We start from the raw sequence: 41,055 nt of genomic DNA, 5'->3' as shown, positions 1-41,055 counted from the left end.
ACCTTTTTTCAATCTTTTTTCGCTATTTGAATGAAAAATCCCTGGAATGCCCTCAGAGCAAGGGGTTTGGTGACTGGAAAAATTTAGAATTTTAAGTTCTTAAGCCCCTCAATCTGGATTTGACAACCACATCCCTACGTTGTTCTATCACTCTCGATTAGGTGAGGATTTCAGCGAGTTGGTTTTGCTCCCAGAGTTGTTTGTAGAGTCCGTCTTGGTTGATTAGGTCTTCGTGGATGCCGGTTTGGACGATTTTGCCGTGATCCATGACGAAAATGCGATCGCCTTTGGCGGCGGCGGAGAGCTGGTGGGTGATGAAGATGACGGTTTTGTTTTGGGGGGAGTGGGAGAGGTAGTCGAGAATTTCGGTGGCCGTTTTGTTATCGACGCTAGATAGGGCATCGTCGAGGATGAGGACAGGGGCATCAATCATGAACGCGCGGGCCAGGGAGCTACGCTGGCGTTGTCCACCGGAAAGGGTGATGCCGCGTTCACCGACAAGGGTGTTGTATTGCCTTGGGAAGTTCAGAATTTCGTGGTGAATTTGGGCCTGTTGAGCGGAAGATTCAATTTCGGGTTGGTCACTACCGGGTAAACCATAGGCGATGTTGTCGCGGATTTGGCTGCTGAAGAGAAAACTCTCTTGGGGAACATAGGCGATCGCCTGGCGTAAATCTTGGAGACGAATATCAGTGAGATCTTGCCCATCGAGGAATAATTGACCGGGTTCAATATCAATCAAGCGCGGCAAAGCATTGGCTAGGGTCGATTTCCCTGCCCCAATAGACCCCACAATGGCAATAATTTCACCGGGGTTAATGGTGAAGTTGAGATCATCTAGGGCTGGACGATTGTCACCGGGGTAAGTGAAAGAAAGATGCTTGGCAATAATTTGGCCTTCGACCTGGTGACGATCCAAGGGATGGGCAGTGGTGCGGTCTTGGATGAGGGGTTGATTGTCGAGGATGGCTTCAATGCGATCAATACTCACCTCACCCCGTTGATAGGACGTAATCGTAAAACCCAATAAAGCTGTGGGTACAACCAATCGTTCGACCAATAAGATGAGGGCGATAAAGTTCCCCACCGTCAGTTCATCAGCGGTAATAGCCCTCGTCCCAAAGATCAGCAGGATCAATAGGCTGATATAGGAAATTCCTTCAATAATTGGAAAGAGGAGATTCCGAATCCGGGCGAGGCCAAGATTGGCTTGTAATAACTTTTGATTTTGCTTGTCAAAGGCTTGGCGTTCGTTGGCTTCCTGGGCATAGATTTTGATCAAAGAAATGCCACTCATGTCTTCTTGGATCAATTGACTGAGCTCTGAAAGCTCCTCTTGGACTTCTTTTTGTTCGTCCCGCAAGCGACCACTAAACAGTTGTACCGTGAGTAACATGGCTGGATAAACGGCGATCGCCATCACGCTAAGCTTGCCATGGAGCGACAACATTACCGGTAAAGTCATCGCATAAGCGAACACCGTATTGGCTAGACTAAGCACGGAAAAACCCAGGAGACGCCGCACATTATCCACATCACTGGTGGCCCGGTTGATTAAATCTCCGGAGGATTGACTGGCAAAATATGCGGGCTCTAGGGTGAGGAGATGTTGGAAAATTTTTTGCTTTAGATCAAACTCCACTTGCCGACCCACACCGAAAATCGCCACGCGGGAGAGCATCCGGATGCCCCACATGACTGAGGCGAGGAGCAACATTAACAAAACAGCACGGGTTAAATTGCCTAGACCGACATCTGTTTGGAGCGAATCTACTGTATTACTGAGGATAATCGGCAGATAAACGCCCAGGCCATTAACGAGAATAAGGGCGCCAATCCCCAGCCAAATGTCCCGTTGATAGGGTTTGAGGTAGGCCAGAAGTCGGCGCAAGCGAGAGGAAGCAGCCATAGCAGGTGTGTGATTCTAAAACATGGACAATTCTTCTATTGTGACGGATCGATTCCAACGCTTCATGGAAATGGAGAATTTCTGCATCTCAAAGGTTGGGTAATAATAAAGTGGCGATCGCCTTTTGGGGAAAAGAATCTATGCGGGTAATTGGTTTAATGAGCGGCACTTCGGTAGATGGCATTGATGCGGCTCTGGTGGAGATTCAGGGGGAAGCCGACGCTATTGAAATTGAATTACTCGGCTTTACGACCTATTCCTACGCGCCCCCACTCCGGGAAAAAATCCTCGCCGTTTGTGCCGGAGAAAAATTCAGTGCCTTTGAATTCGCCGCCCTTGATGACGAAATTGCCCACAGTTTTGCCACTGCGGCGAGGCAACTCCAGGAACGTTACGATAAAGCAGAATTAATCGGTTCCCACGGACAAACTATTTTCCACCGTCCCCCCAACGGCAACTTGGGTTTGAGTTGGCAACTGGGGCGTGGTGAGGCGATCGCCCAACAAACAAACTTACCAACGGTGAGTAATTTTCGTCGGGCCGATCTTGCCGCCGGGGGACAGGGGGCACCACTTGTGCCGAAGGTTGATGCTTACCTTCTAGCTGACCCAACAAAACACCGCTGTATTCAAAACCTGGGGGGCATCGGCAATGTCACCTATTTACCGCCAAAAAACCAGGCTGATTGGGAAAATTACGTGATCGGTTGGGATACTGGCCCCGGTAACGTGCTGTTAGATTTAGCAATTCAAAAGTTAACCAACGGTGCCCAAGCCTACGATCAAGATGGCATTTGGGCATCCCAGGGGACCCCCCATTTAGATTTGGTAGAGCGCTGGCTAGCCGATCCTTTCATTGAGCAATTGCCGCCCAAGTCCACGGGTCGGGAATATTTTGGTGTCGATTTCCTCGAAAAATGCTGGCGTGATGCCCAGGATCTCCAACTCTCAGAAGCGAATTGGTTGGCGAGTTTGACGGAGTTTACAGCCTTAACGGTGCAGCGAAACTATGAACTCTTTTTACCGCAACTGCCCGATGAAATTTTCCTTTGTGGGGGTGGATGTCGAAACAGTTATCTCAGAGAACGCTTACAGGCCGCCTTCGGAAATCAGATTCCCGTCAGAAGCACCGATGACCTGGGCTTAAACCATGATGCAAAAGAGGCGATCGCCTTTGCGGTATTAGCCTACTGGCGCGTTCAGGAATTTCCGGGAAATCTGCCGAAGGTGACGGGGGCGCAATGTCCGGTTCTGCTGGGAGAAATTCATCGTCCTTACTGAACAAAGGGTTCGAGGGTGGCGACCACTGATTCCGCCAGGGTTTGGAGATGATAGCCCCCTTCTAGGGCAAACATCATTGGACAAGGTAACTGCTGGCAAAATTCGCTAAAAGTTTTGTAATCCTGGGGTTGGAGATTCATTCCTGCTAAGGGATCTTTCGCAGTGGCATCGTAGCCCGCACTGACAATTAATAGATCCGGCTGAAACTTTTGCAAGTAAGGTAAAACCACGTCCTGGAACTTTTGGGTATAGATCCTTTTATCTGCGCCTGGTTTGAGGGGAATATTTAAAATATTTTGGTGGCGACCGTGATGGTGAGCCTGGCCAGTGCCCGGATAAGCCGGATCCTGATGGAGAGAACAATAGACAATCTGGGGATTTTCCTCGACTAAATATTCTGTGCCGTTGCCATGGTGGACATCCCAATCGAGGATCGCCACTTTTTTAACCCCCGCTAAACTCAAAGCATAGTGGGCGGCGATCGCCACATTTCCCAGCAGACAAAATCCCATCCCAGTGCTGCGGGTGGCGTGATGGCCAGGGGGCCGCACCAAGGCAAAAACAGACTCCTTTGTCTGAAGCGCTAAATCGACCCCATCTAAACAGGCATTCACTGCCAAAAGCGCCACATTAAAACTTTGGGGTGAAACAGGAGTATCCGGATCCCAATAGCCACCGCCAGATTCTGCCAATTTTTGCAGTTCTTTCAAATAGTAGTCGTCATGCAATTGGCGCACCCAGGGCAACGGATTCCGTGAGGCGATCGCCGTGGGTTCGTGCCACTGAATTTGGTTCGCCCAGGAAACTGTTCTCAGGGCTTGGGCGATCGCCGTTAACCGTCGCGGACTTTCTGGGTGGGAGCGCCCCGTGTCATGGTCAAGAAATTGATCAGAATAAATCAGATGAATCATGGTATTCGCTACACTAAAGCATTGCTAGGAACAAAAAACAATGAAATTTCTCGGTAAATTGATCGGCCTTGGCTTGATTCTTTTAGGCATTTATTTTCTGGGTAAAAATATCTTTTTCACAACCGGCGGCTATCGCTATTCTTTTTGGCGTGGTATTTCTGCCGATCTTGCCGTCATGACCCTGGCTGGTGGCGTCGTTTCCCTCTTCACCCTCCCAAAAGATAACCGTGTCTTGGGTTGGATTTTAATTGGGGCCTCAATTCTTTTGATCTTTGCAGGGGGACGCGCGATTCTCACCCCTGTCAGTCTCTGGCAACTCTTTATTTCTCTTGCCTCCATGACCTCCGGTTACCAACTGCTGCGCACTGGCCGAATTAACCTTTAGCATACTGGGATTTTTCATCTGCCTAAATCCTTTGTGACAAAAGCTAAGGATTCTACAAGCCACAAAAAAAGGCGGTTGCTTAATGCAAATAGCCGCCTCTCAAGATTTTTGATTTTACTGGAGTCTAGCCATCCAGCAGCGCTTCAACAAATTCATAACTAGAGAAGGGTCGGAGATCTTCAATTCCTTCCCCAGCGCCGATAAAGCGAATTGGTAAACCAAGTTGTTGGCTCACCGCTAGAGCAACACCGCCCCGGGCCGTACCATCTAATTTTGTCAGGACAACGCCACTGAGTTTTGCAGCTTCCGAGAAAACTTGGGCTTGCCGTAGACCATTTTGGCCGAGGGTTGCATCTAGGACTAAGAGGGATTCCACCTGGGCATCGGGAGCTTTTTTATCGACAATCCGCCGGATTTTCGCCAGTTCATCCATCAAGTTTTTCTTATTCTGTAAGCGGCCAGCCGTATCCACGAGCAAAATTTGTGCCTGCCGTGCTTGGGCGGCGGTAATACCATCAAAGACTACCGCTGCGGGATCAGTATTTTTGCCGGGGTTGGCGATTACAGGAGTGTCAGTTCTTTCGCCCCAGACTTTTACCTGTTCGACGGCAGCGGCCCGGAAGGTATCAGCAGCAGCAATGACGCAGCGATAACCCGATTGGTTGGCAAGGTGGGCCAGTTTACCGATGGTGGTGGTTTTACCGGCACCGTTGACGCCAGTGAGCATCCAGACATTGAGCTTGTCGGCTTCGGGAGCAAATTCGGTGCTGGGTAGTTTCGCCAGGGGTTTGTCGAGGATGTCCCGGAGGATTTCTTTGAGATAGGCGATCGCCGCTTCGGGGGGCAGCGCTTCCTGGCGGAGTCGTTCCTGGAGGGTTTCGATGATGTAATCGGTGGCCTCAATGCCCACATCAGCCTGGAGTAGGAGCGATTCAATTTCTAAGACTGCTTCGTCATTAAGTGGCCCTTGACCCACCACAGCCTTGAGTTGATTGACCAAGCTACGGCGGGTTTTACCGAGACCATCCCGGAGCTTTTTGAGCCATTCAATTTCTTCGAGGGAAATATCACTGGCATCACGGCCTTGATCCGCAAGCACCTTGGCAGACCAGAGGAAATTCTCGTCAAACTCTAGTCCTTCCGTATCGATCGCCGTTTCCTTGAGCTTTTCGAGGCCGTCGGACTTTTGCATCCAAGCGGGTGTTGCTGGGGTAGTTTCCGGTTCTGGTTCCGCTACTGTCTCGCTATTTGGGGCACTCTCTACTTCGGCAGCAATTACTTCCGGCTCTGGTTCTGGGGCAACGGGCGCGACGGTTGCGGCGGCTTCAACCTCGGCTGGTTCACTGTCTGGTTCTGGGGAAACTGCTTCTGCTGGGGCTTCCGGTTGAGGAGCCTCAGTTGTTTCAATACCCTTTTTTTCTTGGATATTTTTGTAAGCGGATTTCGCCCAGTTTAGGTAGTCAATTTCTGGGGTTGATGGCGTCTCAGGTTCGGGGGCAGCAGCTTCCTCCGTGGGGGATTCTGGCACCTGTTTTTCTGTAACGGTTGGTTCAGAGGTGTCTTGGGATTTGTCAGTTGTCTTGCGCCGAAACCAATCAAAGATAGCCACAGAAATTCCTAGGAGAGTAAATGAACTGTTTTCATTATTATGGCTTGATTGGGGTTTGTAAACGGAGGGTTTCCCGACCGTTTAGGCATTGGCGACGGGGTGGTTTGGTATGATCGAGCGATGGTGTTTTTCCACTAGAAATTCTATTTTGTTATTTGGCGATCGCCTTTTCCCAGCCTATGAATTTACCGAAGGATGATTTGCTCAAGGGCGTTGAAAACCGTGCAGAACTCAGTCGGATCCTCGACCAAGCGGATCAGGCGATTCGCACTTGGGAAATTGTCCAGACGGATTTTCTCTCGCCGCCGGTGCTCTACGAAGCCTTAGAAATTTTTGGCAAGCTCACGGAAGTCCAGGTTGTCCATGGAGGCGGCTACCCCCAAGCAGAACGGCAACGGTTGGCGATCGCCCGCGAAGAAATTCCCCTCGATGCCAGCCATGTGGAAATTGCCGCCTTGGACATTGCCGGTAATTTTTTGTTTGATACGGCGACCCACCGGGATTTCCTGGGTTCGCTCCTCGGTACTGGGCTCGTGCGGGACAAAGTCGGTGACATTCTCGTCTTAGGCGATCGCGGTGCCCAGGCTTTGGTCATTCCGGAACTTGTGCCCTTTTTAGAAACATCCCTAGTGCAGGTGCGCTCCGTACCAGTGAAAACGCGGCCGATTCCCCTCGAAGAATTAAAAGTACGCCCCCCGAAAAAGAAAGAACTCACCACCGTTGAAGCCTCTCTCCGTTTGGATGCCATTGGCTCGGCTGGTTTAGGGATGTCCCGGGCAAAAATGGCCGAGGCGATCGCCAGCGGGAATGTGCGGGTTAACTGGAAAACCATTACCCAAAGCAGCTACAACGTCAAAGCAGGCGATCTGATTTCCCTTAGGGGCAAAGGCCGCGTCGAAGTTGGCGAAATCAACATGACCAAAAAAGAACGTTATCGCATTAATCTCACCCGTTTTGTTTAGGCCTTGTCTTTGACTAATTTGTAGAGCCGCTTAAATTCCCGCTGGCGTACCCGGTGTTCCACAATCGGTTCTGGGTAATCATGCTGCTGACAGAGTAAACGGGGAATTTGGCCGGTGAGTAAAACCTGGGTATCCAAACTGCTGAGCTCTGGCAACCAGTGGCGAATGTAGTCTGCTTCGGGGTCAAATTTTTGAGCTTGGGTATAAGGGTTAAAAATTCGCAGGGGTTTAGGATCCATGCCGCTAGAAGCACTCCACTGCCAACCGCCATTATTGGCCGCAAGATCACCATCAACGAGGGTTTGCATAAAATATTTCTCGCCCCAACGCCAATCGATAATCAAATCCTTGGTGAGAAAACTAGCAACAATCATCCGACAGCGGTTGTGCATCCAGCCCGTTTCGTTGAGTTGGCGCATCGCCGCATCAATAATCGGATAGCCCGTTTCACCTGCGCACCAAGCTTGAAATTTCTGCTCGTCATTTTCCCAGGGAAAATCTTTGAACTCTTCCCGGTATGGCCCCTGGGCAAGCTCCGGAAAGAAAAAGAGACAGTGTTGATAAAATTCTCGCCAGGCTAATTCCTGCTGCCAGGTGGTGACGCCAGCTTCTGCTTCTTTACTGCGGCAATGTTTTAGGGCCGTTTCTGTGGCTTGCCAGACCGTCCGAATGCCGATCGCCCCAAATTTCAACGCGGCACTGAGGCGGGAGGTGCCATCGATCGCCGGGAAGTTGCGATCGCCATCGTATTTTTCAATCAAATTCTCGGTAAATCTATCTAATTGCTCCAGGCTGGCCGCTTCTCCCACGGGCACAGTAAATGGTTTGTCCCAACTGAAACCCAGATCAGCCAAACTCGGTAAGGCGATCGCCCCTAGGTCTTTCGCTGATTTCTGTTCTGCATCACTCAGTCCTTGGCAATCTTTGAGGGCCGTAACGGGGGCGGCTTTGGGCTTTTGTGACCAGTTTTTCCAGAACGGCGAATACACGCTGTAGGGCTTTTTCGACTGGGTGAAGACTTTCCCTGGGGCATGGAGGAGCTGATCCCAAAAGGTTTCTACCTTAGCTCCTACCTCACGCAAGGCGATCGCCATCTGGTGATCTCGCTGTTGGGCATAGGGTTCCACGTCTAGATTCCAGTAGACCGTATGGACTTTGAGAGATTCTGCAACTTTGGGCAAGACTTCTAAAGGATTCCCCTGGAAAATCAGCAGTTGACTGCCCGCTTTTTGGTAATTTTCTGCTAATTCTGCCAAGCAAGCTAACAAATACTTCACCCGCGCTGGAGCCACATCTTCTTTTTCTAAAATGGCCGGATCGAGGCAGAAAATGCCGACCACCTTGGCCGACTGCTGCCGTGCTTCTGCCAAGGCGACATTATCCTGTAGCCGCAAATCTCGCCGATGCCAATGTAAAACCAGTTCAGCCATCCTTAAAAAATTGCCCCATTCGCTGCGGCTTATATCCTAATCGAGCCACAAAAAAGGAGCAAGGCAAAGCCCGACTCCTGGCATTTATCTCTTTATTATTTCACTGGGAAAAAATTATTCAGCCTTTCCAGAGGACTCTTGTAAACCCATCATGTGGGCATTGCTCTTGCCGGGGATGACCATCGGATAACAGTTTTCGTCCTTTTTCACCCGCACGTCCAACAACACAGGGCCGTCGTGGGCCAACATTTCGGCGATCGCCCCCGACAGATCATCCGGATGATCCACCACCATCCCCTTCACCCCAAAGGCCTGGGCGAGTAGCTCAAAGTTCGGCATCCCCGCTTCCATATTGGAGGAAGAATAGCGCTGACCGTAGAAGTTTTGCTGCCACTGGCGCACCATCCCCTGCCAGCCGTTGTTCAGAATGACTGTCTTTACTTTAATTTGGTATTGGGCCAGGGTCGCCAACTCTTGCAAACACATCTGAAAGCTTGCATCCCCACTAATACAAATCACCTCTTCGTCGGCGATCGCCACCTTTGCTCCTAGGGCCGCCGGGAGACCAAAGCCCATAGTGCCCAGGCCCGCACTAGAAATCCAGCGGCGGGGGCCATTCTTCAGGAACTGAGCCGCCCACATCTGGTGTTGACCCACATCCGTCGTGTAGTAGGCATGGGGAGCCTGGCGGTCTAACTCCACAATCACCGACTGGGGCGAGATCGAATCCGCAAAGCGAGGCGCGACCAAAGGATGTTTTTCTTTCCAACCTTGAATTTTATTGAGCCATTCTTCCGTGGGCTTATTACCGAGGGGCAAACCCTTGCCGCCTAACTGCTGCAACATCTCGATCAACACATGGCGCACATCACCAACAATGGCGACTTCCGGTAAACGATTTTTACCCACCTCAGCGGGATCGATATCGATGTGAATCACCTTCGCTTCCGAGGCAAACTCATCTAATTTCCCCGTCACCCGGTCATCGAAACGGGCACCCACCGCAATCAAAAGATCACATTCACTCACGGCGAAATTAGCATAGGCAGAACCATGCATCCCCAACATCCCCACGGAAAGGGGATTATGCTCATCAAAAGCGCCCAAGCCCATCAGGGTTGTAGTCACTGGAATTTGGAACTGTTCAGCTAATTCTTTAATTTCTGCGTGGGCACCAGAGGTAATGGCACCGCCCCCGACGTAAAGTAATGGCTTGCGGGATTCAGAGATCAGACGTACCGCTTCCCCAATTTTGGAGGTATCTCCTTCGGTGCGAGGTTTGTAACCAGGGATATCCACATCACCGGGTTCAACGGGAATATATTCACACAGTTCCAGACCGACATCCTTGGGGACATCCACTAATACAGGGCCAGGCCGACCTGTGCTTGCAATGTAAAAGGCTTCGGCAACGATCCGGGCCATATCTTTCGGATCCCGTACCACATAGGAATGTTTCACTACGGGTAGGGTAATGCCAAAAATATCTGTCTCCTGGAAGGCATCTGTCCCAATGGCCGCGCGGGTAACTTGGCCTGTAATCACTACCATGGGAATTGAGTCCATATGGGCTGTAGCAATCCCTGTGACGAGGTTTGTTGCCCCAGGGCCAGAGGTACCAAAACAAACTCCCACTTTGCCAGTTGCGCGGGCATAGCCATCGGCGGCATGGGAAGCTCCCTGTTCGTGGCGCACAAGGATGTGCTTAATTTCTCCCCGTTCTTCCACTGGGTGTAGGGCATCGTAGATGGGCAGGATCGCACCACCGGGATAGCCAAAAATGTATTCGACACCATGGCGCTTGAGGCTATCGATCAAAATATATGCACCGGAACGAACCTCTGAACGGACAGCAGTCTCAGTTGCTGCGGGGGAAGTTGTTGAAACCACGGGAGTTACCTAAGGAATAACTTAAAGGACGAAGAATACACCAGAAATAAGATCTCTGCTTCCCTATAATTTTTTCCGATAGGGGGATAGATTATTTTGGCGTTTTGTTGTATTGAAGCCTACATTTTAAAAGAATTCATGCAGACTGTCGAGATACTGTATCATAGGCTGCTTTTAACTTAGATCAGCTTATTTTTGAGAAGCAATCCCCTGTAAAGGGTTTGTTACATGGATGTCAGCGAACAATCATGAATGACACCCCTCTAGCTCCCCTCATAGGGGAGAATGGAACCCTCCGGCCTGGCGGCCACCTCCCTCAAGGGAGGATCTTTCGTGGGTCTTTTCCGGCCTAACGTCTATCTTCTTCAAGGGAGGATTGAAGGACATTCTTGGGTGGCTTGGATGAGGGGATAGAGGGGGCCAAGCTGTTCACTGCCATTGGTGCCAAAATCACTGTGGCACAGATAAATTTGGGTATCAGCGCGGGCCAGGAGGTCTTGGATAATATCCTGGAGCCGTTGGCGATCGCCTTGTTGTTCGAGCGCCAGAGACCAGGGTTCTCCTTGCCAATTGCGTTGAAACACACCGTAGCCAAACAAAGTTGCGGCACCGCCTTTTTCCCAGAGACGTGATCCCGCATCCAGCCAAAACTGATAGGGGTGATGGCGACGGGCGGAGCGGTATTGAAAGATGGTGGCGAGGGTAATGGAATTTGAGGGTTGGTGGTTAAAGTTGTACTGGGGGCGCGGATTGGCGGTAATGGTTTCTGCTTGGATTAGTTGCAGCAGGTCAGCGAGCTGGGCTGTCGTTGTGTCTTGACTCCCTATGCGATCGCCACATTGCCAAAAGTGCTGGGCGGTCTCGCTGAGTTCCCGCAGGGTTGCCAGTTGGCCGTAGCTGGGGGCGAGTTTTTGGAGATAAAAGGTTTGGATTGCCTGGTTCAGGGTCTGCAAAATGCCCTGGGGCGTAATTTGATGGGTTGCTTGGGTTTGCTCGATCCACTGGCGGATGGCTTCGTAGGCTTGGGTGGTTTGATAACCAAGGCGATCGCCCCTGGGCATCGTCGTTGCTGGGAGCAGTTGGGGCCGCTCCGGGTCGGGCTGGAAACAATAGTCCACCAACAAACCAGCCCGCACGGGATCGATTAATGGCTTTTCGCTGGCGGTCTGGGACAGCATCATGAGCATTTCCGCCACAGCTTGGCTCTGGATTAGCCGTCCACTACCGGGATAAATTAACGCCAACAAAGTCAGCAGCGATCGCCCCCAGGGAGAACTTGCAATGGGCCGCTGTTCCCGCAGGGGTTCTAGGGGAATTTCGGCGGCGGCGAGGCTCTCCATCAAGGTATAACGGGCGACTTCATCGAGGCCGGGCGCAATAATCGCAATGTCCGCTGGCGCAACTCCTTGATCTTTCACTAAAAATTGAATCTGCTCACTGACCCGTGTCAGCAGTTGGGCGCGAGAAATGGTTTGAATGGATTGGATAGTGGCGGGTAGTTGTCCCCCAAACTGGGGTTGGGTCACGGTCTTTTGAATTTGCGCTGTGAGGGTCGCCCCCAGGCCCGCTGGTCGTTCTAGGTGAACCACCTTGCACCGTTGCGCCAATTGGCTCCAATAATCAGGATCACCGCTCAAACCGAGGCGAATTCTCCCAACGGGATTTTCTGTAAAGACCCCAGTGCAACCTTGATCTAATAAAATGTCCGCTAAATCCTTGGCGATCGCCGGATAATCTTGGCCATCATCGGCGAAAATTGCCCCAAACCGTTGCCCTAGGGACGCTTGGTATTGTTCATTTTTGAGTAAATATTGCCCGTAGAGATTGTAAATAATGCCATAGGTGAGAAAACCTCGTCCTAAGCACCAATCCCGCCACTGTTGGATCAGTTTTCCTGCTGTTTCTGTAAATTCTTGGAGGTTTGTCTCTGCACCAATGGCCACCGTGCCTGTCAGTAGGGATAATTGCCCAGCTATCAGCCGTTGGGGAATCTCTTCTAGGGCAATGCCCGCCGCCCCCGCCAGCAGCAAAATATCCAATAGCCGTCGCACCAAGCGATTCTGAAACCGCTCATTGGGCAGTAATTCCCAGGTAGCCAGGGTGTCGGCCCACAGTTCCCGCGCTAACTTTTGTTCCATCTCTGGCCGCAACCGCAGGGGAAATGGGGGGGCGATCGCCAACTGTTCACAGATTAATGGGAAAAATAGCTCTACCTCATCGGCCATGAACGCCACTGGGGTTTTACTCACAAAAGGATAGCTGCCGCGAATTTCTTGGTGAATCAAGTCCGCCAGCAGCCGCTGATTTTGATTATTTGCCGCCAAGACCAATAATCCCGGCACCAATACCGCCTGGGGATCCTGCCCTGCTACCCAAGCTTTTAGCCGCGCCACCAATGCCGTCGTTTTCCCAGAGCGCGACTGACCCCGTAACCAAATTGCCCCCATCAGACCCCCGTTTGTGCCTAACAATTCTTTTACAATATTGACCTAACATAAAACACACAAAAAAATCCTCCCTTGAGGGAGGTGGCCGTCAGGCCGGAGGGTGTCACTCCCCTAACCCCTCTCAAGAGGGGGACAGTTAGCGGGTATGCTGGCAAGACCGATGAACTTCTCTCCATTAAGGGGAGTTAGAGGGGTGGCCCCTTCAGGAAAGTTAGAGAGGTGGCCCTTATTAAGGAATCCCAAAAATAGTTTGTGGGTGTCTGCCCAGGCCATACAAGCAAATCTAAACCCAATGAATCTAAGCACTTTCATCAAAAAAGCCCGCCGCTGGTTTTACGACACCCCAGACCGTGCCCTGGAGCAAGCCTACCGTGCCGCCCTCAATATCCAGGCCATTGAACTCGAACACTTTGGTGGCAAACCCGTTTCTGGCCGCAATGCCGACTACAGCGACAGTGTGATCCGCTATTTCCAAGGGGAGGTGCGCAAACAACTCAAAATTATCGAGGTGCGCCTGCGGGAATTTCGCTCCTTTAATACTGTCGTGCCTGTCTCCGAGGAAACAATCCAAAAAAAAGCGAGCAATATCTACTACCCCGATGCCGCCGACAAGCCGACCCTGATTATCGAGAAACTACGCTTTATTGACGAAATCACCGGACGCTATGGCCGTGGTCTGTCGAAACAATCCGTCGCCCTTGTTCCCCTCAATGACGAGACTGCCCAAACCAATGGCGATCGCCCCGATGACAAACCCAAGATCGAGACGGTATCGGACAAAACTGGTCTCGTGCCCCGCTCCATTATGCGGACATTCTCCCGAATCCAGCGGGAGATCGATCCCAAGTCCAACGAAGCAGAAGCAGAAGTCGTCACAAAATTTCGGCGATCGCGCAACAAAACTGCTATTTCGATTCGGTTTCTTCTCACCCTCGTGATTGTTCCCTTGTTGGTGCATCAGTTGGCGAAAATTGCGATTACGCCTTTCGTAGAGGAGCATTTTTTCACAGAGGCAAGCCCGGCATTGTTTGTAAATTCCGATCTTGAAAATGAAGCTTTTGAGGAATTAGAGCATTACCGAGCAACTTTAGAAATGCGGCAGTTGGTAGGGTTAGCGCCAGCTCTCACAGAAGCAGAAATCACCGAAAAAATCCAAGAAAAAGCGACGGAAATTGCCCAGGATTATCGCGCCGAAAGTTACAACGCCTACGAAAACATTTTTTCGGACATTTTTAGCTTCTTTGCTTTTGTGGGGATTTTGTTAATCAGTAAGCGCGAAATTGCGATGTTAAAGGGCTTTTTAGATGAAATTGTCTATGGCCTTAGTGACTCGGCAAAGGCATTTCTTATTATTTTGTTTACGGATATTTTTGTGGGTTATCACTCCCCCCACGGCTGGGAAATTATCCTCGAAAATGTAGCAAAACATTTTGGTATTGCGGAGAGCCGAGATTTTAATTTTCTTTTTATTGCAACCTTCCCTGTAATTCTGGATACGGTCTTAAAGTATTGGATTTTCCGTTATCTCAATCGTATTTCGCCTTCTGCCGTCGCCACGTACCGCAACATGAATGAATAAAAAAATCCTCCCTTGAGGGAGGTGGTCGAAGACCGGAGGGTGATGCTCCTGGAGGGGAGCTAGAGGAGTATCCCTTGAGAGAGAGCACCAATGAATGTTAGCCAAACCAGTTAACCAATTCCAAATCTTCAAAATATTGAAAGTCTTTTGTATTCCGTGTCACTAAAGTCAAACCATTTACAATGGCGATCGCCGCAATTTGACTATCAGCCCAAGACGGTGTTTTTCTCTGTGCCATTAGATAGGCTCGCGCCTGACCATGCCAAACAGCAGCCTCTTTATTGTAATCAAAAATCTTAAGCCCACCATTCAAAATATTCTTTACATATCGCGCAATTCGTTCACGCTTCTTCGATGCAGGTAATCTTTGATAACCAAACACCAGTTCATGGATGACAATAGAGGCTGTTGCGACTTCATATTGATGTTTTTCCAAGAAAAGTAAAACTCTAGGGTTAGGTACTAATTGGAGTGGCTCTGAGAGAATATTTGTATCCAGAAGAAATTTTGAGGTCATAACTCGACATCGCGCCCCGGTTGATGATCACGCAAATCAGTCAAAAATAAATCATCAACTAATCCTTCCCCCGTTGCCTCAATCTCTGTTCGCATTTCACTTAAGGCTTGCCACCAGAGCGTAGGCGATGATCGCTCAGACACAATTTCCAGACAAACTAGTGCCCCATCTGGAACGTCTAATACTTCTAATAATTCAATTTGTTGACCCCGTTTAATCCCTTTAATCTGCATTCTCAAATCCTTATGTCACTCAGCTCAATTCTATCCTCCCTGGAGGGAGGTGGCCGCTAGGCCGGAGGGTGTCATTCTCCCCTGGAGGGAGGTGGCCGCTAGGCCGGAGGGTGTCATTCTCCCCTGGAGGGGAGCTAGAGGGGTGGCCCTAGAGGGATGTTAATCTCCGGAATCTGCCATCCCGTTATCGTTTGTTTTTTCGGGTCTTTGCGGAACAACGGACGATTATTATTTTGTGGTTAGGTTTTCCGAGGAAGGCGGGCGATAAGCAGGATTGTTATGGGGTTTTTGAAAAGCTAGTGCGGCATGGGGTTTTTCCGCGAACTGTGGCGGAGCTAAACCAGTGAGTTTAAAACATAAATTTTTTATGACGTGTTTGATATTTCTGATAATTTGAAAGCACTCTCAAAGAATCTTTTAAATCTTTTTGTCTTTGTTATGTGAAGAAGCTGAAAAAAAGGCAATAAAAAACGCGGCTGTAGCAACCGCGTCATTAACAATGAATTCAAACAAGAGTTGGGATCGAGTGGAAATTATTGACCAACATTTTGGGAATTGGTACCAATAACAACATCATTGCCACTACCATCAGCCGCACAGTTAACTACAGTGTTAGGATCAGTAATGCCATTAAGTGCGGTATTGGAGAAGCTTACTAACTGAGTTGCTGTACCGTTTAAAAGTTGTGCTTCTTCACAAAGAACTGCTGCGGTAGTCGCTTCCTCTTGAGCAGTAGCGGGAATAACATAAACAGCACCGAAGTAGTCTCGTACAGCTTGTTGGTTACCTGAAACTCCAAACGTGACAGTAAATTTGTCGTATCCAGGGAAGCCATTTACAGTATCTGGTGCTTCACCAGTTGTTAAACCTTCACTACCGCTTCCTGAACTATTATCGTCGTTCGCAGAGCCATAGGAGTAGTTTTCTGTATCGATTTGAACACCTAAACCTAGACCATTAATGTTGTTAGAAAAAAGTTGTCTTTCAAGATAATAACCTTGCTGACCACGGTTGATCGCACCGAGAGACTGTTTTGCTTCAGATTGACGCGCTTTGTTCGCCTGATTCAAGAAAGAAGGCAGAGCGATGGCAGACAGAATACCGATGATGATGATTACAACGAGCAGTTCGATCAGGGTAAAACCTTTGTCAGCTTTCTTCTTGTTGAGTTGTTGCAGAAGCTTAAAAGTGAAATTTTTCATTTGGGGGCATCTCCTTATCCCGGCCTCAACCGGAATCATGTATCCGTTAACCCTAAATTACCCACCCACTTTCTTTTCCTATCACCCCCCCAAAAAAAATAGATCTCCCCTTCGGGGGGAGATGCCGTCAGGCAGAGGGGGGGTTCCCAGGGGAGTTAGAGAGGTGTTCTCAATAGGTTACTGGTTAACCCACCCCAACCCCTCTCAAGAGGGGAACAGTTGGCCGGTGTTCCGGAAAGTTCTAAAAATCCTCCCTTGAGGGAGGTGGTCGAAGACCGGAGGGTGGTATCCCTAGAGGGCTATCCCAAAAAAAAGTAGAACGTAAGATTAAAAGAAAAACCATCCTTCCCATGCGCCGTAAAATTCTGCCCTACAACAAACATCTCGTCAGACGCGCCCGCCAACTCCGCAAAACTATGACCAAAGGCGAAATAATCCTCTGGCAACACCTCCGCAAAAAACAAATCCTTGGTGTCAGCTTTCTGCGCCAACGCCCCATCGACCAATTTATCGTTGACTTTTATTGCAAAGACTGGATGCTCGCCATCGAAATTGATGGCAGTAGCCACGACAGCCTCGCTGCCCAAGAACGAGATGCTTATCGCCAAGCCAAACTCGAAGCTCTAGGCGTTTCTTTTCTCCGTTTCAGCGAATACGATGCCCAAAATCACCCAGAGGCGATCGCCGAAACCATCAAAACCTGGCTCCTCACCCATCCCCAAAAAAAAGTTCTCCCCTCGCAGGGGAGTTAGAGGGGTGTCCCTTGAGGGAGGTGGCCGTCAGGCCGGAGGGTGTCTTAGCAGGTTACTGTCAACCCACCCCAACCCCTCCCAGGAGGGGATAATTAGCGGGGGAGGTGTCAGCATTTTGTGATAGCAGCAAAAGTCCGGTTTTTTCAAGCTTTTTCCAGGGCAATGTCAAGCTATAATCTGCCTTGATTCATCTATATACGGTATTTGAACTATGGGTCGCGCAGAAAAAGTTGTCCTCGCCTATTCCGGCGGTGTCGATACATCCGTTTGTATTCCCTATCTCATGCACGAATGGGGTGTCAAGGAAGTAATTACCCTTGCCGCAGATTTAGGACAAGGTGAGGAGCTAGGCCCAATTAAACAAAAAGCCTTAAATTCTGGGGCTGTAGTTTCCCTCGTTGAAGATGGCCGCGAAGAATTTATTACCGATTACGCTTTCCCAGCGATTAAAGCCAATGCCCTCTACGAAAATCGCTATCCCCTCGCCACCGCTTTAGCGCGTCCCCTCATTGCAAAAATGCTCGTCCGGGCCGCCGAAAAATATGGGGCTGATGCCGTTGCCCACGGTTGTACTGCGAAAGGGAATGACCAAGTACGTTTCGACCTGGGGATTTTGGCGCAAAACCCAGAAATCAAAGTGCTCGCCCCAGCGCGGGAATGGGGCATGAGCCGGGAAGAAGCGATTACCTATGGTGAACAATATGGGCTGACATTTCCCGTGAAAAAATCTTCGCCGTTTAGTATTGATAAAAACCTGCTCGGTCGCAGTATTGAGGCTGGCCCCCTCGAAGACCCGATGTGCGAACCCCCCGAAGAGGTTTTTGAAATGGTGAAAGCTATTTCTGACACCCCCGATGAACCGGAATATTTAGAGATTGGCTTTGAAAAAGGCGTCCCAGTGACGGTGAATGGCGAAGCCCTTGGCCCGGTGGCTCTGATTTCTAAGTTAAATGAGATCGTCGGGAACCATGGCATTGGCCGGATCGACATGATCGAAAACCGCGTTGTGGGGATTAAATCCCGCGAAATTTATGAATCTCCGGCGATGTGTGTCCTGGTAGATGCCCACCGCGATTTGGAAAGTTTAACCCTCACCGCCGATGTGACCCAATATAAGCGCGGCATGGAGCAGACTTATTCCGAGTTGATTTATCGGGGTCTGTGGTTCTCGCCCCTGAAGCAAGCGGTGGATGCGTTTATCGAGCAAACTCAGGAACGGGTTACGGGTGTGGTACGCCTCAAACTCCACAAAGGAACAGCGCGGATTGTCGGTCGTCGTTCTGAGAAATCAATTTACACGCCGGATCTGGCAACCTACGGGGCCGATGACAAGTTTAATCATGAGTCAGCGGAGGGCTTTATTTATATTTGGGGTCTGCCCACCCGTGTTTGGGCCCAGGCGAATAAGTAATTGACACCCCCCTAGCTCCCCTCAAGGGGAGTGGCACCCTCCGCCTGCGGCACCTCCCTCAAGGGAGGATTTAGGGGGGAGCTTTTCCGAAACATCAGCCAATTATCCCCTCCTGGGAGGGGCTAGGCTTCGACGTGAGACTTCGGCGTGAGCTCAGTCGAACGCTCAGCCGAACGGGTGGGTTAGCCAGTAGCCTACTGAAATTCCCCTACAGGGATATCACCCTCCAGCCTAGCGGCCACCTCCCTCAAGGGAGGATTTTTTGGGGGGGCTTTGCTTCTGGGGAAGATTTATGATGGATAGGATGTAGATTATGGGCGATCGCCTGAATGGAAATCACATTTTTAGGAACCAGTTCTGGTGTGCCGACCCGGGCACGCAATGTATCAAGTGTGGCGTTGCGATTACCGCAGCGGGCCGAGGCTTGGCTCTTTGATTGTGGCGAAGGAACCCAGCATCAACTTCTCCGTAGTGATCTCCGTTCGTCCCAAATTAGCCGCATTTTTATTACCCATATGCACGGCGATCATATTTTTGGGCTAATGGGTCTGATCGCCAGCATGGGCCTCGCTGGAACGGGACATCCCTTAGAAATCTATGGCCCCCCTGGTTTAGAAGAATATCTGCGGGCCTGTGAAAAGTATTCCTATATGCGCATTGGCGATCGCCTGCGGGTACATTTAGTCAAACCCGGCTTAGTCTTCGAAGATAAAGAATTTCAAGTGACCTGTTTACCGCTCAAACACCGGGTCACAGCCTTTGGGTATCGGGTGACTGAAAAGGATCGTCCCGGCAGATTTAACCTCGCTAAAGCGCAAAAATTGGGGATTCCCCCTGGCCCCATTTATGGCGACCTCAAAAAAGGGAAAGTCGTTACCCTCGACGATGGCCGCAAAATCAACGGCTCAGACCTCTGTGGTCAACCGGAAATTGGCCGAAAAATGGTCTATTGTACCGACACTGTTTTTTGTGATGCAGCGGTGGAGTTAGCCCAGGATGCCGATGTCTTAATTCACGAGGCAACTTTCGCCCACAAGGATGCAGAGATGGCCTTTGATCGCCTCCATTCCACCTCGACGATGGCCGCCCAGGTGGCCCTTTTGGCCCAGGTGAAGCAACTGATCATGACCCACTTCAGTCCCCGTTATATGCCGGGAAATGAGCTGACGTTAGATGATCTTTTGGCTGAGGCCCGGGCGATTTTTCCCAATACGATCATGGCGAAGGACTTTTTAAACTATGCGATTCCGCGTCGCAAGGCCCTAGTCCAGAGCTTACATTAGGGTGAGGATGCGGATTTTTGAGAGTTTATCGGCTGCTAAACCGTCTAATTCTTGCAGTTCCAACCAACCTTCTTTGATGAGTTGAGCGAAGGTAAAGACGAGGCTTTCGGGGCTGAAATCGTATTTGCCATCTAGATAATGCCGCCGGGCACTCAAAAAATCATTGAGCTGCCAGAGATCAGCGGGGTCTGCGGCGAGGGTTGCCTGGCGTTTTGCTTCGGCCATCACTGCGGCAATTTCTCGGCGGTAGGATAATTCAAACGCTTCTTTGGCGATTGTTTTTTCTTGCAGTGACCATTGAGTATTCGCAGTGGGCATCGTTAGCATGGGTGAGTAAAAAAGTGAATTTTAAAATAAGTATCGTTTTGACTTTAGTAAGTTCAAACTAATGGGCTTGATTATAATAAGTTATGTATCAAAAGCGCAGTCTAAATTCTCATAATTCCGCAATTTGGCGGCGATCGCCGAAACACTAATACCGCTCAAGCGACGTGCTCACAGGAATTTAAGGTTTTTATTACAATTTTGTTAAGAAACACCGTGATCCGGTAGCTGAAACCAAGGTTTATGGGGATGACGATGGTGTTCTTCGTGAAATGTGCCGAAGTGGTAGCAGCTTAAAAATGACCAAATTCGCCACCCAATTGACTGTTTCCTGATGCGTTTAGGGAGAGAGGGGTGATCGCGGTGGGGCAAATAAGTCCCAAAGAAAAACAGTTGCCAAGAACTGAGAAAAATCGGTAGCAGGCAAAACACAAAAAAATTTTCGTAGGGCACATCACCCAGCATATTTAACGGTAAGGCGATCGCCCCGAAAATTAGCACAAATCCCCAGAATTGCCGCCACGCTAAATATTTCCCCATAAAATGCCAGTACCACAGCAGCGGATGGCGGTGCCGCCCATTATGAAAGTCCGGGTCTCCGGGTTGGGCAGGGTGGCGATGGTGCTTAGCATGGTTGCGAATACAGTCTTTGTAGGACAAGCAAGCGTACAAACTGACCCCCCAACGGCCCAGGCGATGGTTCCAACGGGGGGAACTCGGCAATAAATTACCGTGCATGGCGTCGTGGGCCAGGATAAATAAACCTGTGTGGAAAAAAGTTCTCACAAAAATTCCCGCAACAATCCCAGGCCAGGACAGCCCCATTAGCGGATGACTCAACCAATACACAGCACTTCCCAGCCAAGCCGAGAAAATGGCGATCGCCCACAGTAGTCCCAGACCCTCTTTTTGCCGCATCAATTTCAAAATATCACCTCTAACCACGCCATACTGACAAAAAAACGCCCCAATTGGGACGTTACCAGGGATGAATTTATTGAGAATTAGGGCAATTCATCCAAGCATTCACTACTTGCGCACAAGGTTGAGCAGTTCTTTCGCAGACGCGAGCAAATCAACGGCCACAAAGAAGATTTTCCCTTCCGGATTGAGGAGGAAGCGCCAAGCCACATTCATGCCTACCGCCGCACCAAACCAGGGCGTTTCACAGGTACCAGTGACTTTAATTTGGGTGTAACCATCATCAGTGGGTTCTACAACCCCTTTCTTCGGGTTGAGCTTCAGATTTTGACATTCCTCTTGAAAGAAGCGTAACACTGCATCTTTGCCGACAATCGGACGCTGGAACGGCGGCTGGAGAGCACCATCTTCTGCAAAGAGGCTGATCAATGCCGGAAAATCATTGGCATTGAGGTTGGTCATGTACTGGTTAATTGTGGGGTTATCGACACCTTCAATTTCGATTTTTTCCCGCTGGGCAATTTCCGTCGGCACGACAACCGGCTCAGAAACACGCTGATAACCTTCCATCTTGGCTGGGTCAAAACCCATATCCACAACGGCATTTCTCAAAACCGTAATTTGTTGGCCGGGTTCAAGGCTACGGATCGTATCTAAAACCGCAGAAGCATTGGCAGACAGCTTGTAGCCAGCAGGAATAGGTGCAACACTGCCTTCTTCCATCCATTCGCCGAGGCGGTACCAGAAACCGAGCTTAATATTTACAGACCAAGTCGCATAGGTGCGGTTGATGGGCGTATCGATACGGTTCGCCAGGTCGCACATTACCTGGGCTTGATCCTTAAAAGAGAGCTGCTTGATTTGCAAAAGGGTAGATTCTGCAAACTGCATATTTGCCGCACCAGGAGCAGCAATAGTGATTGACTTACCCATTTCCAGGTAAGCGAACCAGATTAATGCCAGTTGATCCTCTGCACTCAGCTGACTAAACCGAGCGCTGGTAGCCGGCACAACATCCGCAGTTAATGTACTGGGGAAGATGTTTCTTGCTGCATCGAGAGTATAAGGCATACAAATGTGCTCCGTGAAAGTTTAGTTTTTGTCCTTGAGTCAAGGTTAACACACAAAAACTTAACAATTGTTTACATCTTGGATAAGAATATGTTGGCAATGGCATTACTTTTGATTAGCCAGAGTGGGAAACTTAGACAAGGCAAGCCTTTGGGATCTTATCGACACTTTCTCAATTACCTAAGGCTAATGTCAAAATTGTTCTATGTTTAGCGCTCAGATTAAGGGGAAGGCAATGGAGAAAATTGTGGCTGGGTATAAGGATCAGCTAACGGATCTGATCCAACGGTATAAAAATCAAGTGGATTTTTTAGCGATTCGTTTGGAACAGTCAGCGGGGAGCAGTATTGTTTTGCGGTCAAATAAGATCGAGACCCTCAGTGAAAGTACCTCCCTTGGAGGCCAGGTGCGCGTTTGTCACAGAGGCGGTTGGGGGTTTGCGGCCTTTAATAATCTCGAAAATCTGCAGCTTCGGATCGAAGAGGCGATCGCCGCCGCAATTTTAATCGGTGATGATGAAACACTTTTGGCTCCCATTGACCCAATTCAAGCGGTTTGCTCCTTACCCCTAAGCGGAAGCGACCCACGCCACATCCCTTTACAACGGAAAAAAGAATTATGCGATCGCTACAGTGATTTGCTCTTGAGCCAGAGCGGTAAGATTACCAGCACCAGGGTCAGTTACGGCGATAGTACCCAGCACATCATCTTGGCGACTTCAGAGGGCACCCTGATCGAACAGTCCTGGGTTGATCTAGAAATGCGTTTTTCCGCCACAGCCCGTGATGGGGAAACGGTGCAAACCGGGCGGGAAACTACTGGATCCCGCAAAGCCTACGAAGATCTAGAAAACCTTGATGAACAAGTTAAAGGCGCAGCCCAGCGGGCCGTTAACTCATTGACCCTCCCCGCGGCCAAAGGTGGCACCTATACCGTTGTCATTGACCCCATTTTGACCGGGCTATTTGTCCACGAAGCCTTTGGGCATCTCTCCGAAGCGGATATGGCCTATGAAAATCCCGATCTTCTTGAAACCATGAGCATGGGCCGACAATTTGGTGGGGAAGATCTCCAGATTTTTGATGGAGCCGCCCCAGTAGGCCATCGTGGTAGTTATCTATATGATGATGAAGGCGTTCCGGCTACCACGACCCAATTGATTCAAGATGGCAAACTTGTGGGCCGCCTCCATTCCCGCGAAACCGCTGGCAAGCTTGACGAAAAACCGACAGGCAACGCCCGCTGTTTGAACTATCACTATCCGCCCATTGTCCGCATGACCAACACTTGGATCGAGCGGGGCAAAACGCCCGTTGCCGACTTACCCACGGACATCAAAGAAGGGGTGTATGCGAAAAACTGGCTCGGTGGCATGACCAATGGCGAAATGTTTACCTTTAGCGCCGGGGAAGCTTGGATGATCCGCAATGGCAAAATTGCTGAACCCGTCAAGGATGTCACCCTCTCTGGCAACGTCTTTAAAACCTTGAAAAATATTGAGGCGATCGCCGACGATTTCTACTGGGACGAATCCGGTGGTTGCGGCAAGGGAGGCCAAAGCGGTTTACCCGTCGGTTGTGGTGGCCCTTCCCTGCGCATTCGTGATGTCGTCGTCGGCTAAACATCCTCCCTAGAGAGAGGTGGCCGAAGACTGGAGGATGTTCCGGCCCCCAAAAGATCCTCCCTTGAGGGGTGCCTCAGTAGGCTGCTGGTTAACCCACCCGTTCGGCTGAGCGTTCGACTGAGCTCACGCCGAAGTCTCACGTCGAAGCCTTACCCCTCCCAGGAGGGGATAATTGGCCGGTGTTCCGGAAAGCCCTCAAAAGATCCTCCCTTGAGGGAGGTGGCGAAGCCGGAGGGTGGTGTCCCTAGAGTGGAGAATGTTGAATTTTCAAAATGCTTGTGCCAGCATAAAGAGGTTCTACCGGATAAAACCTGCCGGAGAATAGGAGGTGATGCCCATGAATGACAGTAGTAACAACATGGGTCTCACAGTTAAAGTAAATCGGCTGCGTGCCGGGGCTGTTCTCTAAAATTTTGCTTACTCCGTTGAGTAGGTTAAGAGAGTCGGAGTTCCTTCCGGCAGTCAGATTTTAACTAAAGAGACCCGACTAGACCGCCCTTGCTTCGTTATCGTAGAGATAACCCTAGTAAGGGCGGATAGTTTTTTAGAGGAGGTTTTCTCCATGGCAACCCGATTGACCGACACCGAAATCCAAGCACAATTGAGTCAATTTCCTGAATGGTCAAAGGTTGATAACAAAATTCAACGCCGATTTAAGTTCAAAAACTTTATTGAGGCCATTGACTTTGTAAACAAACTCGTCGAACCGGCCGAAGCCGCCGACCATCACCCCGACATCGAGATTTCCTACAACAAAGTCACCGTAAACCTAACCACCCATGACGCTGGCGGCCTTACCCAAAAAGATTTTGATCTCGCCGGAACTTTCGATCAACTGTAAACGTCAAAAGCCGCCAACACCTCAAACAAAACCTTAAGGAAAAACATCTGGGAAGTTTTTAGATTTTCTATCTAGAAGAAAAAAAATAAGCGCAAGCACTCTATCGATTCAAAATCCAGGAGGCTATGCTGTAACATTTCTGACAAAACTTCTCAGGTAACTTTTACTTAATGGATAGGTAAAGGAATCATCAAAAAATTCTTATGACGAATCCATTCCCAATCCAAAATTTTGAGCTAATATGATTGATACAAAGGCCTAATCTGAAATCTCAGAATCTAGTGCCTAATGTGTGAGGAAAAACAAATGAAAACATCTTTATCTCTCTGGAAGTCTCTATCCATTGCTTCGGCTGCTGTCGGCGTCTCCGTTGCCACTGCTGGCACCGCCCAAGCCCAAGCAAATAACAGCGAACTCCTTAACCAAATCAACACCTACAGCCAAGGTGACATTGCTCAGGTAAACAGCGTTTTCCAACTCAGCGATGTTTCTCCCTCTGACTGGGCTTTTGATGCGCTTCGTAACCTAGTCGAAAACTACAACTGTATCGTTGGTTACCCCGATGGCACCTTCCGTGGTAACCGTCCCCTCAGCCGTTATGAATTTGCGGCTGGTCTGAACGCTTGTTTACAACAAATCGAGCGGATGATACAAAGCGGTGGTTCTGAAGTAACCCCCGAAGATCTCGCTGCACTCCGTCGCTTGATCAACGAATTTGAAGCGGAACTGGCTACCCTAGGCGCTCGCGTCGATGACCTCGAAGGTCGCGTTGAATTCCTTGAAGATAATCAATTCTCCACCACAACTAAACTGAAAGGTGAAGTTGTCTTCGCAATTGGTGATAGTTTCGGCGACGTGAATGCCCTAGACTTTCGCCTTGAAGGGGGTGAAGGAGACATCACAATTGATGATGTTGACTTGACACCTAGCTTCTTGAGAGATGGTGTAGCCAGCGGGTTTAACGGTGCCACCATCGTTGCCAATGATGATGATGATACTCAAACGACTTTCACCGACCGCGTTCGCCTGACCCTTGAAACCAGCTTCACCGGTAAAGATACTTTAATCACTCGCTTGACTGCTGGGAACTCTTCATCTTTCTCCCCCACTGCAGGTGCAGTTGTTGATGATGGTCCTGATCTCGGCTCTGGTGTAGGCTTCCAAACCTTTAACCTCGACACTGGCAACGACGTTGTCATCGACTGGTTGGCCTACTACTTCCCTCTCCGCAGAGCAAATGTTTACCTCGCAGCTTTTGGTGGTCTCCACAGTGACTACACCAGCACAACCTTCGGTGCAACTGGCCTTGAAGATTTCACCGGTGGTAGCGGATCTCTAACTCAACTTGCTGCATCCAGCCCCATCTACACCATTGGTGGTGGTTCCGGTTTAGGTTTCAACATGCCTCTCGGCCCCGTTGATATCTCCTTGGGTTACCTCGCTGATGAAGCAGCCGATTCCACTGAAAGCAATGGTCTGTTCAACGGTGAATACGGTGCACTAGCACAGATTGCTTTCAACCTCGGCGATCGAGCTGAGTTGGGTGTAACCTACGTCAACAGCTACCACGACAGCGGTGCTATCTATGACTTCGGTGGTGGTTCTGCAGTAAATGGTACAGCTTGGGCGAACGCTCTTGGCTTGTTCGGCACTGAAGCCAATAGCTACGGTGTTCAAGGTAAGTTTGACATTACTGACCGTATTTCCTTAGCCGCTTACGGGATGTACACTGATGCCAAAGTTTCTGGTTCTAGCGACGAGTTCGACATCTGGAGCTATGGTCTTGGTGTAGCCTTCAACGACCTTGGTAAAGAAGGTAACGTTCTCGGCCTCTTTGCTGGTGCTCCTCCTTACCTTGCAGAAGGTGATCTCAAGACTCCTCTGCAAGTTGAAGGTTTCTATAAGTACCAACTCACCGACGGAATCTCCATCACTCCTGGCGTAATCTGGTTGAAGGATGCTGCTCAGGGTGTGCTGGGTGAAGAAGATGCCATCATCGGTACTCTCCGCACTACCTTCACTTTCTAAACCAGTTAACTTTGTTTAGACAGATTTAATTCTCACACTTTTTGATTTTGAGAAAGCCTCGCCTCCAGGTGGGGTTTTCTTTTTGGACACCCCCACCCCACCCCTCTAACTCCTCTCTAGGGGAGAGACACTCTCCGCCTGCGGCACCTCCCTCTAGGGAGGATTAATGCTTCTCTAATTCCCTTCATACTCTGTTTTTCTAAGGGAGGGTATTGAGAGAAGATGGTAAGTGATGTCTATAGAATCAGAATTTGATGAGAATTAGTGTTTTTGGGATGGGGCTAATGGGGACACCGATCGCCCTAAAATTAGCCCAGGAAAATTTTTTGGTGACCGCCTACAACCGGACAGCAGAAAAACTGAATCCTCTGGAAGAACAAGGTTTAACGGTAACGACGAATCCCCAAACGGCGATCGCCAACAGTGATTATTTAATTTTGACCCTCAGTGATGCGGCGGCAATCCAAACGGTCTTATTAGAAAACGCAGATACTTCCTTTACAGGGAAAACAATTATCCAGATGGGGACGATTGCCCCAGAAGAAAGTAAGGCGATCGCCAAAGCAGTGCAAGAACGCCAGGGTCAATATCTAGAAGCACCAGTCCTCGGCAGTATTCCCGAAGCAAAAAAGGGAACATTGCTCGTGATGGTCGGGGGCGAAGAAACATTATTCCAAGCCTGTTTGCCAATTTTTAAAACCCTGGGGCAAGACCCGAAATATATTGGGGCAGTGGGTCAGGCAGCAGCCCTTAAGCTGGCTTTAAATCAGTTGATTGCGGGCTTAACGGCTAGTTTTTCCCTGAGTTTAGGATTAATCCAACGAGAAAAAGTCGATCTTGATAAATTTATGGGGATTTTGCGAGATAGTGCCCTCTATGCCCCCACCTTTGATAAAAAACTGCCGCGCATGGGCGATCGCACCTTTGCAAATCCCAACTTCCCCACGAAGCATTTACTCAAAGATACTAGGCTCTTTTTAGCCGCCGCAAAAACCGTCGGCCTTGAAACCACGGGGCTAGAAGGCATTCGAGAGATTATCGAGCAGGCGATCGCCTTGAATCTCGCCGAGGCAGACTACTCCGCCATTTATCAAGTGATTAATCCTGACCCCACACCTTAGCGACCATTTGATTACGACCACGGGCCTTGGCTTCGTATAGCGCGACATCCGCCAGGGCGACAAATTTTTCTGGATTCGTCGTCACACAGCCTGGTTCAATGGAGGCAATCCCCAAACTGACCGTGACAATCGGCGCGACCAAAGAGCTCTGGTGGGGAATCTGCAAACTGCGGACTTGCTCGATGATATTTTCTCCTAATAATTGCGCCCCAACACCGGGGGTGTCTGGCAAGATGACGATGATCTCTTCGCCACCATAACGGGAAACTAAATCTGTGGGTCGCTTCACTTGGCTGGCGATCGCCTGGGCTACTTCAAACAAGCAATGATCACCAGCCTGGTGACCATAGGTATCATTGTAATTTTTAAAAAAATCTACATCAATGAAAATAATCGAGAGAGGTATTTGATTGCGGAGCATCAGTCGCCATTGACGCTCTAAAACCAAATCAAAAACCCGACGATTCGCCAGTTGGGTCAAAGGATCTAAAGCCGCTAACCGTTGCAATTGCACATTCGTTGCTTCCAAACGTTGGTAGAGCTTTGCCTGATAAATGAGATGGCGCACCCGTTGGCGCAAAATTGTCCAGTGGATTGGTTTGGTGATGAAATCCGTTGCCCCGGCGGTAAAGGCCTTGGTGACTGATTCGTCATCCTCCCGGGCAGTAATCATCAAGATGGGAGTGCGGGCGATCTTTGTCAGCAGATCTTCTGCTTGTTGGTAGGCCACCAAGTCTTGACGAAGCAGGAAAGTTTCCTGGGAAAATTCAGTATTTTTTGCAGGAGAAATTTCAGTGCTGGCTTGGAGTTGTCGAAAGGCATTGCAAAATTCCAAGCCATCCATGACCGGCATCATAAAATCCAACAGGATAATATCGGGCATGGTTTTTTGGAATATTTCTAGTCCCTCTTGACCATTGGTTGCTTCAGCGACTGCATAACCTTCTTTTTCCATCCAAAAACGAATCAGGCGACGCGAAATTGGATCGTCATCAATGACAAGAATTAACGGTTGATCATCCTGCATTGAGGCAGAATCAGCGGTCATAGATTCTAGGCGCAAAAAGAACTATATGGTTATTCTAACGGGTTACTGCCCTAGGCAATCGGCCTTCTGATGTTAATTTGACGACCTTTCAGAGATTTTCAGTATGATCACTTAGGTTGCTATTCCTGCTCGATTTGGGTGACGCGGCGCACGTTCAAAGTATCGCTCATGTTTTTAATTTGATTAATGCTGTGGGCCAGTTGTTGGGCATTACGAATTTCAATCCGCAAAGAAATAATCGCTGGTTGGCCGTGGCTCGTTTTCACGTTGGTACTCCGCACGTTGATGTGCTGATCGCTCAGGCGTGACAGGATATCCCGCAACACTCCCACCCGGTCAATGACTTCAATGCGGAGATCCACAGGGTAGACCGGGGCGTGCTTTTGGTCGATGCTGGGATTCCAACTCACAGGAATCAGGCGATCGCCATCGAAGTTTTGCACATTGGCACAGCTGCGGTGGTGAATGGAAATCCCCTTATGGCTGCGGGTGACAATGCCAATAATCGGTTCGCCGGGCAAGGGCGCACAACAACTAGCGATGGTATAAACCAACCCTTCAATGCCAGCAATGGGGTATTTATGGCTATCTTGGAGGGGCTTGGCCGGTTTCGTCGCTGTGTTTAAAGAAGCTTCTAGCTCCAGTTGGGGGAGATGTTCTTCTTCCTGGTCGCGCACTTGATCCCGCCAGCGGTTCACCACTTGGTTGAGGGTGACTTCGCCGTAACCCAGGGCCGCCAACAGATCCTCGGTATTTTGGTAATTGCACTTGTGGGCAACGGTTTGCATCGCTTCGGATTTGAGGATCGAATCGAGGCCCGTTTTCCCTAGTTCTTTTTCGAGTAAGCTGCGGCCCCGTGCTAAGTTTTCATCCCGCCGCGATCGCTTAAACCATTGGCGAATTCTATTTTTGGCACTGGGAGTAACCACATAATTGAGCCAATCGAGGCTGGGGTGGGCATTTTTTTGGGTGATAATTTCGACGATATCGCCATTGCGGAGTTTTTTCTCTAACACTGACCAACGACCATTGATCCGCGCCCCTTTCATATGGTTCCCCACTTCGGTGTGAATGCGGTAGGCGAAGTCGATAGAAGTGGCTCCTTTGGCCAGGGCTACCACATCCCCATTGGGGGTAAAGACATACACATCATCTTCAAAGAGATTGTCCTTGAGGTTGTCAATGTATTCTTCAGCATCCTTGAGGTCGCTTTGCCATTCGATCAGTTGCCGCAACCAAGTGAATTTTTCGTCTTCGGAAGTGAAACTAGCGGCGGAATGACCGGCTTCTTTATATTTCCAGTGGGCGGCAATCCCGTATTCGGCGATGTGGTGCATTTCCATGGTGCGAATTTGCACTTCGAGGGGGCGACCATTTAAGCCGACAACGGTGGTGTGGAGAGATTGGTAGCGGTTGGGCTTCGGCAGGCCAATGTAGTCTTTAAAGCGTCCAGGAATCGGTTTAAAGGCATCGTGAATCACCGCCAAGGCACGGTAACATTCGTCATTAGTTTCGACAATAATCCGAATCCCAGCAATGTCAAAAATCTCGTCAAATTCTTTGTGCTGTCGTTGCATCTTGTGATAGATGCTGTAGAGGTGCTTCGGGCGACCTTTAATTTCCCAGACGTGGAGGCCCAGGTGACGCAGGCGATCGCGGATAATTTCGATGGCCTCTTCGAGTTTGGCTTCCCGCTCAGTGCGTTTTTCGGAAATGTGTTTTTGCATCGAACGGTAGGCTTCCCGCTCTAGATACTTGAAACAGAGGTCTTCTAGTTCCCATTTAAAACGCCAAATCCCCAAGCGATTGGCCAGGGGCGCAAAGATTTCACGGGTTTCGAGGGCAATGCGCTCTTGTTTATCGGGGCGCAGGTGTTCGAGGGTGCGCATATTGTGGAGGCGATCGGCGAGTTTCACGACGATCACGCGGATATCCTCGGCCATGGAAAGAAACATCCGCCGGAAATTTTCTGCTTGGCGTTCTGTTTTGCTAGAAAAAGTAAATTTGGTGAGCTTGGTTACCCCTTCGACAAGCTTGCGGGTTTCAGCGCCAAAGCGTTCTTCAATTTCTTCGGGACTGACTTCTGTGTCTTCGACCACATCATGGAGAAACCCCGCCGCAATCATCGCGCCATTACCACCCAAGTCGAGCAACAATCCTGCTACAGCAATGGGATGGGCAATATAAGGCTCGCCAGATTTACGGGTTTGACCTTCGTGGAGGGCATGGGCAAAGCGGAAGGCTTCACCGATGAGTTGGCGATCGCCTTCGGAGACCCCGACCAATTGCTCTGGCTGATAAAGGTAATTTTTCAACCAAGCAGGTAGCGGCACATCAAATTTTTCTGTTTCGGATGCGGCAGTTAATTGAACGGGAGAAGCAGTCATAGAAACACAGGGGAGAAGAAAAACAACAACGACAGCGGACGAGCTTAAAAAGGTTGTAATAGAAGGCAGTATTTGGGGCAACCTTAACCCGCATTCCTCGGTCGAAGGGGAAGCGAGGGGCCGACTCCTGAAACCAAAAGGATGAAGCTGGAGACTTGAACAAAAAGCTTAAAACAGAGATTAAATTTGCTTTAAGTATCTTAATTCTTACTTAAAAGTTTAGATTTGCGCAAAATATTTTTGGAAAGATTAATTTTGATACAGTTTTGATGGCTTGTTTGTTCTCTAAATTTGCACTATCTACCCGATGAATTTTTCTGCCTATCAACAATTAAAAATCGATCTGCAAACCCTGGCCACAGATTTAACACCCCTCCAACAGGAATCGGGGGCTTTAGTCCGTCAGGGCCAAGGGTTCCTCAGCTTTTGGGAAACCCGGTTAGCCCCCCTCACTGGGGAACAGCTTCCTGAAAAAATCTATAGCGCTTGGCGATCGCTCCACACGGAATTGTATCGGGGGTTGCGGCTCCTCAATACTGATTTAATCTTTCTCCAGGGCAGCCGCAGCCCCAACACCCAAAGCCAAAAACAACAACAGATCCAAGCCCGTCTGGCCCAACTCGATCAATACTGCACAGAAATCATTAAGCTTGGCGATCGCCTGACACCGGAAGCGTAAAGTGAAACTCACTGCCCTGGCCTGGGGTACTATCGACCCAGATACGGCCTTGGTGGGCCTGGATAATTTGCCGACAGACGGCCAAACCCAGACCGTAGCCCTCTTGGGTGGCGTCTCGCTTAAGACGAAAATGCCCCTCGAAAATTTTTTCCTGTTCCTCCTCCGGGATACCATGGCCCGTATCAATCACACTCACCTGTACCTGTTGGAGGGTGCGATGGAGGCCCACAAGCCGCACAAGCCCCCCTTCAGGACTATATTTGATGGCGTTATCTAGCAAATTGACAATGACCTGCCGGATCAATTCCCGGTCTCCATAAACCTCTGGCAGATCCCGGGGAATATCTAAAACTAATTGAATTGATTTACGTTGAAACCGCTCCTGAATTTGCTCTGTGATTTGTTGGCATAGGGGACTCAGGGCCATCGGCTGGGGCTTAACATCTAATTTGGTCAGTAGTTGCCGTGACTCTTGGAGCAGCTCTGTGATCATCCGGTTCATGATCTGGAGTTGGTTTTTCGCCTGCTGATAAAGCTGCCCCCGCAATCCAACTGTTTTTTCCGTTTCCGGACGTTTTGAGAGGATTTCTAAGGTTTCGATGGCGATGGACGTTCCGGTGAGGGGACTGCGCAAATCATGGGCCAGCATCGCCAAAATCTGATCTTTAAATTCAATTTGCTTGAGGAGAGCTTCTTTTTCCCGTTGCAATTGGAAGATTTCGTCGGACAGGCGCATTACTTCCTTAGAATGTTCTGTCTGGGACGCAGCCAAGCGGCGATCGCATCGTTCAACCTCAGCCAATTGGCGATCGCCAAGCTGTTTTCTGAGTGCCGCTACTGTATCCAGCCACTGCCCCCACCACCGTTCTAGATCCGGCAAAATATTGCTGCCTGCAAAGACCTGCAACGGCTCCGGAAAAACCTTGACCAGAGAAGGCGTCGCCACCAAACGATACAATTCCACCAGTTGGGGTTGATCTTTGATATTGATAATTTCCAAAGAAAAATCCGTTTCTTGCCGCAAACGCTCAAGATAATCTTGCACCCGCTTGATCTCACTCCGATGGGCCAAACGCTCATCCGTAAACAACAACAATCGCAGTTGTATATCGGCCGTAACAGGTGAAAGTTGAGATTGATCTTCAGCAGACACAGGCAGTTCAAACAAGACAAATTCGCCCCAAGAAAGTAAGTGATCCACAATCTGTCTACCATGCACAATCTAGGGGAAAAGAACAGTTTATGGTGAGCTTACTCCAAAACCTATTGTAATCCGTAGAGGACGAATTACCCCATGTTCCCAGAGCCTCAAACTTGAGTTAGATGCGGTGCATTGACCAAATCGTTTTAGAATCTAATGGAAATTGACACCGACGCCTCAAAATCGTTCAGCAAGCGACTCTTTTTAAGGAAGGAATACCACTATGGCTTTAGGCTACGTTGCCCTCGTTCTCCATGCCCACCTCCCCTTTGTCCGTCACCCCGAAAGTGATTTTGTCCTTGAAGAAGAGTGGTTATTTGAAGCAATTACCGAAACCTATATCCCTTTGCTTCACGTATTTGAAGGGCTAAAGCAAGATGGGATCGACTTTAAAATTACGATGAGCATGACCCCACCTTTGGTGGCGATGCTCCGGGATCCTCTCCTCCAAGACCGCTACGACGCCCACATGAAGCTGTTAATGGAGCTGGTCGAAAAGGAAATTGTTCATAACAAATACAACGGTCACATTAAATATTTAGCGGAGTATTACCACAAAGAATTTAGTGCCATCCTCGACACCTGGGAACGCTATGACCGGGATCTCGTGACGGCCTTTAAGCAGTTCCAGGACAGTAACAACCTCGAAATCATCACCTGTGGTGCCACCCATGGCTACCTCCCCCTGATGAAGATGTACCCCCAGGCAGTTTGGGCACAATTGCAGGTGGCCTGTGAAAGCTACGAAGAGAATTTTGGGCGTCCCCCCAAGGGCATTTGGTTGCCTGAATGTGCTTATTATGAAGGTTTGGAGCGGATGCTCGCCGATGCGGGACTGCGGTACTTTCTCACCGATGGCCACGGCATTTTATACGCGCGGCCCCGGCCCCGTTATGGTAACTATGCGCCGATTTTCACAGAAACTGGGGTTGCTGCCTTTGGCCGAGACCATGAGTCTTCCCAGCAAGTTTGGTCATCGAAAGTGGGTTATCCGGGCGATGTCTGTTACCGGGAGTTTTATAAAGATCTCGGTTGGGAAGCGGACTATGAATATATCAAGCCCTACATTATGCCCAACGGCCAGCGGAAAAATACGGGGATCAAGTACCACAAGATCACCAGTCGTGATGGTGGTTTATCTGAAAAAGGCCTTTATGATCCCTACTGGGCGAGGGAAAAAGCGGCAGAACATGCGGGCAACTTCATGTACAACCGGGAGCAACAGATTGGTCGTCTGAATAAGATGATGGGGCGTCACCCGATTGTGGTGTCTCCCTATGATGCGGAATTGTTTGGCCACTGGTGGTACGAAGGCCCCTGGTTCTTGGATTACTTTTTCCGCAAGTCTTGGTACGACCAAAATACCTACCAGATGACCCACTTGGCAGATTATCTAAAAATGGAGCCGACGCAACAGGTGGCGGTGCCGTCCCAATCGAGTTGGGGATACAAGGGATTCCATGAATATTGGCTCAACCAGACGAATGCTTGGATTTATCCCTATCTCCACAAGGCTGCGGAACGCATGATCGAGCTTTCGACGCGGGAACCAGCTGATGAACTAGAAGAACGGGCCTTGAACCAAGCTGCGAGGGAGTTGCTGTTGGCACAGTCATCGGATTGGGCGTTTATTATGCGCACAGGTACCATGGTGCCCTACGCGGAACGACGTACTAAGAGTCATGTGTTACGCCTGGAAAAAATCTATGAGGATGTAAAAGTCGGCAAGATTGATGCGGGTTGGCTCGAAAAGATTGAGAAGATGGACAACATTTTCCCGAATATTGATTATCGGGTGTATCGGCCTTTGTAGGCAGAACACCCCTCAAGAAACACCCCTCTAGCTCCCCTCAAGGGGAGAATGGCACCCTCCGGCCTATCGGCCACCTCCCTCAAGGGAGGATTTTTTTTGGACGGTTCAAAAAGTGGCACAGGGCAAGAAAATTTCTGGGATTGGGTCGCCACAATGGTGGTAATAAAGGCGATCGCCCCAGGAGATTTTCGTCATGGTCAGTTACAGTTTTGTGAGTTTTGGGTTTGGGTCAGGATTTTTGGCACTGGTGGTTTTTTTCATTTTGCAGTGGCTCCAGATTCCGGCGGGTAGTTTAGTCGATTGGCTGGTGGGCATTGCCAGTTTTTGGTGGCTGTTGGCGGTGGTGACGATTCCGTGGAATATTTATTTTGAGGCGGAGGAGACAAAGGCCGAGGCGGTGATTTCTCGCCAGAAAAATATCCCTGTTGATGCCCAACAGTTAGCCTATGTGGCAAAAATTGCTCGGTTTGGTTTGCTGTTGGCGATCGCCCTCCATCTGCTTTCAGCTTTGGGGTTATATGGTCTGGCGGCCTGGGGCATTAGTCCGGTGGGGTATGTGACAGGCGGGGCAATGTTATTGCTCACGGCATTGCGGCCAGCGGTGCGCGCTTACCAATTTATTGCCCAGCGTCTCATGTCAATTCGCCAGCAAATCCAATATCCCCGGGAAGATGTGGTGGAATTACGTCACCGGGTGGTGACCCTAGAGGCAGGAGTTAAAAACCTACAAGAAACAACCGAAAAAAATAGCCAAACCCACCAGGAAGAATGGCATAGCCTCCGGCGCGATTTAGCGAAAATGCGGACCGCCCTCGAACAACTAGAAGCCACCAATGAAGCAGCTCACCGACAACTCGCCCGGGAAGCGACAACGGCGATCGCCCAACTCAGTGAAGATAGCCAAGTGTTGAACCATGTGCGGGAAATTATTCACTTCTGGAAACAAGCTTAGGTTTAAGGTTTGCGCCGTTATGCCCTAATGGTCAAAAAGTCCCGATAGAATGGGAGCAAAACATCATCCCCGCACTCACTATGCCTCAGTTTTTGTTGACCTGGTTAGCGACGGCTGGCTCCCTCTTTCTTACGGCCACCATTGTCCCTGGTTTAGAAATTAATGGCCTGACCACAGCCTTGATCGGGGCGATCGCCCTTGGGTTTGTGAATGCCATCGTTAAACCAATTTTGATCCTCTTTACCCTGCCCCTGACCATTTTGACCCTCGGCCTGTTTCTCCTGGTTGTCAATGCGATCGCCTTGGGGTTAGTCGGCTACCTCACACCGGGTTTAGAAGTCAATGGCTTTTTCCCGGCGGTGATTGGTTCCCTGGTGCTGACCTTTATTTCCAGCTTAATCAATCAACTCCTCGGCCAAGACGACGAACTCACCGAATAATCTTTTTTCGTCACTCACTCTATTCAAAATTTCGCCTCCCAGTAGTGAACCGGGGGGCAATTTGCTTTTATGCTAGGGAGAAAATCGGCAACCTTTACCCAAAATCTATGGCAACTGCGGAAAATCTCTTGGTCGTCAATGACGTCTATGCAGGATATATCAAAGATCTAAACATTCTCCAGGGCATTAACTTTCGGATTGCTCCCGGAGAATTAGTAGTGGTCATTGGCCCCAATGGCGCAGGAAAATCGACCCTCGCTAAAACGATTTTTGGTCTCCTGACCCCCAACCAAGGCAACATTACGTTCAAAGGAAAACCCATTACTGGCCTGCGTCCCAACCAAATTGTGCAACGGGGTATGTGCTATGTCCCCCAGATTCAAAACGTTTTTGCCAACCTGAGTATCGAAGAAAATTTAGAAATGGGGGCCTTTGTGCGGTCTGGCTCCCTCGAAAATCTCAAGGAACAAATTTATACGATGTTCCCCGTGCTGAAACAACGGCGCAAACAACGGGCGGGTACTCTCTCTGGGGGCGAAAGGCAAATGTTAGCCATGGGCAGGGCTTTGATGTTAGACCCGGATCTTCTCGTCCTTGATGAACCGTCAGCAGCTCTTTCACCAATTCTGGTGGCTAGTGTTTTTGAGCAAATCAAAGCGGTGAATCAATTGGGTAAAGCGATTATGCTCGTGGAACAGAACGCAAAAAAGGCGTTGGAATTTGCTGACCGGGGCTATGTTTTAGAAAGTGGCTGCGATCGCTTTGAGGGCACAGGGCAAGATTTGCTAACGAACCCGAAGGTCGGTGAACTCTACCTCGGTGCAGCCTACAAAGAGACCTAGATTCGCTACAGTAAAAACTAGAGCTTGGGTAATTGCGGTCGTGGTGAAGTTTCTGGACAATCTGAAAACCTCTTGGCAACAATGGTGGCGATCGCCGGAAGCAAAAACCCCAGAAATTATTGATGTGGCCGCAGAACCCATCGATACGCCCCCCCAGAAAACATCCCCCAAGCCTTGGCAACGGGTGATCGAGAGATTTCGCCCAGCACAGCCAGCGGTTACAACTCTCCACGACGACCTCGAAGAACAGGTTAAAGCCAATTTACGGGAACAGGACAAAACCCGTATTGCCCAGGTATTTCAGCGATTTGCCCAGGGGGTAACGCCAGCGGATATTGAAAAAATTAAAGCTCATTTAGGGGAGATGCGCCGGGGGCCAATCAAAGATATTTGGCAAAAGGTGCAAGGCCTCGCCCAACTGATTAAGGATCCGAACGTGGCCTGGCGGTCAAAAACCATGGCGATCGCCGCATTATTGTATTTAGTTTCGCCCCTCGATGCGGTGCCGGATGTGATTCCCTTTGCGGGGTTAGCCGATGATGCAGCGGTGATTATTGCGGTGGGTTCAACCCTCGCCTTTGAGTTAGAAAAATACATGACCCGTCAGGCCGAAAAAAAGGCCGAAATCGAAATTAAAAAACACACCACCAACGTCAGAATTACGCTTCTTGGCAGTATTGCCGCAGCGGCGATCGCCATTCTCGTCAAAATTGTCCTGAATATTCTGTCGTCCTAACCAACAAGTTTCAAGAAAAAGAATAAACAGGCGTTTCTACAACTTTGAGGGGCGGTTGTTGACCCCAGATAATTTCCTGCAACCGATCTACCGTCTCCGGCGCAAATAATTTCTCGCCCGTCTCCTGGCAGACCCTAGCCGGGACATTTTCCACAACGTAAATCTTCCCGGCAATTTCCACGGAATAGGTCACAAAAGAATCAACAAAAGTTTCTTCAAAAGCAATGTCGCTCATCTACTAATTTCCTGTAGCAACTTCCTCCATTTTGCAAAACACTACATTTGCTTGAGGTAATCCTCATAACCAATCGCCATTAATTGAGTTTGTTTATCGAGTACCATCTCCTTGAGACTTTGACGATAGGCTTGCACCTGTTTCAATAGCGCTGGATCGAACGCCCCTAACATTTGCACCGCCAACAAACCGGCATTGGTCGCATTTCCGATCGCCACTGTCGCCACCGGAATACCACGCGGCATTTGCACAATGGAGTAGAGAGAATCCACGCCGCTGAGGGTACTGGTTTTGACGGGCACCCCAATCACCGGCAAAGGCGTCAGAGCAGCAACCATCCCCGGTAAGTGCGCGGCCCCACCTGCCCCAGCAATAATCACCTTTAAACCCCGTTCATGGGCTGTTTGGGCGTATTCCACCATGCGCTCCGGGGTACGATGGGCAGACACAATGCCAACCTCGTGGGGAATATTAAATTGTCTACAGATGGCGATCGCCGCTTCCATCGTGGGAAGATCAGAGTCGCTCCCCATAATGATGCCAACCAGGGGATTAATTACACTCATAGGTTTTTAGCTCATGTATGTCATGCCGACTAACCATCATAAACAAAGGGAGAACTCTGCACAAACCCTGATCAGGGCGCGTCTTGTTGGTTTAGAAGGTCAATTTTGGTTGCGATTCGATGCAAATCGTTGTTTAACGCACCTAAAGCCAATGGAAACCGAAATTTCACTAGAATTTCAGGAAAATGTCTTGGATATTGCCGGAGATTTATTGTCCCTAGGGGGAGTAGATTTACAGATTAACGGTGGTTTGGGTTTAGCGTTTCCAGAAGTGACCCAGACGGATCTGCCGAAACTTCAAGAAATTTGTGATTATCTTTGGGGCCAGGGCATTGACGCATTTTGTCCGACCATCGTCACCACTTCTCTAGAAAACATCCGGCGATCGCTGGCTGTCTTTGCCGAGCTTTGGGGAGACCCGCAACCGAATACAGCAAAAATTTTGGGGATACATTTAGAGGGGCCATTTTTAAATTACGAAAAACGAGGGGCGCACCCAGCCCAACATTTACAACCGTTGACCCTGAAGAATCTGCAACAGGTAATCGGCGAATTTGCCCCAATGATCAAAATCATCACCCTTGCCCCGGAACTCGATCCCAGCCATAAATGTGTGGAATATCTGCGCTCTTTGGGGATTGTTGTTAGTTTAGGTCACTCCCTCGCCACAGAAACAGAAGCCAATCAAGCCTTTGCCCATGGCGCAACGATGATCACCCATGCCTTTAACGCGATGCCCAGTTTGCATCACCGGGAGGCGGGTTTATTGGGAGCAGCAATGGTGAATCCTGACGTTTACTGCGGCCTGATCGCCGATGGCCAGCACGTCAATCCCACGATGTTGGAGATTTTTTTGCGGGCCGCCAAACAACCTTTTTTAGTTAGTGATGCCCTCGCCCCCATCGGTCTCCCGGATGGGGTATATCCCTGGGACGATCGCCAAATTACCGTCACCCACGGCACGGCTCGCTTGGACAATGGCACGTTATCCGGCACGACGTTACCGCTGTTTGCCGGGGTCAAAAACCTTGTCCGGTGGGGTATTTGTGATTTAGAAAAGGCGATCGCCTTAGGGACTGTCGCCCCCCGAAAAGCCCTGGGTATGGCGACTTGGACGACGGGCAAACCCATCAATCTGTTGCGCTGGCAAGGAGTAGATGGCACCGTTGAATTTAGCCGACTTTAGTGAATTTTTTCCACGTGCCAACCGGTTTGGGCACCAATCTTACCCGCTTTGACAAACCGCCAATTGCCCCGCTCAAAGCTATTTTTCCCTTTTTTGGGACTGGGTTGAACGCCGATCAATTGGGCCACTTCGTCCGTCGAAATCATCCAACCTGCTGTGGCGGCCTGTTCTAAAACGCTGAGATAAGCGAGGGGATTAGACGCTTGACGGGATTCCGAAAGAGCCGCTTCTACGCTGGCAAGCTTCTGGGCGATCGCCGCCATTTCCGTTCTCATGTCCCCTAGCTGATCACTTAAATTTTGCACGACTTCCTCTAGAGCAATTGTTGTCACCGTCGGGGTATCCGTTGGCAGAGGATCTGCTTTTTCTAGAACTTCTGGCCCTGCTATTGTCCCAGGCTGAGATGACGAAACAGTTGGCATCGGTTCAGGGGAAGTCGTTGATGGCAAATCATCCCAAGGATCTGGAGCTAATTGATTTGCTTTTTGTAAGTTCGGCTGAAAATCGTGGGTTTGAATCCAGGTACGATTAACGGCAGTGGCCAAATCCTGGAGGTAAGCTGCCGTTTGGGATTTACCTTGGTCTTTAAACTGCCGGGCTACCTCCTGCATAAACTTCACCAAATCCGGGGTGATCAATTTTTGATTCGCTGCTAAAATCTGCTGCTCTTCTCCCCGACGACAATTTAAAAGCGCTTCGATCAATTGGGCATAGGCTTGGGTAGTGGCATCTGGCTGGGGCGCGACCGGATTCGGTTGGGTGAGAATATGATGTAATTTGCCCGCCCAGTTGTGGAGATAGCGAGCCCCATTCAGTTCACCTTCCGCCGCAAGGTAGTTAGCCACCTGTTCCATCACTTCAATAAATTGGGCATCCACCAACTGCTCGTTTTGCCGCAGGACAATCCACTCTTCACCCCGGCGGCAGTTTAAGAGTTTTTGCACCAAATCAAGGTAAGCTTTCAGATTTTTCTGTTCCATGGGTAATGGACTCAAAAATAGAACCATATATCTACCCATTGTGTCCTATTTTGGTGACATTTTAGCCAAGTGGTTAGGACTTCACAGAGCTAAACAAATCAAGGCAAAAAACTTCATAATTTTCCTAGGGATAAACTTGAGGATAGTTAATGGGTTCAATATAGTTACCATCACATTCATCTTTGAGGAGAAACCGATTTAAGCTGAGATCTGTACCTGTAAATTGATAAAATCCCAAGCTACCGCAATCCCCTAAACCT

The 41,055-nt window shown here is 49.6% G+C and carries 38 protein-coding genes (1 of these 38 running past the window's edge); 19 read left to right on the top strand and 19 right to left on the bottom strand.

What is annotated here, in order from left to right; genetic code table 11:
- Positions 1 to 157: 157 nt before the first annotated feature.
- Positions 158 to 1,909: an ABC transporter ATP-binding protein gene (locus AACT35_RS11275; RefSeq protein ID WP_030007658.1), complete on the bottom strand. Its 1,752-nt coding sequence runs from the start codon at positions 1,907 to 1,909 to the stop codon at positions 158 to 160.
- A gap of 140 nt (positions 1,910 to 2,049) precedes the next feature.
- Here AACT35_RS11275 and AACT35_RS11270 point away from each other — a divergent pair, with 140 nt between their 5' ends.
- On the top strand, positions 2,050 to 3,189 hold the full coding sequence (locus tag AACT35_RS11270; protein ID WP_099240125.1) for an anhydro-N-acetylmuramic acid kinase: 1,140 nt from the start codon (positions 2,050 to 2,052) through the stop codon (positions 3,187 to 3,189).
- On the opposite strand, the gene AACT35_RS11265 is transcribed toward AACT35_RS11270, so the two are convergent.
- A complete protein-coding gene (locus tag AACT35_RS11265; RefSeq protein WP_099240095.1) occupies positions 3,183 to 4,100 on the bottom strand; it encodes a histone deacetylase family protein in 918 nt (305 codons plus the stop codon). The two genes, AACT35_RS11270 and AACT35_RS11265, sit on opposite strands and share 7 nt — an antisense overlap.
- 40 nt (positions 4,101 to 4,140) lie before the next feature.
- Between AACT35_RS11265 and AACT35_RS11260 the strand changes: the two genes are divergently transcribed.
- The gene (locus AACT35_RS11260) at positions 4,141 to 4,485 is read left to right on the top strand and encodes a hypothetical protein (RefSeq protein ID WP_099240093.1); all 345 of its coding nucleotides are present in this window, start codon (positions 4,141 to 4,143) and stop codon (positions 4,483 to 4,485) included.
- Positions 4,486 to 4,609: 124 nt separating this feature from the next.
- On the opposite strand, the gene ftsY is transcribed toward AACT35_RS11260, so the two are convergent.
- Positions 4,610 to 6,088, bottom strand: a complete 1,479-nt coding sequence (gene ftsY, locus AACT35_RS11255) for a signal recognition particle-docking protein FtsY (RefSeq protein WP_099240123.1) — start codon at positions 6,086 to 6,088, stop codon at positions 4,610 to 4,612.
- Between the two features lie 185 nt (positions 6,089 to 6,273).
- On the opposite strand from ftsY, the gene AACT35_RS11250 reads away from it, so the two are divergent.
- Complete coding sequence (locus AACT35_RS11250) at positions 6,274 to 7,056, top strand: photosystem II S4 domain protein (RefSeq protein WP_099240121.1); 783 nt, start codon at positions 6,274 to 6,276, stop codon at positions 7,054 to 7,056.
- On the opposite strand, the gene AACT35_RS11245 is transcribed toward AACT35_RS11250, so the two are convergent.
- From AACT35_RS11245 to AACT35_RS11235, 3 genes are all read right to left on the bottom strand, one after another.
- Positions 7,053 to 8,486, bottom strand: a complete 1,434-nt coding sequence (locus tag AACT35_RS11245) for an FAD-binding domain-containing protein (protein WP_099240091.1) — start codon at positions 8,484 to 8,486, stop codon at positions 7,053 to 7,055. The genes AACT35_RS11250 and AACT35_RS11245 overlap by 4 nt on opposite strands.
- 114 nt (positions 8,487 to 8,600) lie before the next feature.
- Positions 8,601 to 10,376 (bottom strand): biosynthetic-type acetolactate synthase large subunit, encoded by a 1,776-nt coding sequence (gene ilvB, locus AACT35_RS11240; RefSeq protein WP_012308384.1) that lies wholly within the window; start codon positions 10,374 to 10,376, stop codon positions 8,601 to 8,603.
- A gap of 365 nt (positions 10,377 to 10,741) precedes the next feature.
- Complete coding sequence (locus AACT35_RS11235; RefSeq protein ID WP_099240089.1) at positions 10,742 to 12,823, bottom strand: hypothetical protein; 2,082 nt, start codon at positions 12,821 to 12,823, stop codon at positions 10,742 to 10,744.
- Positions 12,824 to 13,115: 292 nt separating this feature from the next.
- Between AACT35_RS11235 and AACT35_RS11230 the strand changes: the two genes are divergently transcribed.
- Positions 13,116 to 14,402, top strand: coding sequence for a proton extrusion protein PcxA (locus AACT35_RS11230; protein ID WP_099240087.1), 1,287 nt, complete (start codon positions 13,116 to 13,118; stop codon positions 14,400 to 14,402).
- Positions 14,403 to 14,499: 97 nt separating this feature from the next.
- Here AACT35_RS11230 and AACT35_RS11225 read toward each other — a convergent pair whose 3' ends face one another.
- Positions 14,500 to 14,919: a type II toxin-antitoxin system VapC family toxin gene (locus tag AACT35_RS11225; RefSeq protein WP_099240084.1), complete on the bottom strand. Its 420-nt coding sequence runs from the start codon at positions 14,917 to 14,919 to the stop codon at positions 14,500 to 14,502.
- Positions 14,916 to 15,152 carry a hypothetical protein gene (locus tag AACT35_RS11220; RefSeq protein ID WP_099240082.1) on the bottom strand — a complete coding sequence of 79 codons (237 nt, stop codon included), beginning with the start codon at positions 15,150 to 15,152 and terminating at the stop codon, positions 14,916 to 14,918. The genes AACT35_RS11225 and AACT35_RS11220 overlap by 4 nt, the downstream gene beginning before the upstream one ends.
- A gap of 173 nt (positions 15,153 to 15,325) precedes the next feature.
- Between AACT35_RS11220 and AACT35_RS11215 the strand changes: the two genes are divergently transcribed.
- Positions 15,326 to 15,499, top strand: coding sequence for a type II toxin-antitoxin system YhaV family toxin (locus AACT35_RS11215; protein WP_099240080.1), 174 nt, complete (start codon positions 15,326 to 15,328; stop codon positions 15,497 to 15,499).
- Between the two features lie 186 nt (positions 15,500 to 15,685).
- Here the strand turns inward: AACT35_RS11215 and AACT35_RS11210 are convergent, their stop codons facing one another.
- Positions 15,686 to 16,393: a type IV pilin-like G/H family protein gene (locus AACT35_RS11210; protein ID WP_305790999.1), complete on the bottom strand. Its 708-nt coding sequence runs from the start codon at positions 16,391 to 16,393 to the stop codon at positions 15,686 to 15,688.
- Positions 16,394 to 16,704: 311 nt separating this feature from the next.
- Between AACT35_RS11210 and AACT35_RS11205 the strand changes: the two genes are divergently transcribed.
- The 3 genes from AACT35_RS11205 to AACT35_RS11195 all read left to right on the top strand — a co-directional run bounded on the left by AACT35_RS11205 (position 16,705) and on the right by AACT35_RS11195 (position 19,800).
- The gene (locus AACT35_RS11205) at positions 16,705 to 17,106 is read left to right on the top strand and encodes an endonuclease domain-containing protein (protein WP_099240078.1); all 402 of its coding nucleotides are present in this window, start codon (positions 16,705 to 16,707) and stop codon (positions 17,104 to 17,106) included.
- A 211-nt stretch (positions 17,107 to 17,317) separates the two neighbouring features.
- The gene (locus tag AACT35_RS11200) at positions 17,318 to 18,517 is read left to right on the top strand and encodes an argininosuccinate synthase (protein ID WP_030007671.1); all 1,200 of its coding nucleotides are present in this window, start codon (positions 17,318 to 17,320) and stop codon (positions 18,515 to 18,517) included.
- Between the two features lie 329 nt (positions 18,518 to 18,846).
- Positions 18,847 to 19,800 carry a ribonuclease Z gene (locus AACT35_RS11195; RefSeq protein WP_099240076.1) on the top strand — a complete coding sequence of 318 codons (954 nt, stop codon included), beginning with the start codon at positions 18,847 to 18,849 and terminating at the stop codon, positions 19,798 to 19,800.
- On the opposite strand, the gene AACT35_RS11190 is transcribed toward AACT35_RS11195, so the two are convergent.
- From AACT35_RS11190 to AACT35_RS11180, 3 genes are all read right to left on the bottom strand, one after another.
- On the bottom strand, positions 19,792 to 20,127 hold the full coding sequence (locus tag AACT35_RS11190) for a hypothetical protein (protein WP_083993550.1): 336 nt from the start codon (positions 20,125 to 20,127) through the stop codon (positions 19,792 to 19,794). The genes AACT35_RS11195 and AACT35_RS11190 overlap by 9 nt on opposite strands.
- A 201-nt stretch (positions 20,128 to 20,328) precedes the next feature.
- The gene (locus AACT35_RS11185) at positions 20,329 to 21,042 is read right to left on the bottom strand and encodes a fatty acid desaturase (RefSeq protein ID WP_099240074.1); all 714 of its coding nucleotides are present in this window, start codon (positions 21,040 to 21,042) and stop codon (positions 20,329 to 20,331) included.
- A 111-nt stretch (positions 21,043 to 21,153) separates the two neighbouring features.
- Complete coding sequence (locus AACT35_RS11180) at positions 21,154 to 22,116, bottom strand: orange carotenoid protein N-terminal domain-containing protein (RefSeq protein WP_012308397.1); 963 nt, start codon at positions 22,114 to 22,116, stop codon at positions 21,154 to 21,156.
- Positions 22,117 to 22,351: 235 nt separating this feature from the next.
- On the opposite strand from AACT35_RS11180, the gene AACT35_RS11175 reads away from it, so the two are divergent.
- The 4 genes from AACT35_RS11175 to AACT35_RS11160 all read left to right on the top strand — a co-directional run bounded on the left by AACT35_RS11175 (position 22,352) and on the right by AACT35_RS11160 (position 27,730).
- Entirely contained in the window at positions 22,352 to 23,737 is a 1,386-nt protein-coding gene (locus AACT35_RS11175) for a TldD/PmbA family protein (protein WP_099240073.1), read from the top strand.
- Positions 23,738 to 24,302: 565 nt separating this feature from the next.
- The gene (locus tag AACT35_RS11170) at positions 24,303 to 24,581 is read left to right on the top strand and encodes a 4a-hydroxytetrahydrobiopterin dehydratase (RefSeq protein WP_012308399.1); all 279 of its coding nucleotides are present in this window, start codon (positions 24,303 to 24,305) and stop codon (positions 24,579 to 24,581) included.
- A 306-nt stretch (positions 24,582 to 24,887) separates the two neighbouring features.
- Complete coding sequence (locus AACT35_RS11165) at positions 24,888 to 26,609, top strand: iron uptake porin (RefSeq protein WP_065717197.1); 1,722 nt, start codon at positions 24,888 to 24,890, stop codon at positions 26,607 to 26,609.
- Between the two features lie 254 nt (positions 26,610 to 26,863).
- The gene (locus AACT35_RS11160; protein ID WP_065717198.1) at positions 26,864 to 27,730 is read left to right on the top strand and encodes an NAD(P)-dependent oxidoreductase; all 867 of its coding nucleotides are present in this window, start codon (positions 26,864 to 26,866) and stop codon (positions 27,728 to 27,730) included.
- Here the strand turns inward: AACT35_RS11160 and AACT35_RS11155 are convergent.
- Positions 27,708 to 28,778 (bottom strand): GGDEF domain-containing response regulator, encoded by a 1,071-nt coding sequence (locus AACT35_RS11155; protein WP_065717199.1) that lies wholly within the window; start codon positions 28,776 to 28,778, stop codon positions 27,708 to 27,710. The genes AACT35_RS11160 and AACT35_RS11155 overlap by 23 nt on opposite strands.
- Before the next feature lie 119 nt (positions 28,779 to 28,897).
- Positions 28,898 to 31,165: a RelA/SpoT family protein gene (locus AACT35_RS11150; protein ID WP_065711539.1), complete on the bottom strand. Its 2,268-nt coding sequence runs from the start codon at positions 31,163 to 31,165 to the stop codon at positions 28,898 to 28,900.
- Between the two features lie 307 nt (positions 31,166 to 31,472).
- Between AACT35_RS11150 and patD the strand changes: the two genes are divergently transcribed.
- Positions 31,473 to 31,844 (top strand): heterocyst frequency control protein PatD, encoded by a 372-nt coding sequence (patD, locus tag AACT35_RS11145; protein ID WP_099240071.1) that lies wholly within the window; start codon positions 31,473 to 31,475, stop codon positions 31,842 to 31,844.
- Here patD and AACT35_RS11140 read toward each other — a convergent pair.
- On the bottom strand, positions 31,810 to 33,045 hold the full coding sequence (locus AACT35_RS11140; RefSeq protein ID WP_254048045.1) for a histidine kinase: 1,236 nt from the start codon (positions 33,043 to 33,045) through the stop codon (positions 31,810 to 31,812). The two genes, patD and AACT35_RS11140, sit on opposite strands and share 35 nt — an antisense overlap.
- 223 nt (positions 33,046 to 33,268) lie before the next feature.
- On the opposite strand from AACT35_RS11140, the gene AACT35_RS11135 reads away from it, so the two are divergent.
- The 5 genes from AACT35_RS11135 (at position 33,269) to AACT35_RS11115 (ending at position 37,828) form a co-directional block, all read left to right on the top strand.
- Positions 33,269 to 34,858 carry a glycoside hydrolase family 57 protein gene (locus AACT35_RS11135; RefSeq protein WP_065717201.1) on the top strand — a complete coding sequence of 530 codons (1,590 nt, stop codon included), beginning with the start codon at positions 33,269 to 33,271 and terminating at the stop codon, positions 34,856 to 34,858.
- 193 nt (positions 34,859 to 35,051) lie between these two features.
- A complete protein-coding gene (locus AACT35_RS11130) occupies positions 35,052 to 35,810 on the top strand; it encodes a hypothetical protein (protein WP_099240069.1) in 759 nt (252 codons plus the stop codon).
- A gap of 80 nt (positions 35,811 to 35,890) precedes the next feature.
- Positions 35,891 to 36,250, top strand: coding sequence for a phage holin family protein (locus AACT35_RS11125; protein WP_012308408.1), 360 nt, complete (start codon positions 35,891 to 35,893; stop codon positions 36,248 to 36,250).
- Positions 36,251 to 36,357: 107 nt separating this feature from the next.
- Positions 36,358 to 37,092 carry an ABC transporter ATP-binding protein gene (locus tag AACT35_RS11120; RefSeq protein ID WP_062436324.1) on the top strand — a complete coding sequence of 245 codons (735 nt, stop codon included), beginning with the start codon at positions 36,358 to 36,360 and terminating at the stop codon, positions 37,090 to 37,092.
- 40 nt (positions 37,093 to 37,132) lie between these two features.
- Complete coding sequence (locus tag AACT35_RS11115; protein ID WP_254048044.1) at positions 37,133 to 37,828, top strand: YkvA family protein; 696 nt, start codon at positions 37,133 to 37,135, stop codon at positions 37,826 to 37,828.
- A 10-nt stretch (positions 37,829 to 37,838) separates the two neighbouring features.
- On the opposite strand, the gene AACT35_RS11110 is transcribed toward AACT35_RS11115, so the two are convergent.
- Both AACT35_RS11110 and purE read right to left on the bottom strand, forming a co-directional pair.
- The gene (locus AACT35_RS11110; protein ID WP_065711543.1) at positions 37,839 to 38,063 is read right to left on the bottom strand and encodes a YgiT-type zinc finger protein; all 225 of its coding nucleotides are present in this window, start codon (positions 38,061 to 38,063) and stop codon (positions 37,839 to 37,841) included.
- A 41-nt stretch (positions 38,064 to 38,104) separates the two neighbouring features.
- Entirely contained in the window at positions 38,105 to 38,629 is a 525-nt protein-coding gene (purE, locus tag AACT35_RS11105; RefSeq protein WP_099240067.1) for a 5-(carboxyamino)imidazole ribonucleotide mutase, read from the bottom strand.
- A gap of 151 nt (positions 38,630 to 38,780) precedes the next feature.
- Here purE and nagA point away from each other — a divergent pair, with 151 nt between their 5' ends.
- Positions 38,781 to 39,815, top strand: coding sequence for an N-acetylglucosamine-6-phosphate deacetylase (gene nagA / locus AACT35_RS11100; protein ID WP_339374613.1), 1,035 nt, complete (start codon positions 38,781 to 38,783; stop codon positions 39,813 to 39,815).
- On the opposite strand, the gene AACT35_RS11095 is transcribed toward nagA, so the two are convergent.
- Entirely contained in the window at positions 39,812 to 40,795 is a 984-nt protein-coding gene (locus tag AACT35_RS11095) for a hypothetical protein (RefSeq protein WP_099240065.1), read from the bottom strand. The genes nagA and AACT35_RS11095 overlap by 4 nt on opposite strands.
- A 124-nt stretch (positions 40,796 to 40,919) precedes the next feature.
- Positions 40,920 to 41,055, bottom strand: partial view of a DUF1176 domain-containing protein gene (locus tag AACT35_RS11090; protein ID WP_099240063.1) — the 3' portion only. Its footprint extends 575 nt past the window's final position; only the last 136 of its 711 coding nucleotides appear in the window; its start codon lies beyond the right edge, outside the window; its stop codon occupies positions 40,920 to 40,922.

It is taken from the genome of Synechococcus sp. BDU 130192 (assembly GCF_963876085.1).
Taxonomy (GTDB): domain Bacteria; phylum Cyanobacteriota; class Cyanobacteriia; order Cyanobacteriales; family MRBY01; genus MRBY01.
This window is presented reverse-complemented; position numbering and strand designations above follow the sequence as displayed.

What these genes read in the sequence shown, in the direction of transcription:
- AACT35_RS11275 (WP_030007658.1), bottom strand. Translation starts at nt 1,909, where the DNA reads ATGGCTGCTTCCTCTCGCTTGCGCCGACTTCTGGCCTACCTCAAACCC.
- AACT35_RS11270 (WP_099240125.1), top strand. Translation starts at nt 2,050, where the DNA reads ATGCGGGTAATTGGTTTAATGAGCGGCACTTCGGTAGATGGCATTGAT.
- AACT35_RS11265 (WP_099240095.1), bottom strand. Translation starts at nt 4,100, where the DNA reads ATGATTCATCTGATTTATTCTGATCAATTTCTTGACCATGACACGGGG.
- AACT35_RS11260 (WP_099240093.1), top strand. Translation starts at nt 4,141, where the DNA reads ATGAAATTTCTCGGTAAATTGATCGGCCTTGGCTTGATTCTTTTAGGC.
- AACT35_RS11250 (WP_099240121.1), top strand. Translation starts at nt 6,274, where the DNA reads ATGAATTTACCGAAGGATGATTTGCTCAAGGGCGTTGAAAACCGTGCA.
- AACT35_RS11245 (WP_099240091.1), bottom strand. Translation starts at nt 8,486, where the DNA reads ATGGCTGAACTGGTTTTACATTGGCATCGGCGAGATTTGCGGCTACAG.
- AACT35_RS11235 (WP_099240089.1), bottom strand. Translation starts at nt 12,823, where the DNA reads ATGGGGGCAATTTGGTTACGGGGTCAGTCGCGCTCTGGGAAAACGACG.
- AACT35_RS11230 (WP_099240087.1), top strand. Translation starts at nt 13,116, where the DNA reads ATGAATCTAAGCACTTTCATCAAAAAAGCCCGCCGCTGGTTTTACGAC.
- AACT35_RS11225 (WP_099240084.1), bottom strand. Translation starts at nt 14,919, where the DNA reads ATGACCTCAAAATTTCTTCTGGATACAAATATTCTCTCAGAGCCACTC.
- AACT35_RS11220 (WP_099240082.1), bottom strand. Translation starts at nt 15,152, where the DNA reads ATGCAGATTAAAGGGATTAAACGGGGTCAACAAATTGAATTATTAGAA.
- AACT35_RS11210 (WP_305790999.1), bottom strand. Translation starts at nt 16,393, where the DNA reads ATGATTCCGGTTGAGGCCGGGATAAGGAGATGCCCCCAAATGAAAAAT.
- AACT35_RS11205 (WP_099240078.1), top strand. Translation starts at nt 16,705, where the DNA reads ATGCGCCGTAAAATTCTGCCCTACAACAAACATCTCGTCAGACGCGCC.
- AACT35_RS11200 (WP_030007671.1), top strand. Translation starts at nt 17,318, where the DNA reads ATGGGTCGCGCAGAAAAAGTTGTCCTCGCCTATTCCGGCGGTGTCGAT.
- AACT35_RS11195 (WP_099240076.1), top strand. Translation starts at nt 18,847, where the DNA reads ATGGAAATCACATTTTTAGGAACCAGTTCTGGTGTGCCGACCCGGGCA.
- AACT35_RS11190 (WP_083993550.1), bottom strand. Translation starts at nt 20,127, where the DNA reads ATGCTAACGATGCCCACTGCGAATACTCAATGGTCACTGCAAGAAAAA.
- AACT35_RS11185 (WP_099240074.1), bottom strand. Translation starts at nt 21,042, where the DNA reads ATGCGGCAAAAAGAGGGTCTGGGACTACTGTGGGCGATCGCCATTTTC.
- AACT35_RS11180 (WP_012308397.1), bottom strand. Translation starts at nt 22,116, where the DNA reads ATGCCTTATACTCTCGATGCAGCAAGAAACATCTTCCCCAGTACATTA.
- AACT35_RS11175 (WP_099240073.1), top strand. Translation starts at nt 22,352, where the DNA reads ATGGAGAAAATTGTGGCTGGGTATAAGGATCAGCTAACGGATCTGATC.
- AACT35_RS11170 (WP_012308399.1), top strand. Translation starts at nt 24,303, where the DNA reads ATGGCAACCCGATTGACCGACACCGAAATCCAAGCACAATTGAGTCAA.
- AACT35_RS11165 (WP_065717197.1), top strand. Translation starts at nt 24,888, where the DNA reads ATGAAAACATCTTTATCTCTCTGGAAGTCTCTATCCATTGCTTCGGCT.
- AACT35_RS11160 (WP_065717198.1), top strand. Translation starts at nt 26,864, where the DNA reads ATGAGAATTAGTGTTTTTGGGATGGGGCTAATGGGGACACCGATCGCC.
- AACT35_RS11155 (WP_065717199.1), bottom strand. Translation starts at nt 28,778, where the DNA reads ATGACCGCTGATTCTGCCTCAATGCAGGATGATCAACCGTTAATTCTT.
- AACT35_RS11150 (WP_065711539.1), bottom strand. Translation starts at nt 31,165, where the DNA reads ATGACTGCTTCTCCCGTTCAATTAACTGCCGCATCCGAAACAGAAAAA.
- patD (WP_099240071.1), top strand. Translation starts at nt 31,473, where the DNA reads ATGAATTTTTCTGCCTATCAACAATTAAAAATCGATCTGCAAACCCTG.
- AACT35_RS11135 (WP_065717201.1), top strand. Translation starts at nt 33,269, where the DNA reads ATGGCTTTAGGCTACGTTGCCCTCGTTCTCCATGCCCACCTCCCCTTT.
- AACT35_RS11130 (WP_099240069.1), top strand. Translation starts at nt 35,052, where the DNA reads ATGGTCAGTTACAGTTTTGTGAGTTTTGGGTTTGGGTCAGGATTTTTG.
- AACT35_RS11125 (WP_012308408.1), top strand. Translation starts at nt 35,891, where the DNA reads ATGCCTCAGTTTTTGTTGACCTGGTTAGCGACGGCTGGCTCCCTCTTT.
- AACT35_RS11120 (WP_062436324.1), top strand. Translation starts at nt 36,358, where the DNA reads ATGGCAACTGCGGAAAATCTCTTGGTCGTCAATGACGTCTATGCAGGA.
- AACT35_RS11110 (WP_065711543.1), bottom strand. Translation starts at nt 38,063, where the DNA reads ATGAGCGACATTGCTTTTGAAGAAACTTTTGTTGATTCTTTTGTGACC.
- purE (WP_099240067.1), bottom strand. Translation starts at nt 38,629, where the DNA reads ATGAGTGTAATTAATCCCCTGGTTGGCATCATTATGGGGAGCGACTCT.
- nagA (WP_339374613.1), top strand. Translation starts at nt 38,781, where the DNA reads ATGGAAACCGAAATTTCACTAGAATTTCAGGAAAATGTCTTGGATATT.
- AACT35_RS11095 (WP_099240065.1), bottom strand. Translation starts at nt 40,795, where the DNA reads ATGGAACAGAAAAATCTGAAAGCTTACCTTGATTTGGTGCAAAAACTC.